The sequence below is a fragment of the Vibrio sp. 2-2(8) genome (genome assembly GCF_963888495.1).
In the GTDB taxonomy this organism is placed as follows: domain Bacteria; phylum Pseudomonadota; class Gammaproteobacteria; order Enterobacterales; family Vibrionaceae; genus Vibrio; species Vibrio anguillarum.
On the sequence record NZ_CAWPJM010000011.1, the window covers coordinates 461,372 to 519,042 of the forward strand.

Below are 57,671 nucleotides of genomic sequence, written 5' to 3' on the forward strand. Positions count from 1 at the left end.
GAAAGAGCATCTTCAACGGCGCGATCATAAGACCACATAAACTTAAATAGCAGATAACACAAAATAAACAGCACAACGAAGGCTATTGAAACTAATGCTGTTAACCGTCTCAAACTAAAATTATTAAACAACATCCATACCAGTAAATTAACCTAACATCATAGAGACAAATAAAGAGCACCGAATGTGCTCTTTAAGTTTAGATGGTAAAGACTTGATAATCTTTTAATACTGGTATTTTTTGGTGCAGTTGTTGCTCCTGCTCAACCATATCATCAAGAGACTCACAAAAATCACGACTCTCTTTTTGAATTGTGGCGGCGTTTTCTTGAATTCGCTCGGCTAACTTAACTTTTAAGTCCGCCATTGTATCGGTCAATTTTGTGATGTTTAAGCCACCCTCTTCTCTCATTTTCAGTGAAAGGGCATCGAAGGCACCGGATATAAACTCTTTGTTAAATAAAGCTTTCGCTTTTTCAAAATCATCGGCCCAAGTTTGCGTCATTGATTCAAAAGTCTGCGCAGGGAGAACCAGCTCACCATCTTTGTAATAACGAGATTCAATATTGGCAAAAAAAGCGGCTATGGATTGCTTGGCGCTATCGAAGGCGTTGGGAGATTCAATACTTTTCGCAACATCATCCAAAATATCATTCGCCAACGCTAAGCCATCACTCGCCATCTGTTTTACTTTAGGCAATGAAGCATTCATGCTTTCTCTATACTGCTCAAGGGCCGTTTTCTGCTCACTGTCGAGTTCCATCTTTTCACCACGGATATAGAGATTATTCTGTTTATCTATCAAAACAGTGTCGGTGCTCGTTTTAAGAATTTCAACCTTATCACCATCAAGGTGAACTTCATGGTTCACATCAACTCGGCACTGCGCTGCCCACAAAGGGGAGCTCAACAACATTAAAGTGACTAACACTACTTTTTTCATTGTTTTCTCTCATCGATCGTTTTATGACTAACCATATCAGGTGTGGATATTTGATGAGTTAGTATTTCTCGCTAGCAATATAAATGATTTCAACCTAAAAACCGTCAATTTAATGACATAAATATTAGTTTGTTCCACTAAATTTAAAAAAAACTGAGCTGCTTATTGAGCATTTCTGGCTTTAACATCACCTGTAAACCAAGTAAGCGAATTTCTCGCCCATTTTGCCGCAACAAAATATTCTCCAAAAGGGTTCGAAAATCATTGAGCTCTAACTGTGGATGAAGATGCTCAATCGTCGTAAGTTGAAAATCGGCAAACTTGACTTTGATCCCTTGTTTGACAATCGAACCATCAACACTCGCTCTGTCTAACCTCGCTTTTATCTCTGGATAGAGATGATGTTCAATCACCTGCCAGCACTCTTCATAACTTGAGATATTTTGACTAAATGTTCTTTCGACACCTAATGATTTACGCTCCCTCTCTGTCACGACTTCGCGATTATCAATTCCATGACTTTTCTTCCATAGTGAAGCGCCTAATCTGCCAAAGTTACGAAGTAGCTCTCGATAGTCCGTTAGCTTGATATCTTCACACTTATAAAAACCCGCTTGGTGCAACTTTTCCAGACTAACCTTACCGACACCGGGTATTTTCTCTAGCGGCAATGAATCGACCACCTGCTGTACTTTATCGGGTGGTATTACAAATTGGCCGTTAGGCTTATTCATATCAGAGGCCACTTTAGCCAAAAATTTTACAGGTGCTACACCTGCAGAGGCGGTCAGTTGAAGTTCGTTGTGAATATCATGGCGAATGGCTTGAGCTATCAATGTTGCGCTTCCTTGACATAGCGGTGAATCACTCACATCAAGAAATGCTTCATCTAATGATAACGGCTCAATAATGGAAGTATAACGTTCGAATATCTGTCGGATTTGAATGGAGATAGCTTTGTATACCGACATTCGCCCCGGAACGACCAGCAGATTGGGGCATAATTTTAAAGCTTGAGCGGTCGGCATTGCGGAACGAACGCCAAATTTCCTCGCTTCATAATTGCAAGTACTTAACACACCACGCTGCTTTTCATGACCACCAACGGCTAGAGGGCGATGCCTATATTCGGGGTTATCACGCATTTCTACCGCAGCGTAGAAACAATCCATATCAATATGGATAATTTTTTTGATTTTATTTTCCAATTCAAAACCATCAAAGAACTGTATACATGAACAGTATATTCTTGGTTTCTATGGATTGAAATGAATTGCTTTTAAAAATTAAAGAGCCTGCACAAAACAGGCTCTTTAATCGTAGCTCAGGCGATACGATCTTTTTCCCAATGCGCTAACTTTTCAGCTCTTGCTGCGGCCTTAGCTTCGCGTTTTTTACGTGCATCACAAGGCTCTGGGCAATTGCACACTTTTTCAATGCCAACAGCACCTAATCCACCACAGCTGCCTTTGACTACTTTCTTTTGAAAGACATAGCCAACCGCCATCGCGGCAATGACACACAGAAATACACTGAATGTAATGAAAAAAGTATTCATAACTTAACTCACTTTTTATTTAGAAATGGCTTAAATGCGCTGGAGGCAATCTCTTCAAAACCTTGTTCTGTTTTCACAATCATGAACACAGGAATATTGTATTGCTCTGCAACCTCAATACCTTTCGTCTCTCCTAGTACCATTAATCCAGTCGCTAGGCCATCTGCCGTCATTGAAGATGCATCCAAAACGGTAACTGATACCACTTTATTATGGATGGGTTTTCCAGTGATTGGATTGATAATGTGAGAATAACGCACACCATCTTGCTCAAAATAATTGCGGTAATCACCTGAAGTGGCAATTGCCAGATCTCCAGGTTCAATGATCTCTTGAGCGGTACGTTCATCAACTGTCGGTTTTTCTATGGCGATTCGCCAAGCTACGTCTTCTCGATTTACGCCTTTTAAGCGCATCTCACCACCGACTTCAACCATGTAATTGGCAATGCCTTGTGATTGAATGTAGTCAGCGACCACGTCGACTCCCCATCCTTTCGCAATAGTTGAAAGGTCCACATAGAGATTAGGAAGATCTTTACTTAACGTAGTGTCGGTTGCGCTAAGATGCTCAATGCCTATGTTGGTTTTACGCTCAGCCAATTCTGCATCGCTTGGCACCACATCAGGACGAGCTTCAGGGCCAAAACCCCATAGGTTAACCAAAGGACCAACAGTGACATCCAATGCACCTAAAGTAAGACCGTTAAGACGCAGCGCTTCTTTCACCACGGTTGCGGTTTGAGAAGAAACCGTAAAAGGTTCCGTTCCTTGATATTGATTAAAACGGCTGAGCTCAGAATCTTTACGATAGGTCGACATTTGATCGTTCACTTCTTCCAATAACCGATCAACTTCCTTTTGGAGAGCCTCCGAGCTAGGGATACCTTCAGCTTTCAGGTACTTAATATTGTAAGTCGTGCCCATAGTAGGGCCACTGAGATGAACTTGCTCAACCGATTTTTCACAACCCGCTAAGATGAATAGAGAAGCTAACGCAACAAGCCATTTTTTCACTTGTTTACTCCTAAAAATGAAAGTGAATATAGAAAAGAAGTGGTTATAGAAAAGAAATTCCTACACCTATTTTCTATGTTAACTGAGTTGGAATTCAAAGCCACAAGGCAAAACTAAAACTAAAACTAAAACTAAAAAAACAATGGCTGACTCATCAGAGCCAGCCATAGGTTTTACTTACTTCAGTGAATTAACCACCGAAGTCATCAAGAAGGATGTTCTCATCTTCTACACCAAGGTTCTTCAGCATGCCAATCACAGCCGCATTCATCATCGGTGGACCACACATGTAGTATTCACAATCTTCAGGCGCTTCATGGTCTTTCAGATAGTTTTCATACAATACATTGTGGATGAAACCTGTGTATCCATCCCAGTTATCTTCAGGCATTGGATCAGAAAGCGCACAGTGCCATACGAAATTCGAGTTTTCAGCTGCAAGGCCGTCAAAATCTTCAACGTAGAACATCTCACGCTTAGAGCGCGCACCATACCAGTAAGACATTTTACGGGTAGATTTTAAACGCTTAAGCTGATCGAAGATGTGTGAGCGCATTGGAGCCATGCCCGCACCACCACCGATAAAGACCATTTCTGCATCCGTATCTTTGGCAAAGAACTCACCAAATGGACCAGAAATAGTACATTTATCACCTTCTTTCAGTGACCAAATGTAAGAAGACATCTGACCCGGTGGCACATTGGGATTATTAGGCGGCGGCGTAGCAATACGCACGTTTAGCATAATAATACCGAACTCTTCAGGGTAATTCGCCATTGAGTAAGCACGAATAATGTCTTCATCAACTTTTGACTCGTAGCGGAACAGGTTAAATTTGTCCCAATCGCCACGATACTCTTCTGGCACGTCAAAATCTGAATATTTGATGTGGTGTGCTGGCGCTTCGATCTGAATGTAACCACCAGCACGGAAAGGCACTGACTCGCCATCAGGGATCTGAAGTTTAAGCTCTTTAATGAAGGTGGCTTTGTTGTCGTTAGAGATAACGGTACATTCCCACTTTTTAACACCAAAAATTTCTTCAGGAAGTTCAATATCCATGTCTGTTTTCACAGCCACTTGACACGCTAAACGTTCACCCTCACGAGCTTCACCTTTAGTAATGTGATCAAGTTCAGTAGGAAGAATATCACCACCGCCAGATTTCACTTTTACACGGCATTGACCACAAGAGCCACCACCACCACACGCCGATGATACAAAGACACCAGAACCTGCAAGTACGCTCAGTAGCTTGCCACCTGGATTAGTCACAATAGACTTATCTGCATCACCGTTAATTGAAATTGTAATGTCGCCTGTTGGAACTAGCTTAGATTTAGCAAATAGAATTACCAAAACGAGTGCTAGAACAATCAGGGTAAACATCACTACACCAAGAATAATGTCCATTGACTATTCCTTAATTGTTGCGGTTTACCCGACTTACAGTTGAACACCAGAGAAAGACATAAAGCCTAACGCCATTAGACCCGCCGTGATGAAGGTAATCCCTAAACCACGTAAACCCGGAGGTACATCTGAATATTTCATTTTCTCACGGATACCGGCAAGAGCGACAATCGCTAACATCCAACCCACACCCGAACCGAAACCGTAAACGACGGATTCAGCAAAGTTATAATCACGCTGAACCATAAAAGATACACCACCAAAAATGGCGCAGTTCACTGTGATTAAAGGTAAGAAAATGCCCAGCGCGTTATACAAAGGTGGGAAAAAACGATCCAATATCATCTCTAAGATCTGTACCAATGCGGCAATAACACCGATAAAGGTAATGAAATTTAGAAATGTAAGATCAATATTTTCACCCAATGCACCTGGTTTAAGTAACAAGTTATAAACCAAGTTATTCACTGGTACTGAAATGGTCAGAACAACAGTAACCGCAATCCCTAAACCAAACGATGTCTTTACTTTCTTAGATACAGCAAGAAATGTACACATACCCAAGAAGAAAGAGAGTGCCATGTTTTCGATAAAAATCGATCGAACAAGCAAACTGATATAATGTTCCATAACGCCCTTACTCCTTCGCTTCTAGTTGTTCAGGTTTGAACGTGCGAATCGCCCAAATCATGAAGCCAATTAGGAAGAATGCCGAAGGTGCTAGCAGCATCAAACCGTTAGGTTGATACCAGCCACCATCTTTCACAAGAGGTAGAACTTCCATTCCAAATAGCTTGCCTGAACCAAGAAGTTCGCGGAAGAAACCAACAGTAATCAATACAAAACCATAACCCAGACCATTACCGATACCATCGATAAAGGAAGGAATCGGTGCCGACTTCATTGCAAATGCTTCAGCACGGCCCATTACGATACAGTTAGTAATGATCAACCCTACGAACACCGATAGCTGTTTCGAGATATCGTATAAGTAAGCACGTAGGATCTGGTCAACAACAATAACCAATGAAGCAATGATCGCCATCTGAACGATGATACGCACACTGTTAGGTATGTGGTGACGAATTAACGAAACGAATAAGTTAGAGAAAGCCGTTACAAACATAACGGCTAGCGTCATAACAAACGCCGTTTCCAACTTAGTGGTTACCGCAAGGGCAGAACAGACACCAAGCACTTGAAGTGCGATTGGGTTGTTATCCAACACTGGCGCTAGAATGCTCTTTTTAATCTCTTTTGCGCTAGACATTAGTTCAAACCTCCGTCACGAACTTTTGCTAGGAATGGACCAAAGCCCATATCACCTAACCAGAAGTCGAAAGTGTGTTGAACACCGTTACTGGTTAGTGTTGCGCCAGAAAGTCCATCAACGCCATGCTCAGATCCGGCAGGAGCGCCACCTTTCACAACTTTAATTGCAGGTTGGTGGTTGTCATCAAACAATTTCTTGCCAACAAATTGAGCTCGCCATGATGGGTTTTCAACTTCACCACCCAATCCCGGAGTTTCACCTTGTTCGTAGTAAGTAATGCCGGAAACGGTATTACCATCGGTTTCTACAGCCACAAATGCGTACATCATTGACCACAAACCATTACCGTGAACGGGAACAATCACTTTAGAAATCTCGTCGCCACTTTTCACTAGGTAAACAACCCCAGTATTGGCACGACGAATAATCTTCGCTTTATCTTGTTCCGCTGTTAGCTTGATAGATTGAGCTGGGTCTTTAGAAGCTTTGCGTTGATCATAGGCCGTTGCATCGCCATCAACAAAGTTCCCGGTTTTAAAATCAATCAAACGAGGTTCAATGTATTTAGCAAAAAGCTCTGGCACGCTACCAGACTCGTTAATGCCTGCAACTTCAACAATCTTGCTTTGCTTATCAAGTACTGCGTTAACTTTTTGCTTGTCACGCAGGCCAACCGCTGCTGTCGATACGATGATTGAGCACACTAAGCTCAATGCGATAACAACAAACAGCGTTTTTTTAATGCTATCGTTATTACTTGCCATAGCGTGCTAGTCTCCGCTTGATGTTCTTCTCAATCACAATATGGTCAAACAAAGGTGCAAATAGGTTCGCAAATAAGATCGCCAGCATCATACCTTCTGGGTAAGCTGGGTTAACCACACGAATCATCACACACATTGCACCAATCAAAATACCGTATGCCCATTTACCTTTGTTAGTAAATGAAGCCGATACTGGGTCGGTTGCCATGAAGAACATACCAAACGCAAAGCCACCAAGTACTAGGTGCCAATGCCAAGGCATATTAAACATTGCATTTGTGTCTGAACCAATAACATTGAACAGCGTTGATATGGCAATCATACCTACCATAACACCCGCAATAATGCGCCATGAAGCAATGCCCATGTAGACAATAAATGCCGCGCCAATCGCCAGTGCTAACGTCGACACTTCACCGATAGAGCCAGGAATGTTACCAACAAACGCATCCATCCAAGTAATGGCTTCGCCAGTGACCTTATTGATCAGAGCACCGTTACCACCTTGAGCCCATTGGCTTAGCGCCGTTGCACCAGAAAAACCATCTGCAGCTGTCCAAACAACGTCACCAGAGATCTGTGCTGGGTAGGCGAAGAATAGAAAAGCACGACCGGCTAATGCTGGGTTTAGGAAGTTACGCCCGGTACCACCAAAGATTTCTTTGGCAACAACCACGCCAAAGGTAATCCCTAAAGCGGCTTGCCATAAAGGCAGTGTGGGTGGAACAATCAGAGCAAACAAAATTGAAGTTACAAAGAAACCTTCGTTAACTTCATGCTTACGCACCATACAAAACAGCACTTCCCAAAAACCACCGACCAAGAACACCGTGGCGTAGATAGGTAGGAAGTAAGTCGCACCGAGCAGCATCATACTTGCCCAACCGGCTTGCGTACTTAATGTACCGCCAAGCATTTCAGTTAGCCAATAGTGCCAGTTACCACTGATGACTGTCGCCAATTCAGCGCCAGAATACAGATGGTTAAGTGCAGTAATCGATTGGTGACCAACGTTATACATACCCCAGAACATCGCTGGGAATACCGCTAGCCAAACCATGATCATGATGCGTTTGAGGTCAACGCTATCACGAACGTGTGAGCTTCGTTTTGTAACTAAACCAGGCGTATAAAAAAGCGTTGCTGCTGCTTCATACAAGGCAAACCATTTTTCATGTTTGCCGCCAGGTTCAAAATGATGCTCGATGTCTTCAAGAAACTTTTTAAGGCCCATGAAAATTACCCTTCCTTCTCAATCTTGTCTAGGCACTCACGAAGTAGCTGACCATATTCGTATTTACCAGGACATACAAAGGTACACAATGCGAGATCTTCTTCGTCCAGTTCAAGGGCACCGAGACGTTGAGCGCTATCGATGTCACCTGCACATAGGTCACGAAGTAGGAGCGTTGGTTCCATATCTAGTGGCAACACTTTTTCATAGTTACCAATAGGTACCATCGCACGATCACTACCATTGGTTGTGGTTGTCATGTTGAACAACTGACCTGTGAATAGATGACCAAGGAAAGAGCGAGTGACTGAGAATTTGTTCTTGCCAGGCATTGCCCAACCAAGAAAATCTTTGTCACGACCTTCACGCAGAACCGATACTTGGAGGTGGTAACGACCAAGATAAGCTACAGGCCCCGCCGCTTTCACACCAGAAAGTACAGAACCAGAGATGACACGAACTTCGCCCGGCATCAATTCGTTATCCGTTAACTCTTCGAGGCTAGCACCAATCTGAGTACGGACAAGACGAGGTTTGTTGACTACGGGTCCTGCAAGCGACACCACTCGTTGTGTGTATAGCTCACCGGTTAAGAACAATTGACCAAACGCAATCACGTCTTGGTAATTGATGCTCCACGCCACATTGACTGCATTTACTGGATAGAGGAAATGCATGTGAGTCCCTACAAGACCTGCAGGGTGTGGGCCATCAAACACATGTTCTTCAACGTTTGGCTGTGAAGAGCGTGGTAAGCTAGTACCAGATTTACAGACGTAAACCTTGCCCTCAGTCAGAGTTGAAAGGATATCGAGACCAGCGACGAATGCTTCAGATTGCTCATTAATGATCGTCTCAGGTTTTGCCGCTAATGGATTGGTATCCATTGCTGTCACAAAAATAGCCTGAGTTGAAGACTCAATTGCTGGAACCTTGCTAAACGGACGAGTACGCAACGCAGTCCAAAGACCAGACTCAACTAACTGAGTTTTAACCGTTTGACGGTCAATACTTGCTAGTTGGCTAGCTTCAAAGCTATCGAACGTGATTTGCTCATCACCTGCCACTTCAATCACAACGGATTGTAGGACACGTTTGGCGCCACGATTGACTTCGATAACCTTACCGCTTGCTGGTGAAGTAAATTTAACACCCGGATTCTTTTTATCTTCAAAAAGAATTTGAGCTTTCTTTACTTCATCGCCTACGCGAACATGCATGGTAGGACGCATGCCAACGTACTCTTCGCCAAGCAAGGCGACTTTAGTGATGGTCTTACCATCATTAATCACCTGGGAAGGAGTTCCTGCAATAGGAAGGTCCAAACCCCTTTTTATTGTAATCATACGCACTTGCACTATTTTATCGGGAAAAAGATTCTTTTAATTGCGTAAGTTCAAGGCTTGTTTATCTTTCATGGTCGTTCTTGATAAGAGGCCAAATGAAAGTTAAACCAGCCTTAGACACGACATTTCTGTGTCCGATTTTGGCTTGTTTTAAACGCCAGAACCGCAACATCCTTTTAATAACCTCATCACAAGTATGGTATGAGATCCATTAGGTGCAATAGTCTAGCATTTTTTCGGAACCTGATGCCATGACCAATCCTCTGATAAGTCGTTTTATTTGGAAGGATTTGAATCATAAAGGCTAGCGAATAGTCATAACTTTGAAGCATCGCACAAATAACCTATTCCTTACCCCTTATGAGTATTTATTTTTATTCACTACCTAAAACAATTTCTCTCAACTTGTTCATCTCGTCAATTTGTTTAAATACTGTTAACATTCCGCTCAAAAACAGAACAAGAGAACAGCATATTCAGACGGCTCTGAACGAGTTATTTTCCACCGCCCATACACATAGGACTATCAGGTACGCCACTAATTTTAATTTGCGCCTGCCACTCTTGTGGTGTGTAGGTATGAATCGAGAGTGCATGAATGTAGTTCGCTAACTCTTCTGCCAACACTTGGTTAACCTGTCGGTGACGGCCAATCAAACGCATTCCTTCAAAACTGTCACTCACCACAATGACTTTAAAATGGCTTTCCGATCCTGAAGGCACATTGTGCATGTAGCTTTCATTTTCGACTTTCAAATAATCAGGATGAAATGCTTGATGCAATTTTTGTTCGATTATGGGTTGGATCATACCGTTGCCTTTCTTCCTCAAATGAGAGCATGAGAACATATACGAGTGTAAAGAGATTTAAGTTTAACTAGCCTTATAGAATAGCGAAAGGTTTTGGTTCCTTGTTTCTACGCCATTTGAGACAATGCATCCGTAATTCTCACTACGACCTATAAAAAATTATGAAAACAGAGTTGGCACTGCATGATCGAACGTTGAGCTTGCACCGTTTCCCACATCGTTCAAACGAAACATTACAAGCTTGGGATGCGGGCGATGAATATGTGATTAATCATATTGAAGCGTTGAATTTAGCAATAGGCAAACGCATCCTTATTTTAAACGATCACTTTGGCGCTCTATCGTGTTGGTTTGCAGATAAGCACCACGTCACCATGATGAGCGACTCTTTTATTTCGCAACAAGGTACGTTAAACAATCTTCAGCGCAATCAGTGCCGCAACGTGCAATTGCTCTCAACAATGGATGCCATCCCTGAATCGGTCGATCTGGTGCTTTTTCAATTGCCCAAGAGCAATCGCCACTTGGTTTGGCAATTAAGCCAACTCCGTCAATCCCTTGCCCAAGATTGCCCTGTGATAGCGGTCAACAAAGCGAAAGAGATCCACACATCAACCTTAAACTTATTTGAAAAGTATTTAGGTTCAACAAGCACTTCTCTTGCATGGAAAAAACACCGCCTCGTTTTTTCAGCACCGAACGTATCACCGATTGAAACGGTGGAACCCATAACTGAATGGGCCGTAGAAAGCGAATCCATCCGTCTAAAAAACCTGCCGAATGTCTACTCAAGTGAGGGATTGGATCTCGGCGCACGCTTTTTTCTACAGCATCTTCCACAAGATCCTAAGTTACAGCACATCATCGACCTTGGATGCGGCAACGGGGTGTTATCAATCAAGATGGGCCAACTCAATCCTCAAGTACGAATGACCTGCGTTGATGAAAGCTTGATGGCCGTCGAGTCTGCAAAGCTAAATTTGCTGGAGAATTTAGGAGAAGATCGCAATATTCAATGCATTGCGAATAACTGCTTAGATGGTTTTCAACAAGAAAGTAGCTGTTTAGTATTGTGCAACCCACCATTCCATCAACAACAAGCTATCACGGATCACATTGCTTGGCAGATGTTCTGTGATGCAAAGCATGTTCTTAAAAAAGGGGGACGATTATTAGTGATCGGCAATCGCCACCTCGGCTACGATGTAAAACTAGCAAGATTATTTGGCCAAGGGCAGGTAAAAACTGTCGCGACCAACCATAAATTTGTTATCTTACAAGCAACTAAATAGGCAAGGATAAGAAAGGAAATGACCATGAAAAAACTGGTTCTCGCAGCCTCAATCGCATTACTCACCGCTTGTGCCGCACCTCAGCAACAGCAAATCAACTTTATGCCTACTGCAACGACCAGCAAAAATACGGTCGTCAATAATAAAGCCTTTACTCTGGTTAGCAAAGATGTTCGATCGGCGCAATATGTGGCTTTAGTGGATAGTGGCCGCTCTAATATTGAGCCAATTCATGCCAAACAAAATGTTCGCATTGCGGTTGAGAATGCGTTGGCAGAACAATTTAGCTCTCAAGGCTATCGCTTAACAGTGAACAGCGAAAACAATGTCACCGTTGAAATTGCAGAAGCACTAGTGACGGTAAAACACAGCGTCATGTCGAATGAAATGGATGGCAGTGTCACGCTTGAAATCACCGCGGAAACACCAAAAGGCAAATTGGTGAAAACGTTCAACGGAACGGCAAAACGTTCAGGTACACTCAGCGCTTCAAATGATGAGATTGAAATGGTACTCAACGATGTCATGAACTTGGTACTTAAAGAAATTGCCAATGACAGCGAACTTAATGGTTATTTACAGGAGCGCTTTTAATGTTACGTTCTCTCGTTACGACATTAGCGCTCGTCAGTTGCACTGCGTTTTCGGCGCCCAACGTCCTAATTGAGACGAACTTAGGGTCATTTACTGTTGAACTTAATACAGAGAAAGCGCCAACGACTGTCGCAAACTTCGTAAAATATGTTGAAGATGGCAGTTATGTTGGCAGCCAGTTCCACCGCGTTATCCCAGGGTTTATGGCACAAGGCGGCGGATTTGATGCGGATTTAAAACAACTCACCACTTACGCTCCCATCAAAAATGAAGCGAGCAATGGGTTGACCAATGACACCGCGACGATCGCAATGGCCCGTACCAATGATCCTAACTCGGCTACTCGCCAATTCTTTATTAACTTGGTCGATAATGATTTTCTCAACTACAACGCTCGCCCACCGGGTTATGCAGTCTTTGGTAAAGTCACGCAAGGGTTTGATGTTGTGCAAAAAATGGCTCAACAGCCGACCAGCACGAAAGGGCGAATGCAAGACGTCCCCATCGAACCAATCGTTATTACGAATGTCACACTAGAACAATAACCATACCAACGCCGATTTATCGGCGTTTGATTTTATTGGGTCGCCTTTCGACCTCAGCTGCTTTACTGACAAGGATTCGCTGTATGCCATCAACCTCCTCCTCTCTCACTTGGATGGAAACTATCCGTAGCTATCTTGATAAACGCCTATTGTGGGTATTTATGATGGGGTGTTCGAGCGGTTTTCCGTGGGTTTTGATTGGTTCAAATATGTCAGGATGGCTAAAAGATGCAGGCTTAACCACCGCTGCAATTGGTTATTTTGGCAGTGTCTTCGCAGTTTACGCGATTAATTTTCTATGGGCCCCATTGGTGGATCGCGTCAAATTACCCATTCTGACGCCATTATTAGGTCAACGCCGCAGTTGGGTATTTTTGTGCCAATCGATCATTTTGATCTGTACGTTGCTGATTGCGGGTGTCAATCCAGCCCAAAATTTGATGTTTACCTCAATGCTTGCCTTGGGCATTGCGATCGCTTCTGCCACTCAAGATATCGCGATTGATGCTTTTCGTATCGATACTTTCCCCAAATCACAAGCCAATAAGCTGCCACAAGCCTCCGCCATGGCCATCATGGGGTGGTGGACTGGATATTCTCTGCCGGGCTATCTCGCTTTTGTAAACGCCGATAGTATCGGTTGGAATGCCGTTTATTATGGCATGGCACTCTGTGTCGGGCTGTTAATGCTTTTCACGCTCTTGGTGGGCGAACCAAAAACACATCGCGAAGCGCTACAGCATCAAGCGGAGCTGCGACACAATCAGGTAGTTGGTTCGAAAGTCGTCGCGTGGTTCACCGTTACCGTAATCGAACCATTTCTCGATTTCTTCAAACGCAATGGCGCGCAAGTAGCACTAACCCTGCTGTTGTTTGTCTTTTTATTCAAGATTGGCGAAGCTTTTCTTGGCCGAATGTCGATTCCATTTTACAAAGAAATTGGCTTTAGCAACGAACAAATTGGTCATTACTCGAAGTTAATTGGTTGGGGAGCAACCCTGTTCTTCACTTTGATTGGTAGTATGTTTAACGTGCGATTTGGTATTGTTCGTGGCTTGATGATTGGTGGCATCGCGATGTCTGCCAGTAATTTGATGTTTTCGTGGATCGCTCAAGTTGGCCCTAATGAGCATCTGTTCTTGGCGACCATTATTGTCGATAACTTTACCACTGCGTTTTCCACCGTGGCCTTTGTTTCGTTTCTTACTGTGTTAACAGGGCAGGCATTTTCAGCAACGCAATATGCGCTATTGGCCTCTCTAGGAAACTTTGGCCGCACCACGTTGGCCTCTTTTAGCGGAGAGCTGGTCGACTATCTCAATAATTGGTCACTGTTCTTTATTATTACTGCACTGATGGTAGTACCAAGCCTTATCATGCTCTACTCACTGCGCCATTATTTTGCTGATTTACTGCAAAAAGCTCGGCAGAGAGACATCGATGATATTGCCAAGCAAGGCATTGATAAGCGTTAGATGAAAAAAAGGTCGTACAATACGACCTTTTTTAATTTGATGTGCCCGCTATAGACTACGGATAGAGACCTTTACCAAATAAGTTAAACACTCTCGCAACACCTTGCGTAAACAGCATCGGCTCAGTTAGCACCGTTAAGCATAAACAATCTTCATCCACTTTGGTAAAAGGGCTGTGTTTAATACTCGCATCTCTTTGAATGAAATCACCCACTTTATAATGCCCATCTTCATCACTGAAGCCACCATGGAGCACCAAGGTCGACTCAACCCCTTTGTGTGTATGCTGAGGGATCTGCACGTTGTGATTGATGTACATCAGGTTCATGCGAGAGTCTTCAGCAATATCTAGATGGGCACTAAAAACTTTACCACCATAGCTGCGCCACTCGCCTTTAAAACGAATCAGTTGGCTCAGTGTACTAGGCAGCATCACAACGCGATCATTGACTTTAATTTCTATCGGCTCAGGCTTACGCAAGGTCGATGGGTGTAGAGTATCCAGCGCCGTGATCGTTTCAAACATCTGGTTTAAATGATCATCATTAGAAACGGCCATTCTTTGTTGCGGCAACGATTGGCTCAGCAATGCTTCGGCGGCCCGAGTTTCTAAGTATTGAACCTGTTGACGACACTGAGTACAGAGTTCAAGGTGAGTGGCAATCATAATGCCATGCGCCGCATCAATTGAACCATTGGCATACTGCTGCAGTACTTCGTTGCTTGGATGGTGGCTCATAATTGCTCCGCTTGAATAGAATGTCTAAGTTTTTCAACGGCTAGTCGTAAACGCGATTTGACAGTACCGAGAGGAATATTGAACATCTCCGCAACCTGCTGCTGGGGCAGTTCTTCAAGATACACCGCCTTCACGATGGCTTGCTGAGCTTCAGGCAACAACGCCACAAACTTTAATATTTGCTCTTTTAACATGTCATGTTCAGGACAATAATGTTCAACCAAATCAGGTGGGCAGTAGTCAGTTGGCCAAATATCATCGGCATAAACATGTAACTCTCGTCCGCGCTGCTTACGCAGGAGATCAAAACACAAATTGCGTGCAATCGTGTAAACCCACGTCGAAAGCGAACTTTTTCGGTTATCGAATAGGTGAGATTTCTGCCACACCGTGGTCATGGTTTCTTGCACCATTTCTAACGCCACTTGCTCACTGCCTACATGCTTAAACGCAAACTGTTGTAAGCGAGGAGAGAAATAACGAAACACTAAGGCAAACGCCTGCTTATCACGTTGCTTGACACGTTCCATGCATTCAGCCCAGTCTTGCTTGGTGTAGCTTGGGCTTAGCGACACACTATGCTGAGAATCACTGCTCATGCTGCGCTCTTCCTTTAGGAGTAACCGTTGTTATTGGCATACAGTAGCCATAAACCTTTATACGTGAGTAATGCATACATCGATCACTCGTCGTATTCTTTTTTATACAAAGCCACTACTACAGAGCGACCTCTCGTTTAAGTTTACTGCACGCTTTCAAGGTTAGTGTGAGACTTCGATTACCTGCAATAAAAAGTCAACCGCACTGTGCGCGTAATCCTGCCTCATTAAATCATCAAATTGTTGAATCGAGATAGGGAGCAGTTCTAGCCATCGCTGCGCCACCCAACTGGCATCATCAAAAAAACAGTGCGAATAGAGCTCGCCAAGCTGAGGGAATTGTTGATAAACCGCTTGTAGCTGGTGGCTTAAATACCATTCGTGAGGTTCTAAATCTCTTACTGGCCAACTGGGCAATGACGTGACCTGAGCAACTCGCAGGCCATCAAATTCGCTCACTACTGACTCTATTTTAAAGCGCTCCATTCCCATCACGGTTAATCCTAACATCCCATTGTCGAGCGCTTCAAAATCAACAATCTTAACCAACATCCCAAATTTAGATAACTGATTTGCTTTATTGCCTTTTTTGTTATCAATCAAACAAATCCCAAATGTAGAGTCAGACTGGCTGGATTGAGTGACCATCCTCTTATACCTTGATTCAAAGATCCGTAGCTTCATTTTCCCTTCTGGTAAAACGATTGAAGCTAAAGGAAACAGCATCAATTTCTTCATCATTCATCACTCTTCATCATGCCCGTCAATAAATACGTTGAAGATTACAAAACGATCACTAACTAAAAATGTTGGTTTATCGATTTGCATAAAACAATACCAAAGCAAACGTTTAAGTGATTAAAATCACATTAAAGATGCAAATGAACGAAATATTAATTTAGTTCCGCGCAAATATTCATTATCGTGATACTGATCACCAAATTTGTTCACTTTTGCATTCGCAATCACTTTTAATTGAGATTTTTATCGTTATTATTCCGGCCAATTGAACGCACATCAGAAATATACGTGTGCTGTATTATGACAAAACATAGAGAGTCCCCCATATGCGTAAATCACTTTTAGCTCTAGGTGTTGTAGCTGCAGTATCTGCAGTTCCAGCTCAAGCAGAATACTTATTTGGTTTTGGTGGTATGTACATTGATTACCAAGCTTGGAACCACGGTATCGGCAACGACGATGATAACTTCGGTGGAAAGATTGAAGATCGCAATCAAGCAGTAATTGGTATTGAAGGTGGAGCTGCATTCGACTGGGGTCAAATTTACGGTTTCTATGACTACGAAGGTGTTGATCGTGCTGGTGATGATCGTGGTGCTTCAACGAAAGGAACGATTCACTACAACCTAACTGATTCTGGTGTTTCTCTCTATGCTCAAGTGTACAACACTGATAAAGATAACGATGGTCAAGGTAGTGCTTTCCACGAGCAAAACCGCGTGCTTGGTTTAGGTTACACAGGTCTTAAAGGTGATGGTTGGGCATTTACACCATTTATCGGTGTGCACCAAATAAACTCTGGAGATATCCGTGGTAACAATGGCGGTATGTTCGGCTACGTTGGTTACTACAACACTGATATAGCAGGTCAAAACTTTACTTTCGCTACTTGGAATGAACTAGAATTTGCTCGTAATGATGCCTATTCAAATGTTCAAAGTACACCTTTCGCTTCAGGCAACAATTCAGAAAGCTGGGGACTTAACGGTAGCTTGAATGCTATGTGGAACGTTACAAACAACTGGTCAACTGGTGTGCTATATCGCTACACAGTGAATAAGCTTGCGCGTCGTGACTACCAAGATCTTGTGATCTATCGCGTACAATACAACTTCTAATAGTTCGAAAAATAACATTAAATGGCGCTCTCGAGCGCCATTTTTATTGCTTTCCATTTCTACCTCATTATCCTTGGCGCAAAGTCAACAATGGAGAGGTTTTATGAATATCGTCGTGCTTGGGCCAGGCGCAGTTGGGTTGCTTTGGGCGACAAAGCTGCATGCTGCTGGACACCGCGTTTCATTATGGGGCAGACAATCTCAATCTTCACTTTCCATTGCTTTAGATAAACAGGCGTCTATTACCCTGCCCTGCAATGATCACAGCGCGCTCTGCCATGCCGATCTCTTACTGATTACCGTTAAGTCTTGGCAAGTCGAGCAAGCGCTCACTCCGCTGCTGAATACACTCAATCGTGACACCATTTTGCTATTTATGCACAACGGCATGGGCGCGCTTGATTCGATGCAGGATCAACTGAATGACTTTCCTATTGTGCTTTCAACCACCACGCACGGTGCACTCAAGCCCTCAATGAACCAAGTGTTGCATACTGGCAAAGGCGTAACTCAATTAGGGGCTTACAACGCCCAAGGCAAGCAGTGTCAGTTTCTAGTGGATGTACTACAGCATACATTGCCAGACGTAATGTGGAATAACACGATTGAAGAAGCACTATGGCATAAGCTTGCAATTAACTGCGCGATTAACCCGCTCACCGCATTAGAGCAATGTCGCAATGGTGAGTTAGCCGATGAACGCTTCCAACGGCCGCTGGAAAATATTGTTGCAGAAGTCGCCGATGTCATGAGCGCTGAAGGCTTTGCGATCACTCAATCATCACTGCTTGCTAAGGTTAAGCAGGTGATTCAAGCCACAGCAGAGAATTATTCGTCAATGCATCAAGATATTTTCTATCAACGTAAGACTGAGATAGACTTTATTACGGGCTATTTACTGAAGAAAGCAGAGCAACATCAGCTCGTAACACCAGAAAATAGTAAGCTATATCACGCCATTCAACAGATAGAACACCGCTGGAAAAGCCAATGAGTAAACGAATTTTAGTCCCGATAGCAACGGGCTGCGAAGAGATGGAAGCGATCACCGTGATTGATATGATGGTCAGAGCTGGCTATCAAGTCGTGGTTGCCAGTGCTAATCTCGACGGGCAATTGATGATGAAAGCCTCACGCGGAGTCACACTAACCGCAGACTGTAAACTGCTGGATGTGATCGATGAAGAGTTTGACGTGATTGCGCTGCCCGGTGGCGTTGGAGGCGCTGAGATCTTTCGTGACAATCCAGTGCTAATCGAAATGCTCAAGCAACAGCATAACCATGGTCGATGGTTGGCGGCTATTTGTGCCACGCCAGCCTTAGTTTTGCAACATCATCAGCTTTTCCCGCAAGCGATCATGACAGGGCACCCGGCTTTTCGCGATCATATCCCCACTGATTTATGGCGAGATCAACGCGTAACCATCGATAGAAACCATCAATTAATCACCAGCCAAGGGCCGGGAACAGCACTTGAGTTCGCGATGGAGATCATCATATCACTCTCAGGTAAAGCACACGCATGGTCAGTTGCACAGCCAATGGTGACACTGGCAGCATTGAATTATCACAAGTTAGGTGAGCAATAATGTTTGACGTGCAGACCATTCGCGACCAATTCCCCGCGCTCAATCAAGCCGTGGATGGCGAGACTCTGATTTATCTAGACAGCGCCGCTACCACGCAAAAGCCGCAAGTGGTGATAGATGCCATTAGCCATTACTACAGTACGCAAAATGCCAATGTACATCGTGGTAGCCATCGCTTAACGGCCAAAGCGACCAGCGATTTTGAAGCGGCGCGTGACACTATGGCTCAATTTATTGGCGCATCATCTCATAAAGAGATTATTTGGACTCGCGGAGCGACCGAAGCGATCAACCTGATCGCGCAGACTTACGCACGTAATACATTGCAAGCCGGTGATGAGATTCTGGTCAGTGAAATGGAACACCACGCCAATATAGTGCCTTGGCAAATCGTCGCGGCTCAAACCGGAGCAAGCGTCGTCAAAGTCCCCATCACGCCAGAGTGCCACTTTGATCTTGAGGCTTTTCAAGCACGGCTATCGAATAAAACCAAAATTGTCGCCCTAGCCCATACCACCAACGTGACGGGCACGCGCCAACCGATTGAAACCGTGATTAAACTGGCGCACCAAGTCGGCGCTGTGGTCGTGATTGATGGCGCGCAAGGAATTGTGCATGAAACCGTCAACGTGCGCGAACTCGACGCCGACTTTTATCTCTTTTCTGGGCACAAGCTTTACGCTCCCGCTGGCATTGGCGTTCTGTACGGAAAATTAGCGCTGCTTGAAACAATGCCTCCATGGCATGGCGGCGGCAAGATGGTAGAAAAAGTGTCGTTTGAAGGCACAACATTTGCCGAACTGCCGGGGAAATTTGAAGCAGGCACACCGAATGTTGCAGGAGCGATAGCCCTTGCCAAAGCAATCGAATGGTTACAAAACTGCAATCGGACGACCGTAGAAACTCACCTGCATAGATTGCAAGCACGTACTTATCAAGCCCTGCAACAGCTCGATGATATTCGCGTAATCGGCTATCAACCGAATGCCAGTATTCTCAGTTTTGTGATGGAAGGCGTTCATCATCAAGACATAGCTACCTTACTCGATCAGCAAGGCATCGCGGTTCGCTCTGGCCATCACTGCGCTCACCCATTAATGGATGCGCTCGGGTTAACTGGCACCGTGAGAATCTCGTTTGGTATTTACAATACCGAACAAGAGGTTGAACAGTTGATCGCCGCCATCACTAAAGCAGTTGATATGCTGTAATAATTCCCCCTTTCATCAAAAGGGGGAGATGCTCAGCTTGGATCGATATTTTTTATCTTATCGACAATGGCTTTAAGGCCATTACCACGTGAAGGACTTAAATGGGCAATCAAGCCTATTTTTTCAAAATAAGCATCCACATCAAACGCTTGAATTTGTGCGTAGGTCTTGCCGTTGTACGCAGCAAGGACTAAAGCAATTAAACCACGCACAATCCGCGCATCCGAATCGGCACAGAAAGACCATATTCCTTGGTGCTCCTGCCCCACTAACCATACTTGACTCTCGCAGCCTGCAACACTGACTTGCTGCGATTTCAAAGCATCAGGCATCGCGGGCAATAACTTCCCCCACAGGATCACTTGTCGATAGCGATCTTCCCAGCCAGTAAAATTTTGCATGGTCGCCACAATGTCATCAGCGCTAATCTCACGACCAAAGGGGGAGGCAGGAAAAGGAGTCATTAACGTTACACCTTATGTTTCTGAATTAACTTTTCAACAATGCGCGCTACGGCAACAAAACCAAAGGTTGCGGTAACAACCGTCGCAGCGCCAAATCCGCTGGCGCAATCCATCCGCTTTGGCCCTTCTGCGGTTGATTTCACCGCGCACACACTGCCATCGGCTTGCGGATATTTGAGCTGCTCTGTTGAGAACACGCAATCAATACCAAACTTACGCGCAGGGTTTACAGGGAAATTATGGCGATGACGAAGCGTATCTTTGAGTTTTTTTGCCAATGGGTCTTGAATCGTTTTGGTTAAATCCGCGACCTTGATTTGAGTTGGGTCAACTTGACCACCCGCACCACCGACGGTAATCACTTTAATTTTATTGCTACGGCAATAAGCCAGTAGTGAAGCTTTCGCTTTCAAACTGTCTATCGCATCAAGCACGTAATCGAACGTTTGACTCAAATAGCGGTGTTGGTTATCTGGCGTGATAAAGTCATCAATTAAGTGCACCACACACTCAGGGTTGATGAGCTTGACCCGCTCGGCCATCACTTCAATCTTACTTTGCCCAACCGTACCGCTCATCGCATGGATTTGACGGTTGATGTTGGTGACGCACACATCGTCCATATCAATCAGCGTTAACTCGCCAATGCCGGTGCGCGCCAATGCTTCGACTGCCCACGAGCCAACGCCACCGATACCAATCACACACACATGCGCAGCACGCAGTATTTCAACCTCACGATTTCCATAAAGGCGACGAGTGCCTCCGAAGCGTTGGTTGTAGCCATCTGAAGCGGGGGTATCGAGTTCACGCATAATTAAAAGTCCGATTGAAAGCGATAGAAAAATAAAGAGTGCGATTTATACGCACTCTTTATTTAAAAGTCTAGGTCGAAACCTGTGTCACTATTGTAGCTTTTCAGGCGGCAATGCCCAAGGCGCTTGTGTGGCTGAGTTTTCTAACCCCAGTTTCCAAACGCGACCAAAATGTTTGTAATGCCCGGCTTCCGTTCCGGCGCGCTCGCCCATGCCATGGTACAGATCGAGGTGATTATCTTTTACCGCGCCGCCCGTATCTAGCACAATCAACATTCGCAACTGATGAGCGCCACTCCATGTACCATCGGCATTGAGCAGCGGCACTTCTGCTAAAATAGGTGTGCCCATTGGAAAGATGGAACGATCTCCGGCCACCGAGGCCATCGGCAGGAGTGGAATACCGGCAGAGCCAGTGACGGGGGCTGCCGCTTTGGGCGCAAAAAAGACATAGGAAGGATTTTGCTCTAGCAGCTCTCTCACCGTCGGTTCATCATTGGCTAGCACCCATTCCTTGATCGCTTTGAGTGACATTTTCTCTCGTGTCACTTCACCTCGTTCAATCAAGACTTTGCCAATACTGATGTAGGCTTTGTTATTCTTACCCGCGTAAGCGAAGTACTCAAGCGTATCGTCATCTTCAAAATGCACAAAACCACTGCCTTGCACCTCCATAATGAAAGGGTCAATCAGGTTCGCCGCATAACCTAACTCAAGCCCTTTTTCAGCTAACGCACCATCATAAATTTGCGCACGCGTTGGGCAATCGGCCGAACATTCAGGCAAACCAAATACGGGATATTTGAATATTTCATCCGGTTGATGGCGAAGCTCCATCACCGGAGAAAAATAGCCAGTGAAAAGAACATTACCTTTTTTATCGCCACCACCAAGCTGCGCCGCTTGTATTCCAAAATTCGCCAAATCTTGTGGATCACCACTTTGCAAAATCCATTCACTGATCTGTTGATACAAAGGTTGATAAATCGCTGCCATCGACGCCGAGCGAGTCACCACTTGTTCGCTCTGTTTGGAAAATTGCGTAAAGTCACGCGGCGTATTGGACTGCACCGTGTCTACTTTGTTGAGCGCTTTAGAGAAATCACCATCCAAATATTGCTGAGCACGGTCGGTCGGTTGCGCACAACCAAACAGCAGCAGTACTGCCGCAAGAGGAAAAATTTGCTTAATCACAGAAGTTATCCGTTATTTGAGTTGCTAAAAGCATGACAAACTCGCGCCTAAACCGCAATCAGCGAATTGTTAACGGAGGTTTTTTTGGTATTTTCCTGACAATCGGAAGGTTGGATTGTAGTGCGACGACGACATTTGTGTCATTTCGGTATTGTTATCATCACGCATTTTGTAACGATAGCTCGTATCACCAATCTGGTATTCTAAAAAATGACCATCAAACTCAAATGAAGTGGTGAGTACTCGGCCACTACTGATCACGCCTGCTTTCCCCAATTCAATTCGTTTGGCTGAATAAGGGGCAACATACTGCTCAACCCAAACCCCATACACCTCATCTTTTGGCGAAAAATAGTTTTCCAACCGAGTAAAGAGATCACCGTATAGCGACGCTACGGAAAGCAAGCCAATCATCACAACCAGCATCAAGCCTCGTTCAATGTACTTACGTCTTCGCAAGTTTGTGAACTGAGGCGTAGCCGTAAGGCCTACGTTTTTTGTCATTTTCATGCGACTCAACTCGTTGGTTTTGGCCATATTTCGCCTTTATTGGCAAGCAGTCTAACTTGTCCTAAATCAGAGATAAAATCGGCGATTGAATAATTGCACCAAACTCAAAAAACCACTTGCCGACACATGAATAAAAAGTCATTATTTGAACATATTTAAACATCAAGGTGCTCTCAGAGTGAAAATTCGCAGTACAGCTCTCGTTAAAGGATTTAGACAATCTGCTCCCTATGTTAACGCTCACCGTGGTAAAACCATGGTGATCATGCTCGGCGGTGAAGCGATTGCCGATAAAAATTTCGCTAATATCATCAGCGATCTCGCACTGCTGCATAGCCTTGGTGTCAAAATTGTTTTGGTGCACGGTGCTCGCCCACAAATCAATCAAATTCTGGCGACACATCATTGCTCCACTCCTTATCACAAAGGCATTCGGGTCACTGATGAGGAAGCGCTCAGCTTAGTCATGCAAGCCGCGGGGCAGCTCCAACTCGCTATCACAGCACGCCTTTCAATGAGCTTAAATAACACGCCAATGGCAGGAACTCAGCTCAATATCGTTAGTGGTAATTTTGTTATCTCTCAACCATTAGGTATAGATGATGGTGTCGATTATTGCCACAGTGGCCGCATTCGCCGTATTGATATTGAAGGCATCAACCGTATGCTTGACCAAGGTTCGATCGTGCTACTGGGGCCTATTGCGAGTTCCGTCACTGGCGAATGTTTTAATTTGCTCTCTGAAGAAGTAGCCACACAAGTCGCAATACGCCTAAAAGCAGATAAGCTGATCGGTTTTTGCTCAGAGCAAGGCATTATCGATGAGCAAGGCAATGCGATTGCTGAACTGTTCCCATCTGATGTTGAACGGATAATGCAGCGTATTGAAGCAGATACCGACCAAGTTCAGGATAATAGCTCAGGTACCTCACGCTTTCTGCGTGCCGCCGTTTCAGCGTGCCGTGCAGGTGTGCCACGTAGTCACTTAGTCAGTTACAAACAAGATGGTGCTTTGATCCAAGAGTTGTTCTCTTTTGACGGGATCGGTACTCAGATTGTCATGGCAAGTGCCGAACAAGTCCGTCAGGCACAGATCGATGATATCGGCGGAATTTTCGATTTAATCCGCCCGTTAGAAGAACAAGGAATATTAGTACGGCGTTCACGTGAGCAGTTAGAGCAAGAGATCCACAAATTCACGATTATTGATAAAGATGGCTTATTGATTGGTTGCGCCGCGCTTTACCCTTACCCAGAAGAGGGCATGGCAGAAATGGCGTGTGTCGCTATTCACCAGGAGTATCGGGACGGCAACCGCGGTTTATTGTTACTCAATCACATGAAGCAACAAGCAAAATCGATGCGTTTAGATCGCCTCTTTGTTTTGACAACGCACAGTTTACATTGGTTTAGAGAACAAGGTTTTTATGAAGTCGGTGTGGAATCGTTACCGATAACTAAACAGAGTTTGTACAACTATCAACGCCGTTCAAAAATTTTAGTCCTGACGCTCTAACGTCAGGATATTGTATTTATTCGTTAAGTTATGGTGAATAGTTTATCTTTGATCAAGTGCAAACGTTTTCATTGTTTTGTATACAAAATAAGCGCTTTATTTAACTTAATATTATGTGTAGAATCCGCCGACATCATTAATGATGTACATTTAATGAACAACACAGGAACTTGGCTTTATACCGATTGGTCAGATACCAGTAGGTCGGCTTGCACGGATTGCTTTTACTACGACACGTACTTAAGAGCAAAAATTCTATGAAAACTGTTATTTGTAACTCACTTCAAAGCTTTTGGGATATGGCTGATAACCAATTCCTTGAAGGCCAACATGTGCATTGCGTATTTCCCGTTAACGACAAGCTACGAGTCTTTATACTCAGCTCGCAAGATCGTTATAAAATCAGAAACATCTCTTTTACTCATGCTTTCGCATAGCAGCACACCAAATCAGTAATTGAGCTTCCCCCAAACAACGGAATGAATTGAACATACCATGTAAACTTCAAACTGTGTGGGGACAGCTCAAACTCGTTTATCCTAGTTGCTGATTTACGCTAGTCTCTTGTCTAATCTCGTAACTAAGCCGCTGGCTCGCTGCGTTTTTATCTTGAGCCCTCGTTTCATCGTTCCCATGTCAGCAAAAAGCATCAGCTGCTTCTTGGCGCGCGTAATGCCAGTATAGATAAGCTCTCTGGTCAATATCGGGCTAAAATCAGGCGGTAAAATCATCAGCGTTAGCTCAAACTCACTGCCTTGTGATTTATGAATGGTCATCGCATAGGCTGTTTCGTGCTCTGGTACGCGGCTTGGTAAAATGGCTTTCACGCTACCATCTGGCAGCTCAAAATACACTTTCAAACGCGGTTCTTGCTCGCTCGTATCAAGCATGCATATGCCGATATCACCATTATACAAACCCAGCCCATGATCATTACGCGCCACCATCACGGGTCGGCCGTGATACCAAATCTCATCTTGAGTCTTAATCAACTTACGTGCGACCAGCGCACGTTCAATACGTTGATTCAAACCACTTACCCCAAAATCCCCTTCACGAATAGCGCAAAGCAAACGGCATTGATTAAAGCAATCCAATACAGCTTTGGCTTTTTGGGCTTGAGTTTCCGAAGCGTCAGCACCAGAATTCTTGATGCGTGTGAGATAACGACCATACTCCTTGACTAAGGTTTTCAGCATTAGGTTATAGCTTTCACTGCTGAGTGAGTGGTGCGTAATATCAGCATAATTACGTTTTAACACCTCATCCACCATAGCCACTTGCCCAGCATTAATCGCTTTTGCTAATTGACCAATGCCTGATCGGACATCAAAGCGGTAGCTTTTTTGCAGCATGCATAAGCTGTCTGAAATCGGGGTTGCGTTAGGGTGTGAATGAGCAATCAGTGTTTGATGGCCTGTTAACTTAGCTAGGTACTCGCTGTGCGTTCGGCTGTAGCCTAAGGTCAAAAATGAACAAATGTCCCCCAGCACAGCGCCCGCTTCGACTGACGCGAGTTGGTCTTTATCACCCAGTAAAATCAAGCGTGCGTGTTTGGGTAATGCCTCGATTAACTTGACCATCATCGGTAAATCGACCATCGATGCTTCATCAACCACCAATATATCCAAATGCAGCGGGTTACGCTGATGGTGACGAAACTCAACACTGTTAGGTATGACGCCCAATAAACGGTGAAGAGTGCTCGACTCGGTGGGAATCGCCGCTTTCAACGCCGGCTCAACCGCCAGTTCAGCCACCGCTTTACCGATCGATTCCGTTAAACGTGCCGCAGCTTTACCCGTTGGTGCGACCAATTTAATGGTGGGCGTCTCACCTTGCTGTTGGGCTTGGGTAATCAAAGCGGCTAGTAATTTGGTAACCGTGGTGGTTTTACCGGTTCCCGGCCCGCCAGAAATCACGGCAAAGCGGCGTGTCAGTGCCACTGCCGCTGCGACTTTTTGCCAGTTGATGCAAACGCTTTGCGGGATCAGCGTCTCTAATGCTTCGAGTTCTTTCGCCGTACGTGCTTGGCTAATGACTTGATCAATCTCATTCCAATCAAGTTCATCGGCGTTGACCACATCCAGAAAATCACACACTTGTTGCTGGCGTGCTGATGCATTGGCTGTCTCTGGCAATTGGCGAAGCGCATGGAGCAGAAAGTGGTATTGACGCGCAAACAGTGTATCGAGCAGCAATTTTAGCTTTTGGACATCAGTAGGCTTTAGGCTCATGGGTGTCCCAAAGCTGATTAAACGCTGTGCTAAGGTAACTTCATAATGCCAATAACGGTGTAGGTATAAACGTTGCCCATCAAACATTAAAGGCACCGCTTCCCCTTGTTGTCCGACTAAGTCTGAACGGTTGAGTAGCCAAGGCCAATCAATCGCCAATAGGTGCTGATTGACCGCCAATGCTACCTCACCAAACAAGCCTAACTTAGCTGCGAGGTCGACACCCTGCGCCGTTGAAGCGTCCACTAAAGGTAAGCAGATATGCCCCTTGGCCAATTCAGCACTGACCACCGCGGCAATAAATCCGAGCGCTTGGCTATGTTCAGCGCCAAGTTGCTGCTGGCTTTTTTGTTCGATAAAACGCGCGAATTGGTAATCTAACTGACGCATAGCGCCGTTTTCCGCTAACTGCTTAAGCGTTATCATTAGCGTACTGCTCATAAATCTAACTCCATTTGCCCTGCATCGGTCGCGCGAGTATCTACGGTTTCTCCATCAATCAATCTGTCCATCTCATCAAGCAGTTCAAAACTCGGTTTGGTTGAGAAAATCCCATGCTCAGACTCGCCATCCATGCCGCGCAAAAAGAGATAATAGACTCCGCCAAAATGGCGATGGTAGTCATAGTTTGCTAGACGACTGCGTAAGAATCGATGCAGCGCCAATGCGTAGAGTTGATATTGTAAATCATAGCGATGCTCTGCCATCGCCGCTTTCAAACGATCGCCATGATAGGCGCTCACATCATCCCCCAAATGATTCGATTTCCAGTCCAGCACGTAATACTTTCCTTGATGCTCAAACAGCAAATCAATAAAGCCCTTCAGCATGCCCTGCACAGTGTAAAAACCAAGATCTCCAGCTTTAGCCGACAGTGGATCATGGCGTTGAATGACACGGTTCAATGCAGGAGCGCTCAGTACTTCTATCGGTAATAGAAATTCCATTTCAACCAAGCGCTGAGTGGCGGTTTTTTGGTTCAAACGCAACGTTTTGCCATCTAAAGGTGTCTGTAACACGGTATCGACCAGCGTTTGTAATACTGGTAACCATTCAATATCGATTTGTTCTCGCACCAGTAAATCCAGTATCACTTTTTGGTTAGCCTCGCTGCTAGCAGGCTCAGTAAACTCTACCTCTTCAAAGAGAGAGTGCAAAAAAGTACCGGGCGTTGCACCGCGTGGAAAAGTGAAAATGGAACGTTCAGGTTCAACCAGTAAAGCTTCCGCTTGCTCATCAACAGAGTCGATATCAAAGCCTGAGACTTCTAAACTCGCGTCGTGGCTAGCGTGTTTCACACCTTGTTTTACCAACCCAGAATAGCTGGTCATTCGCCAAAAACGGTCAATCTGCGCTTGCAGTGTTTTGGCACTCAATACCGGCGTCTCGACGCTCAACGCTTTAAACGGCTCTGGTTGCTCGGCTGGTGGCTCAGAAACACGAATGTATTGATTAGATTGAGCGTGCAGCGCAGCGTTAAGATCGGCAATGCCTGCGGCTTGACCATTTTGCAGCAGATAGCCAATGGCACTTAAATGCACACCGGTTGGCTCTTTGGTGGAGCGGCCATTACGCAGCGGCGCAATGCCGATAAAACAGCCATACACAGCACGAGTCAGCGCTACATAAATCAAGCGCAGATCTTCCGCAAGCCGCTCTTTATCTGCTTGCTTGAGAGAAGCTTCACTGGCGGTAATATCCAGCACAGTTTCCTCATTCACGGCATCATGATATTTGCCTTCACTTGCCTCGCGATAGCTGACCACAAACGGCAGAAACACTAAGTCATATTCCAAACCTTTCGATTTGTGAATAGTGACGATCTGCACTAGGTTGCGTTCGGATTCCAAACGTTGAATTTGATCATCACGGCCCCCTAGGCCATGCTCGGCGTCACTGATAGCTTGTGCCAGCCAGCGCAGCAAACCGTGATCGCTATCAATCTCTTGTCGCGCTTGCTGTAGTAGCTCACCGATGTGCATAAAATCGGTCAGTGAGCGCTCACCTTGCGGCTCTTCCAACCAACGTTCAGCGACGTGACGTTTGCTCATCACACTGCGCAACATAGGAAGCACGCCGCGCTCAAGCCACAATTGGCGATACTGTTTAAATTCGTTAACCGCGTTTTCCCATACCGATTCGTCGTTGTTTAAATCATCCAAGCTGGCAGCATCTAAAGCGAAAAGTGGTGAGGCCAAACAAGCCCGCAAGGCGCGATCATGTTCAGGAGTCAGTACCGCTTGCAATAGACGCTGTACATCTTGTGCTACCTCGCTGCTAAAAACACTATCGCGGTTCGAGAGATAAACACTGGCAATGCCTTGCGTAGCGAGCGCCTCTTTCACCATACGACCTTCATTACCCGTCCGTACTAAGACTGCGATATCACCAGCTTGCACGCTCTTTTGCCCTTTAGCAGTATCAAAGTACGCTTGTTGATGCTGCGCGGCGCTCAAAATTGTCTGAATTTGGCTGGCGCACGCTTTGACCATGCATTGCAGGTATTCGCCTTTTGGCAACGGGCTGTCTTGCGCTTCTTGCAGCCAATAGGTGAGCGCAGGTTGCACGGTTCCGTTAAGCCACCATTGACGCTGCTGCGCATTTGGACTGGCTTCAACGGGTAAAAAGGGAATGTCTTGGTCGTAGATAAAAGCACTGTCAGGCGTACTAAAAATCTGATTGACGGCATTGACCATATTCGCGCTAGAACGCCAGTTGGTCCCCAAGGTGTAGTGTGCGCTCACCTGTTTACGCGCTTTGATGTAGGTAAAAATGTCTGCACCACGAAACGCGTAAATCGCTTGTTTGGGGTCGCCAATCATAAACAAACCGCATTCAGCCTTAGGCAGATAAATACGGCTAAAAATACTGTATTGCAGTGGATCGGTATCTTGGAATTCATCGATCATCGCAACGGGGTAAAGGCTGCGAATCCGCTCAGTCAGTATGCCCAGCTCATCATTATCTATCGCGGCAGAAAGCTGAGTGAGCAAATCATCAAACGATAACCACTGCTTTTGTGCTTTCGCTTTGGCAAGCATGGCTCGGCAATGAGTAATAGCGTGCGCCAGCAGCGGCGCTTCTAAGCTGATGGGTTGTTGCAAAAAGAGCTCAATGGTCGTGAACAGCGCATGTTGCGGGGGTTGACCTTTTTTCGACTTAGCCTCCAACGCGCTTTGTGCAAACTCTTGTAATTCGCTCGGTAGGTTCAATTCATGCTGCGGGTTGCTTGCCCACAACGCTAACCCTTCTAGCCGTTTCAGCAACGCTTTCTTGGTTGCTGCATGCAAATCTGAAGCTTCAATGCATGGCGGTAAATCATCGCATGAATCAAGCCACTGCTTTTTTAGCGACTCTATGCGTGACAAGCACGATTGATAAAGCGCGCTTAAATCTCCACTCATCGCTTCAACAGAGAGCGTTAGCGCCGAGCCAGTTAAATAGCCACTGATTTTTTCAAGCAGCGCCGCTGGTGATGACCATAAACGGCGCACTTCCGCAGCAAGCTGAATCGACAACGGATAGAACTGACGACGCCAATAATCCGCGACCACTTGCGCTTTTAGATGGCTTTCATCGGTCACAAATTCGTTATTAAAACGGCTGCCCGATTCAAACGCATTTTGGGTGAGCATACGCTGGCAAAAGCCGTGAATGGTATAGACTGCCGCTTCATCCATCTGCCGTTCCGCTTGCAGTAATATTTGCGCCGCTTGCTTGTGATGACTGGTTTGCTCAAGTAGCGGTTTGATAACAGGGTCATCACTGAAACCGCGCGAAAAAGCAATACGCGCCTCATGAATGCGCCGCCGAATACGGTCACGAAGCTCAGCAGTGGCAGCTTCAGTAAAGGTAACCACTAGAATTTGATCGACCGTCAGTGGCACTTGATGACGTGACTTTGCATCACCATGCCCAAGTAACAGGCGCAAATACAAACCTGCAATGGTGAAGGTTTTACCTGTGCCCGCCGACGCTTCGATAAGCCTTGCACCGTGCAGCGGGAACGTAAGGGTATTTAATGGTGTTGTGACCGTAGCCGGGGTCATACTCATAAACAGTTAGCCTTTGAATACTCAAGCGAATGTGATCGCGCTTGAATAATGATATGAATAATCAAAATAAGTTTATAAATTAAGACGTTGTGAGATCTTTCTCACGGTTCGCCAAACGGGCAGCCTTTACTATCCGCGCCACGTGTTTCGTAAATCTCACGATGATGCGAACCAACCAAATCATGGTCCCTCTGACCTGTGGCCGTACAGAAAACGCCCTACACAATAATGATTGACTGGCGGCCACTCTACTTTCCAAGCAGTTATCCATCGCTAAACATCCTGCACCACTTGCACCCACAATCGTGGCCCTTGCATCACCAATGCGGCTAATAAACGCACCTGCTCAGCTAAGGCTTCATTCCACTGCGGCCAAATACGCGCGATGTAAACATTGCTTCCTTCACCGTGGCTCATGTAACTTTCATTAAAGCTATCGGCCATTTTCTTGAGCGATTTGTCGCGATCATCAACCCATTGACCACGGCTGAAGCCAGCTTCCACGCAGGCTAACGCGGTTTTTGGAAAGTAAGCGAGCGGTGCTGTCATACCTTGATAAAACAAACCCACCAGTTCTGCGAGCAACGCTTTGGCTTGTTCGGTATCGGGCATGGGCGGATAAATAAAATGCTGCACACCTTCTTTACGATCGTAGCCCATCAAATGAGTAGGTTGACTTTCGCCCATCGCCGCTAGTGAGAGATGATCAATCCACGCGGCTAAATAGTCCTGCGCGCGAATCGAACCACTGCGGTAGCGCACTAAACCGGATTGATAGCGCTTAGTCAGCCACCCCGTCAGTTGTACGTTTTTGCCTTCACCAAACAATTCAAATCGCAGATCGATCTCTTGGTCATCAAGTGGCGAATGGCATAAGAAAGCGATTCTTTGCGCCAATTCTTGTGCTTGCACGCGATTAGTTTCAAATTCCAAGGCTCCAAAAGCACCAATCGGTAACTTTCCTTGCGCGCGCTGCTGGTCAATGAATCTCTCAAGGGCATGCGGTGAATTGGGTTGATCAAGCAGCAACTCTAGCAGTTCATCGCGTAACTGGTAGCTCTCCAAGCCGTTTAAGGCAAAGGGTTCATCATCTTCCATTACCGGTAACGGAGGCTCGAACGTCACTTTAAGGCGACGGTTAAAGAAATATTGCACAGGCAAACGCCAAAACCGTTGCAGCTCAACCAGATCTAAACTGACAGGAAAGCTCGCCCCTTGTAAATAATCGCTTAGGGCGAGATTAAACTCACCACTGGCTCGCCCTTGCCGACTGGCGGCAGGTAGCCACTCTTTGGCATAGCTACCAGTTTTACTCAAAAAAGCATTAGGGCTAAAAGGCACCATGGCGTGAGTGGTCGTTAAAGCACAGGCTAAATTTTTGGCCGATTGATCGCTGCCAAGCGCTTCATCCCCGACCAAACAGTAATTTTGTTGGCAATACTCTAAAAGCTCAGAGACCAACACTGAAGGAACGCGTTCGGTATTATCTTGAATTGAGCGTCCGACGTAGCTGATGTACAAGGTTTGCTGCGCCGAGAGCATCGCTTCTAAGAACAAATAGCGGTCATCGTCACGCCGCGAGCGATCGCCAGCGCGGGTGCGACCGTTCATCAAATCAAACCCTTCGGCTGGCATAGTGCGCGGGTAAACGCCATCGTTCATTCCTAGTAAACAAACGGTTTTAAAAGGGATGGAACGCATTGGCATTAAAGTACAGAAATTGACTTGTCCCGCCAGAAAACGCTGGCTGATGCGCGTACCTGACAATTTGTTTTGCAAATATTGAGTAATAATACTTGGCGCAAGTGCTTGCTCATAACCGGCCTCGGCCAGTTGATCTTTTAACTGCGACAAGGTGTCGCGAATCGACTTGAGTGCGAGCTCTCCTTCCAGCTCAACCTTGAAAAAAGCGCCAAGCATCTCACCGAGCAAACGACGCCACTCGTCCACGCTTTGGGTCTGCGCTAACTGCTCGCGGTAATGGCTCACTTGCTGAATAAAGTGCGCTAATTTACCCGCCAATTCAGCGTTCATGCCTTGCACTTCATTATAAGGAGCGAGCGTCACTTCGCCTTGCGTAAATAAACCTGCTGAGGCTGGCATGGCATAACCAAGTAACATGCGCTCAATCCCGAATTGCCAAGTATTTTGCTCGGTCTGCGGCAACTCAAATTGTTGCGCGGTGCTCGCATTGAGCCCCCAGCGAATGCCTGACTCTTCTACCCACAATTTAGCTTGCGCAAAGTCTTGCTCATTAAGCTCAAATTTTGCCATCATCGCAGGAGTTTCAAGCAGCTCTAATAACTCTGACGCTAGGCAGCGAGAATCGGGTAAATGCACTAATTGCATAAATGCCGCTAAGATCGGGCTCTCTTGATCTGCCGTACGGTCTGAAATGGAGTAAGGAATAAAGCGCTCACCCGGCGCGTTACCAAATACTGCCGCAATGGTTGGGCTGTAAGCATTGATGTCCGCCACCATCACAATAATATCGCGCGGTTTCAGTTCAGGGTCAGCATCAAACATTGCCAACAATTGATCGTGCAACACTTCCACTTCTCGCATCGGGCTATGGCAAGCATGAAGAGTGAGCGATGGATCATCCAAAGCAATCACTTGTTTGTGGTCGCTACTGTCCAGTTGACTATCATCTCGATGCTCTTGCAAATGTAAGATGTCGGCCTGCAACTGATGCAATAAGTTATCGCGTGGCAGATCAATAAAAAATTCGTGCTCTTCATTTTCCGTTTGGGAGAGTAAAAAAAGATTATCGCGCCCAAGTTTCCCCATCGAGGCTAATAACTCATTGCCAACCGCAGCTTCGGTATGCAATTCATCCACGAGGTTAGCTTCAATGTCACCTTTAAGCGGCGAGCGTTGCCCTTCAAACTGAATCTCATCACCTTGTAAGGCGAACGTTTTACGTTGCTGACTGTGCAGTCTGGCGAGCGTTTTTCTATCTCGAAGATCGCCCCAATAATGCTGACAAGGGTTGGTAAACATCAAGTGAACATCAAGCTGATCGCCCAACGCTTTGAGTGCATCCATATAACGAGGCGGCAGTGACGAAATACCGAAAATAAACAAACGTTTAGGCAGTTTGGTTAAATCAACCGAGCCACGCGCAAGCTGATCAATAAAGCTTTGATAGAGATTGGCACGATGGTAGTGCGACTGGCCTTGATCTAGCGTGTATTGATATAAGGCTTGCCATAATATCGGCTGCCATGGGTGCTCATCACCAATCTCGCTCACGTCATCGCCCGACTCCCACTTGGCAATCCAGTCGGGGCGGTAGACTAAATAACCATCAAAAATATCGGCAATTTTCTCGGCCAACTGATAGAGCTTGGAATGGTCATCATCCTGTTCAAGATAACGCTGCAGAGGAGCAAAGGGGTCGAGCGTGAGCAAGGTTGGCAACAGATGCATCAGTTTCCACGTCATCGCTTCTTTGTTAAAAGCACTGCGCTTAGGCACATCAGGTAGCACTTTAGTGAACATGTCCCAGATAAAGGTCGCCGGTAGAGGAAACTCAAGGTTCGCCGCCACACCGAGCTCTTTCGCTAAGGCCATTTTGAGCCATTGCGACATCCCCGGGCTTTGCACCAAGATCTGCTCTTTCTCAAAGGGGTTGGCTAACGGTGCACTTTTGATCAAATGCACGAGTAGGATCTTTAAGGTATCGACTTTATTGGAATGGTAGACAGTAAACAAAATGCACTCACGCTTTTCTTGTCACAATAAGGACTGAGATTAGCATAAGTGCATTCTATACTTGAGAATTTTATGTTTTGAATTGCCTAAACTGCAGGCTATTTCATTTCACAGTTCAATGCGTGTTCATCTTGCTCTTCTAGCTCATTCATGCTGCTGAGTAGCACGCGATGAGGTTGATAGAAATTTAAGTAACGAATAGCAACATAACCCACCACAATAGTTGCCACAATCAACTCTAACCCAGCTAACCAATGCACTTGCTGTACATACTCAGCACTCACCCCAACGGTTTCCATCCAATGTGTGAGTTTAAATAGCGCCGTTGCACCAATCACCATTGGGAAGGTAAACGCTGCGTAGCCTGGGCTAAAAGGCAAGCGTAATAATTTAAAGAAAGCTAAGTAGATAATCGTTGTCATTAACACGGCAATACCAAATAAAATGCCGATAATCACTGGCGATGGGTTAGCCGTGACAGTTAAGTAACCAGCCAATGAGAGGCTCGCTGGCGCCGCCAAAATAGCCATAGTTGGTTTTGCTGCATCTGGAACTTCATGTGTGAACATGAAACGGTAAATCATCATCGGCAGCATCACTGCATAAGCGACTAAACCGAACATCATGGTTGCATTTGCGATTGGTGCAAGTGCTGGGTTTCCAGAAAACGCCACGTCGGCCACAATAATACCCACAGGTGGAACGAACCAACTTGGCACCATGTGGTGAAGTTCAAAAGACTGCGCACGATGGTACAAAAAACTAACCAAGAAGATGATGTGTAAACCCACAGCAAATAGCCATAACGCATCACCGGCCATTGGGTAAAAATGGCCTAATGAATTGGAAACCACCATTGTGCCCATCGCAAAAGTAGGCACAACACTGCCCACAACCGGATGAGCGAGATCTTGGCGTAATAAGTGGCCATGAAAGAGAAATTTAAACGCAAGAACCACCAGTAACACGCTGGCAATAACGGCCCCACTTAATTGTCCATAACCTTGTAATGGTGCAAAGTTTTCCCAACTCCAACCCAAGCTTGCGATGCCTAGAGCTAAACCCGCCATAGGGGTTGGCGCACCCATAACTTTCGCTTTTGCTGCTCGAATCATATTGACCTCTCATCAGAACTAACAAAGTAGTTGTTCAATGTCGCTATCATACGCTTGCCTTTTGTTCTGATATATCTAAATATATAGAACACACGTTCAGATTAATTAAACAAAATTATGGCTGCCAATATTTCTCTTAAGCAATTGAAAGTATTCACTTCGATTACGCAACACAAAACCTTGACCCAAGCTGCAGAGGCGCTGTTTTTGTCAAAAGCGGCCGTGAGCATGTCACTGTCTGAACTGGAAAAACAGCTTGGGCATGCGCTGTTCGATAGGGTCAATAACCGTTTAATCCTCAATCAAGAGGGACAAAAACTGTTGCCGCTCGCCGATGAACTGCTAAGCCGTGCGAGCAACATCAACCAACTGTTTGACAGTGAGCAAACCCTCGCAGGCCAATTGCGCATTGGTACCAGTGATACGATTGGCAACCATGTTGCGCCTTATCTACTCAGTCAATTTCGCCAGCAAACCCAACACATCTCGCAAAGTTTGTTTATTTCCAACTCGGCGCTGATTTGCCAAAAGTTGGTCGATTACGAACTGGATCTTGCGTTGATTGAAGGAAAAACACTGCACCCAGAGCTGATTTCAACGCCTTTTGCACACGATGAAATGTGTATTATTTGCGCACCCGAACATCCACTCACAATGATAAATCAGCTCACCCTCAATGATTTCGAACAGAGCCAATGGGTATTGCGCGAAGCGGGTTCTGGCTCGCGAGAGTTTTTCTTACGGGCTATCGCACCACGACTTGAGCAGTGGCATGAAGCCTTTGAATTGAATACCACTGAAGCCTTAATCAACAGTGTTTCGGCAGGGTTAGGTTTGGGCTGTTTATCCACCCTTGCTGCGCATTCAGCACTGCAAGATGGCCGGGTTAAAAGACTCGATGTTCCGCTGGACATGAAACGCCGTTTTTGGCTATTGGTGCATAAAGAAAAATACCAAAGCCCACTGCTCAAACACTTTATTGAATTTTGTTATCAATGGAACAAAGAGTAGCCATCCACCTCTCACTTTTTCCTGCTCACCTAGACTTCATGGTTTAAAAACTGTATAAACAGCCAGTAGAATTAATGACTAAGTTAGAGGATTAACCATGGCTGTAATCGTCAAGTACGTGGTGGAACGCAACGGAGAAGAAAAGATGACTTTTACCTCTAAAGCAGACGCTGACGCTTATGACAAAATGCTCGATATGGCAGATGAGCTTTTCGAACTGTTAGGGAAAAGTGAGTTGCTAGAAGATGAAGCCAAGCAAGAAGCTTTGGCGATGTTCTTAGCGCAAAACAAAGAAGAAGTGCTTTACGCACTTGGCGCAAAGCGCAAGCCTGCACCGGCTAAGCCTAAAAAAGCCAAAGCGGTAAAAGACGAAGCACCAGAAGAAGATGCAGCTTAAGGCGATTAAACGCTTAAGATGATAGAACGTGAAAAGACCGCTGCTTCGTCAGCGGTTTTGTATTTCTGTCTAAAGAAATACATCGCTAAAAAGACAAAAGGTATCGTTTTACGGACTTTCTCCCCTTTTGCCCTTTCCTACCCCTGCCTCACTCTTTATGATGCTTGATAAATCGAGTGCGCCGCAATGATGCTCAACCTACGCTGGCGAGCGCATCAATAGTGACAACATGGAGATATCAAGATGGCTTACTTTGCACTTGCCTTTGGCACGGCAACCAAAAACCGTGATGGAAAAATTATTGAAGCGTTTTTTCCAGCGCCAATTCTCAACCCAAGTGACGCGCTAGTGAGCGAGCTTGCTCAAGTCTCTGGTTATGGCGAAGGCAACCAGTATATCGACATCTCAACCGAGCAAAGCGCCCAACTCGCCGCGATATTTGCTCAACATGATCAGGCTAACAATGCCAGTTTTGCCGATAAAGCCGCTAACGCCTCACAACCACTGGTGCTGGTTATTTTAGCTTCCGACCAACAGCCTCAATCAGTCGCTGAAGGCTTTTTGAAGCTACAACTGATTTCACACCGTTTAGTGAAACCACACGGTACTGTGCTTGATGGTATTTTTGGCCTGCTGCACAACATCGCATGGACCAATGAAGGTCCTATCGACCTACCTGAACTAGCAGATCGTCAAATTGAAGCTCGCCTTGCAGGCCGAGCTTTAACGGTAGATTGTGTCGATAAATTCCCGAAAATGGTTGATTACATTGTCCCAGCGGGCATCCGTATTGCGGATACCTCGCGCGTTCGCCTTGGCGCGCACGTGGGCGAAGGTACCACTGTGATGCATGAAGGTTTTATCAACTTCAACGCTGGTACAACAGGCGTGAGCATGGTTGAAGGGCGTATTTCTGCTGGTGTGGTTGTTGGTAATGGATCGGACATCGGCGGTGGCGCTTCTATCATGGGTACGCTTTCTGGCGGCGGTAAGGTCGTGGTCTCTATCGGTGAAAACTCACTGCTTGGCGCAAATGCAGGCTTAGGTTTCCCACTCGGCGATCGCTGCACGATAGAATCAGGTTTGTATGTAACTGCTGGCACTAAAGTGCGTATGCTCGATAACCAAGGCCAAGAAGTGGAAATCGTCAAAGCACGTGATTTAGCTGGTGTATCGGATCTACTTTTCCGCCGCAACTCGATCACAGGTCAAATTGAGTGTTTAGCTAATAAATCAGCCGTTGAGCTGAACAGCATGCTGCACAGCCATAACTGATCCAGTTTTTCTGATAAAAAGGCTTGGCGATGTGCCAAGCCTTTTTCTTTTGCGCGCTTTCTACTACTAGGCTACTTTCTACTTTTTTATTTTGCTACTTCCACGTTACGAGCTAAACCGTTATCCCGGGTGGCCATCGACTCTCGGCGTAAGTAACATCGTGCCGAATTTCCACACAAACAGAGTAAAAGCCAATATCCAGAGTGCGGCGCTGATATTCACCATCAAAAAGAGTTGTGCTGGGAAAAACGCCACACCGAGGCTGCGTACCAATGCCGACATCATCAAAGCCGCAAACGCAATACTCATTTTAGGCCCTTGATAAATCGCCCTGCCGGTATGCCCCATAGTCACGCGTGCAATCATCGACAAAATCAAGCCTGAGATGGCTCCAATAGCAAAGAGATGGATCAGGTTATGAGTGACATATGCATCATCAATCAACCCGCGCAGTAATAAGCTCAAAGGAATGCAGGCATACGCAGCGTGCAGCGACCAAACCAGAGGCTCACTCAATGTTAGCCATGGTTTCCAACGCATCCAACGTACCCACTGCGCTAACCCAGCCAGTAACATGATAGGCTGACCAATCTGCACCATCGTCAGCGGGAAGAAACTCAAAATAAACAAGGCCGCAATGGGTGCATTGGCTAACCAATCGAGCCATACCCATGGCTGTGCTTTTTCAAAGTTAAAACGCCTTGCGCTGAAGAAAGGGATCACGCGTGCTCCCATGACTGATAGCAACAATGTGAACCACCACAACATCGCCTGCCATACCGCCGCTGAGCTAAAGGGCGGCATTCCTTTGATGGTGGCATAACTCGCAAAGTTCGCGCCGATCGCTAAAATAAACAGCGGCACAAAAAAGAGATTTTTCCAGCCTTTCGCTTGCACTACTCGGCGGCCAATTTCATAGGCCGAAGCCGCCAAAAAAAGCGCTTCGACAGAAGAGATGACCCACAAAGGTGTCGGCGTCCACAATAAGATTCGAGGCGCTAGCCACAAGGCGACTAACACGGCTAAGCGATAATGTTTCGTGCCATTAATGCCAGTCCAGTTCTGTACGGCAGTCAATAGAAAACCGACCACAATTGCCATAGCAAAACCAAACAGCATTTCATGTACATGCCACCACAGCGCAGGAACTTGCAATGCCGATGGTTGATCTGTTTGAAACATCCAGACCCATAACGTCACCGCTAAAACGGCATATACGCTACCAAGTAGGAAAAAGGGACGAAAACCAAGGCGCAACCAAGCGGGTATGCGTTGTTCTACTTGTATATCGGTAATATTGAGCACTGTGACCTCTTACGGCGGTGGTGGATATCATGACAGACGACCAACACCACAAGCACAATTTAAGCCAATAAAAATACCGAATAAAAACAATAAAATAAGAAATATCACTCAAAAAAAAGAGTCATAACAACTCAAGAAAAAACAGTCATTATGACTCAATGAATTCACTTAAACTCTATCCTAACCAGTGGTTACACGCATGGCACTGCTGTTCGAGCTAATCACCACACAAGCCGTCTGTTTTTGTTTACCAAAACCGATGATTTGTGACAGCGCTTTTTTACCGACCGGAATGAAGGCCGAAGCCATCGCATCCGCTTCTGTTTCTGCATGTGGATCGTGAATGAAGAAGAATTTATCGCTCATACCACTGAGTACGATCCAATGCGGCTCTTTCTTACCATCGAAACGATAAGTGCTGATGAGTAGCAGCACACATGCTCCTTCCGTCACCCACGCTTCTAGTTGCTCTTGACTCGGTGGTGCATCAATCATCGCCACATCTTGATGACTAAGCTGCTCACAAAAATCAAGATGAACCAATTCGATAACTTGTTTTTTATTGGCATCTCGCACGCTATCAATAAAAGGCGTGCTTTTGGATTGGCTCCACAGCTCCACATGATAACCGCGTCGACTAGCAGCCAATGCTAACCCTTGGCCGCTGCACCCACCGTGCCCTGCCGCCATAAAAATCGTTGTTGCTTCTCGCCACAGTTGCAGCTCAGCGGTGCGACTCGGCTCAAACGATTTAGACAAGCAAGAAAAGCTCATCAGCAAGCATGCCGCACCGCAAGTAAATGGCGTAGTCTGAACATAAAGTGGCATCGGTAATTGCACCTTAGGCCCTTGTGGCGACAAGCGTTTTTGCATCCGGCGTCCATTACACAAATCATCGTAATAATGGATAAGAAATTTCAGGGTTTTATAGCCCATTTTTTCATATAAATTTATCGCTGCCGTATTGTCTTCACGCACTTCTAATCGTAATGTAGTGGCACCTTGATCAAGAGCAGCACGCTCGCATTGCTCGACCAAATTTTGAGCAATCCTCCGGCCTCTGAAATCAGGTTTTACGGCAATCGAATACAACCTTGATAGCTGTGTACCTTGATGAAATAGTAGCAATGCATATCCAGCCAGCTCTGTGCCGGCATCGGCCACAAACAACACCGCTTGGTTGGAATGTAAAAAACGCTTCATTTGACGTGGAGAGATTTTATCTCCGTCAAACAGCTGTTGTTCTAACGCATTAAGAGCAGTGAGATCAGCACTTTTCGCAAGACGAAAGTCCATACGACGTCCTTAAGTGGTTGGCAAGATTGCGGCTCAATATTATTCCTATTAATTAAGGAAAAGAATAGCAATGGCAAACCTTTTGATCGTGACCGACCAGTCCAGTGACTGGCAACAATATTTCCCCTCAGAGCAAGTGGTAAGTGTAGACCAATACCTCAACAGTAATGGCACCCATACTCATCGCAGCCTGCAAGTGGTCAACCTGTGTCGCGATTATGGCTACATGAGCAGCGGCTATTACTGCTCGCTGATGGCAGAGGCACGCGGCCACCGCGTTATCCCTCGAGTGATGGCAATCAACGACATCAATCAACCCTTTTTACTCTCTTCTGGCTTATTGAAACTCAATAAACTGTGCGCCCAAACCGATTTTATACAGTGCAAAATTTATTTTGGCCGCACCGCAGAAAAAGGCTTGGATAAACTGGCTCGCCGTCTGTTTGAACAGTTTATGGTGCCCGTTATTGAGTTGGAAATGAACCGCGTTCAAGGGCAGTGGCAAATCAGCAAAATTGGTCCTTTCCCATTCCAAGATTTGAACGACCAAGAGCAAGATTTCTTCGTCGAATCATTAGAGCTGTTTTCAACCAAAGTTTGGCGTAAACCAAAGCAAGAGAAAAAATACCGTTACGATATTGCCATGCTAGTGGACGAAGAAGAGAAAATGCCACCTTCTGATCCCTCAGCATTAAAACGTTTTCGCCGCGCCGCAAACCGTTTAGGGGTTAACCTAGAAACCATTTCACCGGATGACTTATCGCGTTTGGGTGAATTTGATGGCTTGTTTATTCGCGCCACCACGAACATCAGTAATTACACTTACCGCTTTGCAAAAACGGCTGAGAAAATGGGCTTGGTGGTGATGGATGATTCTGAATCGATCATGAAATGCACCAATAAAGTGTTCTTAACTGAGTTGTTGCAACGCAACAAAGTGCCTGCGCCAAAAGGCGTGATTTTGCAAAGTTTTGATGAGCAATGGAAAAGCAATGTCATGCAGGAGTTGAGCTTTCCCATGGTATTAAAAATTCCAGATGGCGCATTTTCACGTGGCGTGGTCAAAGTACGCGACGAGCAAGAGCTGGAACGCGAAGCCGGCGCACTGTTTGAAAAAAGTGCTCTGATTTTGGCACAAGCCTTCATGCCAACTGACTTTGACTGGCGTATCGGTGTAATGAACCGCCAAGCCATCTTCGCCTGCAAATACATGATGAGCCGCGGCCACTGGCAAATTTATCAACATCACAATAGTGGCCGAGTCTCTTCTGGCGGCTTTGAAACCTTGGATTTAAAACAAGTACCTAAAAACGTGGTTGATGTTGCCTTAAAAGCGTCAAACCTTATCGGCAGTGGCCTGTACGGCGTTGACTTGAAAGAGATTGATGGCCAAGTTTATGTAATTGAAGTGAATGATAACCCTAGTATTGATCACCAAGTTGAGGATGCGTTTTTAGGCGATCTTCTTTACGATAGGATTATGACTGAGTTTCTGCGCCGTATTCAAATGCGCGGCTTCTGATCTCAATTGGTATAATCTACTGCTCCTCAATGCAGAGTCATTGAGGAGCAAGTTATAAGGATATTCATGGAATTTTTGATCGACCAGTGGCATTTTTCTGCATCCGCTCCGCAGCAAAAACTCAATAGTGCTTCACTGATTGAAGCCGGGAATTGGTATCACTGCCAACGCGATATTCCCGGTTTAAAAGAGTGGTTGCTGCAGTATCAGATCCCCACTTCAATTGTCGACAGCCTCTTAGCAGAGGACACTCGCCCACTGTTTGAGCAATACGATGATGATAACTTTTTACTGATTTTGCGTGGCGTCAACATGAACGACAACGCCAACCCGGAAGATATGTTGAGCGTGCGCATTCTCTATTTCAATGGCGCGCTGTTTTCAACCCGAAAAATCCCGTCAAAAGCCGTCAATGTAATCCGTGACCTACTGCAAGCCGGGCAAGGCCCGCAAACTCTTTCAGATGTACTCGTGCAGATCATTGATGGTTTAAACAAAAACATCGATAACTACTTAAACAGCATTGAAGCGAAAATCACCCAATACGATAACGAAATTGAACTCAGTGACGAGCTGATGCAGACGCATAAAGCGCTGCTCAAAATCAAACGTTTTATCAAACCTCAGCAATACGCCATCGATGATTTCAGTGATTCCAAAGTCTCGCTGGCAAATGATAAAAACTTGCGTCTGCGCCACAGCGTTAACACCATCACGCGCATTAATGAAACCCTCGATTTTTACCTTGGTGAGCTCGAACTGATCAAAGGGGAATTACGTCAATATCATGCAGAGAAGATGAACCAAAACACCTATTTATTCTCGGTGATTGCGGCGATCTTTCTACCAACAAGCTTTTTAACTGGCTTACTTGGGGTTAATGTCGGCGGTATTCCCGGCACTGAATCCCCCGTTGCTTTTACTCTCTTTTGCGTCGCACTGGTTGGTATTTTTGGTTTAGAGTTTTGGATTTTGCATCGGTTACGTTTTTTCAATAAGGAGTCGTAATTCACTGATGATGTATATTTTTGGTTATGGCAGCTTGATCAACTCCGCTTCTCGCCAGTTAACAGGGCAAACAGGAAGAGCGATTCCCGTGGTCGCGCATGGTTTAGTTCGTTACTGGGGAAAAATTGATGAGAGCTACATATTGTCACCTTTGGTGGTGAATGAAGGACAAGGGCAAGTCAACGGCGTACTGCTGGAGATCGATGAAACCGCTTTGGCAGAATTTGACCGTCGAGAACGTGGTTATGAGCGAGTGCCCCTCAACGCTAATCAAATCGAGAGTGATCACGCTTTTAACCTCCAATGGCCGATTTGGGTTTATGTCAAAGAGGCACCAGAGCCTCCCTGCGAGCGAAGCCCTATCGTACAAACCTATGTCGATACCGTGCTGGCTGGTTGTTTAGAGTTTTCAGAAACCTTTGCGCGCCATTTTGTTGAGCATACGGTAGGCTGGCAACATCCGCTGATTAACGATCGCCTCGCGCCGAAATACGGTAATTTAGCAGGGGTAGAACCCTGTCATCATGCGATCATTGATAAGCTGATGGCTACGGTACGTTAGCGCATTAGCTTTTATTCCAACTTTAAACGTTTACATTAATTAGAAGCCTTGATTTACCTGTATAGAAAGTCGTAATTATCACATTGATTGCATTGTTCGTTTGCCTTATTTACACCACCATTGTTAAATACAGCGAGCAATAGCAAGAGGTGTAATATGGCTACCATAAAAGATGTAGCTCGCGAAGCCGGTGTGTCAGTGGCAACGGTTTCACGAGTCATCAATAAATCCCCTAAAGCGAGTAAAACATCGATTGAAGCGGTCACCGCCGCAATGAGTTTACTTGGCTATCGGCCTAACGCCGCCGCACGAGCTTTAGTCAGCCAAAGTACCGACACCATAGGCGTGCTAGTCAGTGACGTTTCCGATCCTTTTTTTGGCATGCTCGTGAAAGCGGTCGATAATGTGGCTCATGACAATGGCAAGCATCTGTTGATTGGCAATGGTTATCACCGTGCTGAAGAAGAGCGCCAAGCGATTGAACTGTTGATCAACAGCCGTTGTGACGCTTTGGTGATTCACTCGAAAGGTTTATCGGATCAAGAATTGATCGACTACGCTGCCGAAGTGAAATCGATGGTATTGATCAACCGTCATATCCCGCAACTGGCTAACCGCTGCATCTCATTGGATAACTACAAAGGTGCTTATTTGGCGACTGAGTTTTTGATCCGCCACGGTCATAAAAAAATCGCTTGTATTGGCTCTTCTCATTCGATTGAAGACGCTACAGATCGCGTAGCTGGTTATCAAGCCGCGTTGAAAGATCACGGTATTGAGATCGCTCCTAATTACATCGAGTTGGCCGAACCACACAGCGAAGGTGGCGAGCAAGCGATGACTCACTTGCTGATCCGTTCGATCGACATGACTGCCGTGGTTGCCTACAACGACAATATGGCAGCGGGCGCGTTAAATGTGCTTGAGGAGAATGGTGTAAAAAGCCCTGAGCAAATTTCAGTGATCGGCTTTGATGATGCGTTGATCGCACGCTACATTCGCCCAAGGCTGACCACCATCCGCTACCCAATCGAGATGATGGCTGAAAAAGCCGCTAAACTGGCACTCCAATTAGCCCGTGGCGAAACGATAGAAAAAGAACCGATGATTTTCTCACCGACTTTGGTGCGTCGAGATTCGGTAGAAAAAATCTGACGCACTCAGGTTACACTTTCACTCGCCACTTTGGGCATCAATACTCAACATCTAAGCGACGCACCCACCTTAAACGTCAAATTGGTAAATGGTAGTATGAGTATATTCTTGCCCTGGCAGAGTAATACAGCTGGGTTGCTGCCATTCGGGATGATTGGGAGCATCCGGCAAGTATTGAGTTTCTAATGCGACCCCCGCATAGCCTTGATAAACCCCACCTCGCCGATTGGGCGTCCCCGATAGCCAGTTTCCACTATAAAGTTGTATGGCTGGCTTAGTCGTAAATACGCTCATGGTTACCTTTGCATCTGGTGATTTCAGTTGCGCGGCGCACACGGTTAAATCAGCTTTATCAGGCAATAAATAACTGTGGTCATACCCTTTGCTTGCTTGTTGCTGCTCATCTTTGAGTAAGTCACGACCTATTGATTTTGCAACGCGAAAATCAAAGCCCGTGTCGATGACAGATTTTGGCCCTGACAATGGGATTCCATGTGGATCTGTGGGTAAAAATTGATCGGCTTTTATAAAGAGTGAATGATCTAAAATCGTATGATCACTCTCTGCGCCTAGCAAATTAAAATAGGCGTGGTTGGTTAAATTAAGCGGCGTTGGTTTATCTGTGGTCGCTAAATAGCGGAGGATCAATTGATTCTGATCGTTCAGTTCATAGCTCACGGCAATGTCAACATTACCGGGAAAACCTTGGTCACCATCCGATGAATGGATTGAAAACGTCACTTGTTGAGCACTTTTGTGAGCAATAGTCCAACGACGCTGATCTAACCCTTCAAGACCGCCATGCAAACTATTTCCAGCTTGGTTGGTCGTCACTTGATAGCGTTGATCATTTAATTCAAATTGGCCTTTAGCGAGCCGGTTGGCATAACGGCCCACAGTGACGCCCATATAGCTTTGTTGTTTCTGGAAGTCGCTCATGGTGGAAACACCCAGCAGAACTTCTCTGCGTTCCCCATCCTTAAGCGCCAACTCACAACTGAGCCATGTTGCACCAATATCCATTAATACTACGCGGCTACCAATGCGGTTAGTCAAACTGACAAGTTGTGCCGGGCGGCCATCATAGGCTACTTGCTGAGTCATAGTGTGAACAAGTGAAGATGTGCAGCAAGCCTCCACTAGACTAGCACCCTCTTTTGCTTGGCAGACGTAAATCGACGCTTTCAGGCCAGTCGCCACTTCATATTTCTCATCGACAGCCGCTTTCACTGCATCAACCAATGTCGGTGGGACAAGTGCCACAATACAGCCACCAAAGCCGCCACCAGTCATACGCACACCGCCTTGGTCACCAATCACCTCTTTGATGATATCAACCAAGGTATCAATCTCTTTGACCGTAATTTCAAAATCATCACGCATCGATGCGTGTGATTGAGCCATCAGCTCGCCCATGCGCTTCATGTCGTGGGCGCGCAACGCTTGGGCCGCTTCAACAGTACGGTCATTTTCAGTAATGATGTGACGAGCACGTTTAGCCACCAACTCATCAAGCTCAGAAACTTTTTGGTTAAACTGTTCAATGCTTACATCACGCAGCGCTTTGACGCCAAAAATACGCGCAGCCTCTTCACACTGCTGACGGCGGGTGTTGTATTCGCTATCTACCAAGCCGCGTTTTTTATTGGAGTTGACGATCACGACGGCCATCTCTTCTGGCATTGAAACCGCTTGTGTTTCTAGGCTACGGCAATCTAAAAGTAGCGCGTGGTTTTCACGACCTTGCGCCGAAATCATTTGATCCATAATACCGCAATTACAGCCGACAAATTCGTTCTCAGCCTGTTGGCCATTTAGTGCGATTTCCGCTTGAGAAATATCCAGTTGATAAAGTTCTTTAAAAGTTTGACCGATCACGACCTCAAGCGCAGCCGAAGAGCTGAGCCCCGCTCCCTGTGGAACATTACCGCTGACAGTAATATCCGCCCCGGTAAACGAGTACCCACGCGCAAGCAAACATTTCACCACGCCGCGAATGTAGTTCGCCCACATTTTGTCTTGCTGGAAAGTAATCTCTTGGGTGAGGTCAAACTCATCAAGTGCATTGCCATAATCAACAGACACGATGCGCACTAAATTATCTTCACGCTTGGCCGCCGCTACCACGGTTTGATAGTTAATTGCGCAGGGGAGCACAAAACCGTCGTTATAGTCGGTGTGCTCACCAATCAAATTTACACGGCCTGGCGCTTGGATGATATGACTAGGCGCGTAGCCCAACACTTGCTCAAAAGACGCTCTCACATTTTGGATTAAATCAAACATTTGCATTCCTAAACTCATAAACTGGTTTTCATTTCTCATTAACCACTTAGCGCTATGAAAAAAACTTTGTTAAGCCCAAGTCGTTGGAGGTGCAGCGAGGTGATAAGTAAATTCAGCCAATGAACATAGATTACCTATGTTCTTAGGGTGCGTTTACGCAGCAACAAAGCTACAACTTCAAAGATGACGTTACTGCTCTTTGTAGTGAACATCACTTAGCTCGCGCAGACGCTGCGCCGCTTGTTCTGCGGTTAAATCTCGTTGGCTTTCAGCCAACATTTCATAACCCACCATAAACTTACGAATCGAGGCACTGCGCAGCAGTGGTGGGTAGAACAGTGCATGCAGTTGCCAATGGTCAATGTTCGTACCCTCTTCAAAGAAAGGCGCGTAATGCCAGCCCATAGAATAAGGGAAAGAACATTGGAACAGGTTGTCGTAACGGCTGGTCAGTTTTTTAATCGCAACGGCGAGATCGTCACGTTGCGCCTCACTCAACTCACTCATGCGACGGATATGCGTTTTTGGCAGCAACATGGTTTCAAATGGCCATGCAGCCCAGTAAGGCACAACAGCCACCCAATGCTCTGTTTTCAGCACAATGCGTGAGCCATCTTTCAGCTCAGCTTGCACATAATCCACCAGCAGGTTACTACCCTGTTGTTGGTAATACGCTTTTAGGTTGTGCTCCTTGCGTTCAATTTCATTGGGTAAGAAGCTATTAGCCCAGATTTGGCCGTGTGGGTGAGGTTGGGAACAACCCATGGTTTCACCTTTGTTCTCAAATGCTTGCACCCAAACGTACTCTTTACCTAACTCTTCGATTTGATCGTTCCACGTATCAATCACGCTGCGAATGTTGCCCACGGGTAACTCTGGCAAAGTTTTGCTGTGACCTGGAGAGAAACAAATCACTCGGCTCAAACCACGTACACCTTGAGTTTTGAATAGAGGGCTATCGGACTTCGGTGCATCTGGCGAATCTACCATCAGTGCTGCGAAGTCGTTGTTGAATACGTACGTACCTCGGTAGTCTGGGTTGACATCACCAGAAATACGCTCGTTTGTCGGACAAAGAAAACACTTCTCATCATAACTTGGCAGTTCATCTACCGCTGGCTTTTCATCAGCCCCGCTCCAAGGGCGTTTGGCGCGATGTGGTGAGACTAAAATCCACTGCCCCGTGAGTGGGTTGTAGCGACGATGTGGATGATCCACTGGGTTAAATTCAACATTCGACATATTGCTTACTCAATTATGCTATTTGATAGTCCGGCGCGTCACGCCGGATAAAACTAGTACCCTTGCGGGTTATTGGATTGCCAATGCCATGTATCAGCAGCCATTTCATTGATACTGCGCGTCGCTTTCCAAGCCAGATCTCGCTCCGCTTTTGTGGTACTAGCCCAACACTCGGCAATATCACCCGGGCGGCGTGGGCAAATATCATAAGCAATAGGAACACCACTTGCTTGAGCAAAGGCTGAAACTATCTCTAACACACTCGATCCTCTACCCGATCCAAGGTTGTAAATATGCCTTCCCGCTTTCATCGCAACCGTATTTAAAGCGGCCAAATGGCCATCGGCTAGATCCATCACATGAATGTAATCACGCACACCCGTACCATCCGGTGTGGGATAGTCGCTACCAAATATGGATAACTTCTCGCGGCGACCTACCGCAACTTGGGCAATAAACGGCATCAGATTATTCGGCACACCTTGCGGGTCTTCGCCCATAGTGCCAGAAGGGTGAGCCCCCACAGGGTTGAAGTAACGCAGTAAAGTCACGCTCCAATCTGGCTCAGCAACCACTAAATCCGATAGGCACTGCTCAATCATATATTTGCTACGACCGTAAGGATTGGTGGTTGATCCGGTTGGAGAATCTTCAGTTATCGGCACGATTTCAGGATCGCCATACACTGTCGCCGATGAACTGAATACAATACTTTTCACTCCAGCTTTACGCATACTGCGCGCTAGCACCAACGAACCATTGACGTTATTGTCATAATATTCGAGCGGTTTTATCACGGATTCACCGACGGCTTTTAAACCTGCGAAATGAATCACAGCATCAATATTATGTTCAGCAAATACCTTATCGAGAAAGGCCTCATCACGGATATCACCATGATAAAACACGGGCGTTTTATCTGTCAGTGCATGGATACGGCTTAATACTTCAATCTTCGCGTTAGATAAGTTGTCAACGATAATGGGGTCGATACCCGCTTGTATCATTTGTACACAGGTATGACTTCCGATATAGCCCATGCCGCCCGTCACTAATACTTTCACCATACTCTCCTATTGGGATACCGATAGAGGTTGATTCTCGCTTTTGAAAAAGTCTAACAGCCTTACTCGCTTTCAATCTGTGATCAAAACACCACAATGTAAACGTTTCCACGAAAACTCTAAAACAATTCCCTTCACTTAACTGATTTTATTTAAATTACGTATACAATACGCACAGGTAGGCTCTAGTGAGATATTTTGCAGCCCACCACCTTGCACCATCATCTTCTCTAGTTCGACTTACCTTGCTGAGTTTTAGCCCATGACCCAAAGCCGTGTAGAACTGAATAACCGAATGAATATCGTCACTTTGACTTGGCCGATCTTTATTGAGATTTTATTACGGACGGCGATTAACACCAGTGATGTGTTTATGCTGAGTAGTTATTCAGACAAGGCTGTATCAGCGGTTGGGGTTATCACTCAAATCAATTTTTTCTTGCTGATTGTCTCAATGATGGTCAGCAGTGGTACAGGGATCCTAATTGGGCAATACAATGGCTCTGGCCGCCAAAGTGAATCGGCACATGTTGGGGTGGCCAGTTTACTGCTTGGATTAATCATTGGCTCATCGCTCAGTTTAGCCGCTTATTTGAGCGCTAATTCAGTCATGAATGCCTACGGCCTAGAAGCGCAGGTTGCACAATATGGCTATGAATATCTGGTTATCAGTGGCAGCTTTACAGTAAACGTTACCATTGGCATTGTACTGGCGACGATTTTGCGCAGTAACGGCTACTCCAAAGCGCCGATGTTCATTAATTTATTTGCCGGATTATTGAATATAATCGGTAACTATATTGCTATTTTTCAACCCTTTGGACTGCCCGTCTACGGTGTACAAGGGGTTGCGATATCAACAGTGTTCAGCCAAATTGTCAGCACTATTTTGCTGTACTACACCGTTAAGTACTACCACATATCACTACCGGTGAAAGAGTGGAAAATCATCCCGAAGCCGCTATACCAGAAGATCATCAAGATCGGTATGATGAATGCGGGAGAGATTCTTTCCTATAACATGATGCAACTGACGGTGATTTTTTTCGTTGTAAAAATGGGCACGGCTTCATTGGCCGCGTTTACTTATGCGCAAAATATTGCCCGTCTCGCCTTTGCATTCTCAGTGGCTCTTGGGCAAGCCGGGCAAATTCAAACTAGCTACTACATTGGTAAAGGTTGGGTGGATGAGATTCTGACTAAAGTACAACAATATTTTGTGGTTGGCTTTCTCGTCTCCAGCACATTGACGATCTCAATTTATCTACTGCGCGCTGACATCATCGCCCTCTTCACTTCTGATCCTGAGATAACGGCCTTGGTCGCAGGGTTAATTGCTGGCTCCATTGCAATGGAAGCCGGGCGCACGTTTAACCTAATTTTTATTGCCGCACTCAAAGGCGCAGGAGACATTCGCTTTCCAGTGCAGATGGGCATATTAAGCATGTGGACTTTTGGCGCAGGTTTAACTTACTTATTTGGCCTACATTGGGGATGGGGAGTTATGGGTGCATGGGTGGCCATTTCGGTGGATGAATGGTTTAGAGGCATCATCATGTTTAGGCGTTGGAGATCTAAGGCTTGGACTAAGTTTAAACTCAGTTAACCCATGCCTGTCTGTTTATCGTTTTTCTGCGGTTTACAAATGGTTAAGGATTAAATTTGAATCTGCTCAAACATCCTTTTAAAGTAGCGAAACAACGTCTCTTTAAGAGTGCTTATGCACATGTTTACTATTTTCAAAACTTTTTTTCTGCTTGGGTGGATAAGCTTTGGTGGGCCAGCCGCTCACATTGGTTATTTCCGCAATACATTCGTTGAAAAATTAAAATGGATTGAAGATAAAGAATACGCACAGATCGTTGCCTTAAGTCAGTTTTTGCCAGGGCCAGGTTCAAGCCAAGTTGGGTTTGCACTAGGATACCATCGTGGTGGCTTATTGGGTGGATGCGCCGCTTTTGCTGGTTTTACACTCCCTTCGGTTTTGATCATGGTTGCCCTTGCCATCGCCAGCAGCCAATTACTACAAACCCCCTTATTTCAAAACGTGATTCACGGCTTAAAACTGCTAGCCGTTGTGGTTGTCGCGGATGCCACATGGGGAATGTATAAAAACTTCTGTAAGAATCGCTTAACCGTTGGGTTGTGTGTGGCCACCGCTGTGATGCTGATTGTTGCACCTAGTATTGGAACGCAAATCGGAGTTCTCATTGCGGCAGCGCTGATCGGAGTGAAATGGCTCCCTAGTCAAGATTTAGCCACTGAACGTTCATTTGTTCCCGCTTTCATCCCTTTCGCTCTCTTTATTGGCTTACTGGTCGGTTTACCTTTTGCCGCCCACTTGATGCCTGAAATCGCTCTATTTAACCACTTTTATCAAGCAGGTAGCTTAGTGTTTGGCGGTGGGCATGTCGTGCTTCCATTGCTGCAAAATTTAGTTGGCGACGCACTTGACCCGGATCTGTTTTTAACAGGATATGCCGCAGCACAAGCGGTTCCTGGTCCAATGTTTACCTTCGCAACTTACATTGGTTACGCTCTACTACCACAAGCGCCAATCTTAGGCGCAACGCTGGCGACCATTGCCGTCTTTTTGCCGGGTTTTTTGTTACTGCTCGGCGTGCTTAAAAATTGGCAAGCCTTAGCAAACTATCGATCAGTATCAGGAGCAATTAACGGTGTTAACGCCGCCGTCGTTGGTTTACTACTCTCAGCCTTATATCACCCTGTATTTACAAGCTCGGTCAGCAATCATCTAGATATGGCGATCGTTCTGATCGGTTTTTACCTACTAAAACAGCTCAAACTGCCTATTGTCTGGCTGGTTATATTCTTTATGCTCAGTGGTATTGCACTTGGATTAAACTGAAATTGGCCATACGCCTTGTGACTAAAAATGGCGTCAAATAGCCGTATTTATCTAGTGACCCAGCGTCATCCAACGGCTTTCCAGTACCACCTCATATTGCTTGGTTATATAACCCATTTTTTAGTTAAATTTCACGCACGCATCGCTTATCTGTTCTAAACTTATCAATTAGAAGAGCTTCTCCATTTCAACCTTGGAGACCCTGTAGCGCAGAGGAACACGCGATGGATACGCATAGCAAAGGTTGCGAGCACGCCTATTTTCCACATGTTGGTCCACTCAATAAGCAACTGGCTAACATACACCAACGAATGCAAGTCAAAGTCCCAGAGATTGACCGTATCTCTTTTGCGCTATACGACCATCATCATGATAATTTGAAAACCTACGCCGACAGCACCTTTCACGGGGGCGAGCTTATACATTACGAGTTTCCACTTGCTGAGCTTCCAGTCCTTAAGCAATGCGCACAAAACGGCCAGAGTCGTAGCGTTGAAAATATCCCAATCCAATTGAAGCCAGACTATCCTCATACTCGCTGGCTAATTGAGCAAGGTTATTGTTCATCACTGGCGATTCCGACTTACCACCAGCAAGCATTTATTGGCTTTATTTTCCTCAATTCGTGTCAAAGCCATTTGTTTACCGAACAGGTAAAGCAGAATGTAGAACCTTTTATTGAGATGATTCGCTTTGCAGTTTGCTCTGAATACGATTTAGTCCACACTATTTTAGAGACTGTAAATTTGACTCAAGCGCGCTCCCCAGAGCATCAACTGGAATCGAAAGAGCATAAAGAACGTATTAGCTGTTATGCCAAAGTCATCGCTACTGAGGTTGCTGACATTTATCAACTGGATGATGAAACCATTGATAACATCATCCAGTTTTCGCGCTATCACGACATAGGCAAACTTGCCCTACCGACAAGCTTATTACTTAACCCAAATTCATTAGATAAACCAGAGCGTGCTCAACTGTATAGCCACATAGAAAAAGGTATTGAAATCATTAATCAAATTATTGATGACATAGGTACACCTGATCACCCTTGCATATCCATATTAAAAGAGATCGTCGCTTATCATCATGAGTTTTTGGATGGCAGTGGCTATCCTTACGGCCTAATGCAAGACAATATCCCGATATCGGCACGCATTATTGCTGTTGCCAACGTATTTGATGCCTTAACAAGCCATCGTCCATACAAACAAGCTTGGTCTGTTCCTTTTGCCCTTCTCGAACTGGAAAAAATGGTCGTGAGCGGCAAGCTTGATAAACACTGTGTCAATGCCCTTCGCTATCATCAAGATTACTTAAAACATGTGATTGATATTCACCCAGAAATCGACCCGAAGGATAGATTCAACTGAACAGAAATAAACGTCACTCTGAGGTAATAGTGTCAAAATAAGAAAGTGAATCCAGCGCGCAACTTTAACGTTTAGTAACTACAATCTTCTTTTACCTAACCATTCCACCATGCTAAAGTTAACAAAACATTAACATAAGAATAATAATATTTTTGCCAATAACATGGAGTTAGAGAATGATTCAGCCTAACGAGTTAAGCAAAGCAACTTGTGCTCTCCCACCACCGAATGAAATGATCTTGAAATGGGCAGCGGAACGCCCCAACCAAGTTTATTTAAGACAAATTATTAACCGAAAATTTGTTGAATACACCTATGCTGAAGTGGCCGACAAAGCACTCAGGCTCGCCTCGGCGCTACAAGCGCTAGGGGCAAAACCCCAAGATAAAATTGCACTCATTTCCAAAAACTGCGCTGAATGGTTTGTGTGTGATCTCGCAATGATGCTCGGCGACTTTGTCAGTGTTCCCATTTTTCCAACAGCTGGCGCCGATACCATCGAATACTGCCTCACCCATAGCGAAACAAAAATAGTCATTGTGGGTAAACTCGATAACGGCCAAGCCACCCAACAAGTATTGAGCCATTTGCCAGATATCATCAGTATTGCGCTACCCTATGATTCTGCTCCCACTTGCGATCACCTGTTTACAAAATTGATTGAGCACTATCCGCCAAGCACAGAACGCCCTGTACATCATGACAATAAGTTGATGTCTTTAGTGTATACATCGGGTACGTCGGGCTTGCCGAAAGGGGCTATGCTGACCTACGGTGCATTTAGCTGGTCAGCTCAGCAGCTTATAAACCACATTGGCATTCAAGAAAACGACCGTTTATTTTCCTACCTCCCTTTGGCTCATATTACTGAACGTGTTTATATTTTTGGCTCTTCCATCATGGGTGGGGTACAAACGGCTTTCCCTGAATCATTAGACACCTTTATTGAAGATGTCAAAATGCAGCGCCCGACACTCTTTATCTCAGTACCAAGGTTATGGACTCTATTTCAGCAACGCATTCAAGACAAATTACCGCAGAAAAAGCTCAATTTTCTGCTAAAGATCCCTTTTGTAAGCACGCTGATTAAGAAGAAACTTGCTGATGGCTTAGGGCTTGATCAAGCACGTGTGCTTGGTTGTGGCTCGGCTCCCGTATCACCGGCGTTATTAGAGTGGTATCACCAAATTGGGCTGAACATTACCGAAGCTTGGGGCATGACAGAATCTTTTGCTTATAGCACCCTGAACTACCCGTTTAGAGCCGACAAATTGGGGTCGGTTGGACGAGCAGGCCCAGGAATCGAACTTAAAATCGCTAATAATGATCATGAGATTATGGTGCGTGGCCAAGGACTATTTTCTGGCTATTATAAAAATGACATTGCAACTCAAGAGTCATTTGATAAAGAAGGATGGCTACATACTGGCGATATCGGTTTTATTGATGCTGAAGGTTATCTCACCATTCAAGGGCGCAAAAAGGATACCTTTAAAACAGCCAAAGGCAAGTTTGTAGCTCCCGTACCTATCGAAAATAAACTGTTCGAATACACTCGAGTCGAGATGATGTGTCTGATTGGCTTAGGGCTTCCCGCCCCTATTTTGCTGGTTGTTCCACATAATTTCCCTCATTTTGATCGCGTTCGTTATGAGCGTACTACTCAAAAAGTCATTAAGCGGATGAATGAGGAATTGGAATCGCATGAGCAAATCAAAGGCGTGCTAATGATAAAGGAGCCATGGTCAATCGAAAATGGCGTGCTCACTCCTACCTTAAAAATCAAGCGGCATGTATTAGAACAGAAATATCATGAAATGGGGCACAATTGGCCAAAAGGACAACTGGTTGTTTGGGAAGAGTAATCCATTCTAATTGAGCAGGTTGGACTTAGCCTCTAACCTGCCAATACACCAAGTTTTCACACTAACAACCTCCTATATTGCCTAATATTTTGTCCTAATTTAACTCCTGTGCCTGCTATACTTAGCTTAAATAACGCTATTGAATAATTGGATCATGACACAAGATAATAACCCGCTGCATGGGGTCACTTTAGAAAAACTACTCACGGATCTCGTTGAATACTATGGCTGGGAAGAGCTCAGCTACATGGTCAATATTAACTGCTTTAAAAAGGATCCTAGTATTAAATCAAGCTTGAAATTTTTACGTAAAACTGAATGGGCACGTATTAAGGTTGAAGAAATCTATATCAACCTTAAGGGCTAACTAAACGATATGAATTGAGTGGTATAAACTACCTTCACCCGGCAGTTTCCACTTTTATCGGTTCTGCTTTTATCGGTTTTTATGCCCTTTTCTATTTCGTTGTTACATAAAAAAGCCCCACCAGCTTTCACTGGTGGGGCTTTTTACGTTCAGCTTAGCTTTTAAGAATTACTTCTTATCTGCTTCTTTACGTGCTTTAACGTCAGCAATAACTTGCTCTGCAACGTTTGCAGGACATGCAGCGTAGTGTGAGAACTCCATAGAGAACTGACCACGACCAGATGTCATTGTACGTAGGTGACCGATATAACCAAACATTTCAGATAGAGGAACGTTCGCTTTAATACGTACACCTGTTACGCCAGCTTCTTGATCTTTAATCATGCCACGACGACGGTTAAGGTCACCGATAACATCACCAACGTGATCTTCTGGAGTAAACACGTCAACGTGCATAATTGGCTCTAGAAGTTGAGCGCCAGCTTTAGGCATAGATTGACGGAATGCACCTTTCGCTGCGATTTCAAATGCGATTGCAGACGAGTCAACTGCGTGGAAGCCACCGTCGAACAGTTCAACTTCAACGTCTAGTACAGGGAACCCAGCAAGAACACCTTGGTCCATCATAGACTTAAAGCCTTTCTCTACCGCAGGCCAGAATTCTTTAGGTACGTTACCACCAACAACTACTGATTTGAACGTGAAACCTGAATTTGGCTCACCTGGTTTGATACGGTAGTCGATCTTACCGAACTGACCAGAACCACCAGACTGTTTCTTATGCGTATAGCTGTCTTCAATTGCTTTAGTGATAGTTTCACGGTAAGCAACTTGAGGAGCACCAACGATAAGATCAATGCCGTGTGTACGCTTAAGGATATCAACTTTGATATCTAGGTGAAGTTCACCCATACCTTTTAGGATGGTTTCGCCAGTTTCTTCATCAGACTCAACTTGGAATGATGGATCTTCTGAAACCATTTTACCTAGCGCAATACCTAACTTCTCAGAACCGCCTTTGTCTTTAGGAGCAACAGCGATAGAGATTACAGGCGTTGGGAAAATCATTGGCTCAAGAGTACATTCGTGTTTAGGATCACATAGAGTGTGACCAGTTTTCACGTTTTTCATACCAACGATAGCGATGATATCACCCGCTTGAGCGGAATCAAGTTCGTTACGATCGTTC

51 protein-coding genes and 1 pseudogene (2 of these 52 running past the window's edge) are annotated in these 57,671 nt (G+C 45.4%); 22 read left to right on the top strand and 30 right to left on the bottom strand.

The features are described from left to right. From AACV12_RS04990 to AACV12_RS05045, 12 genes are all read right to left on the bottom strand, one after another. Positions 1–134: the 5' end (the start) of a diguanylate cyclase gene (locus tag AACV12_RS04990; RefSeq protein ID WP_170899991.1), read on the bottom strand. 1,423 nt of this gene lie to the left of the window's left edge; 134 of the gene's 1,557 nt are visible here — the first part of the coding sequence; its start codon is at positions 132–134; its stop codon lies off the left edge, out of view. 65 nt (positions 135–199) lie between these two features. After that, positions 200–943, bottom strand: coding sequence for a YggN family protein (locus tag AACV12_RS04995; protein WP_094132485.1), 744 nt, complete (start codon positions 941–943; stop codon positions 200–202). 143 nt (positions 944–1,086) lie between these two features. Further along, on the bottom strand, positions 1,087–2,151 hold the full coding sequence (gene dinB / locus AACV12_RS05000; protein ID WP_017046582.1) for a DNA polymerase IV: 1,065 nt from the start codon (positions 2,149–2,151) through the stop codon (positions 1,087–1,089). A 116-nt stretch (positions 2,152–2,267) separates the two neighbouring features. Next, positions 2,268–2,501, bottom strand: coding sequence for a (Na+)-NQR maturation NqrM (nqrM, locus tag AACV12_RS05005; RefSeq protein ID WP_013856179.1), 234 nt, complete (start codon positions 2,499–2,501; stop codon positions 2,268–2,270). An 8-nt stretch (positions 2,502–2,509) separates the two neighbouring features. After that, positions 2,510–3,517, bottom strand: coding sequence for an FAD:protein FMN transferase (locus AACV12_RS05010; RefSeq protein ID WP_170899992.1), 1,008 nt, complete (start codon positions 3,515–3,517; stop codon positions 2,510–2,512). Positions 3,518–3,707: 190 nt separating this feature from the next. Next, positions 3,708–4,931 (bottom strand): NADH:ubiquinone reductase (Na(+)-transporting) subunit F, encoded by a 1,224-nt coding sequence (gene nqrF / locus AACV12_RS05015; protein ID WP_013856176.1) that lies wholly within the window; start codon positions 4,929–4,931, stop codon positions 3,708–3,710. A gap of 33 nt (positions 4,932–4,964) precedes the next feature. Then, positions 4,965–5,561: an NADH:ubiquinone reductase (Na(+)-transporting) subunit E gene (gene nqrE / locus AACV12_RS05020; RefSeq protein ID WP_013856175.1), complete on the bottom strand. Its 597-nt coding sequence runs from the start codon at positions 5,559–5,561 to the stop codon at positions 4,965–4,967. A gap of 7 nt (positions 5,562–5,568) precedes the next feature. After that, positions 5,569–6,201, bottom strand: a complete 633-nt coding sequence (locus tag AACV12_RS05025) for an NADH:ubiquinone reductase (Na(+)-transporting) subunit D (protein ID WP_013856174.1) — start codon at positions 6,199–6,201, stop codon at positions 5,569–5,571. After that, entirely contained in the window at positions 6,201–6,968 is a 768-nt protein-coding gene (locus AACV12_RS05030; protein ID WP_013856173.1) for a Na(+)-translocating NADH-quinone reductase subunit C, read from the bottom strand. Before AACV12_RS05030 ends, AACV12_RS05025 begins: the two co-directional genes overlap by 1 nt. Further along, a complete protein-coding gene (locus AACV12_RS05035) occupies positions 6,958–8,202 on the bottom strand; it encodes an NADH:ubiquinone reductase (Na(+)-transporting) subunit B (protein WP_013856172.1) in 1,245 nt (414 codons plus the stop codon). Before AACV12_RS05035 ends, AACV12_RS05030 begins: the two co-directional genes overlap by 11 nt. 5 nt (positions 8,203–8,207) lie before the next feature. Continuing rightward, the gene (locus AACV12_RS05040) at positions 8,208–9,548 is read right to left on the bottom strand and encodes a Na(+)-translocating NADH-quinone reductase subunit A (protein ID WP_026027642.1); all 1,341 of its coding nucleotides are present in this window, start codon (positions 9,546–9,548) and stop codon (positions 8,208–8,210) included. 495 nt (positions 9,549–10,043) lie between these two features. After that, positions 10,044–10,358 carry a BolA family protein gene (locus AACV12_RS05045; RefSeq protein ID WP_170899993.1) on the bottom strand — a complete coding sequence of 105 codons (315 nt, stop codon included), beginning with the start codon at positions 10,356–10,358 and terminating at the stop codon, positions 10,044–10,046. A 161-nt stretch (positions 10,359–10,519) separates the two neighbouring features. Here AACV12_RS05045 and AACV12_RS05050 point away from each other — a divergent pair, with 161 nt between their 5' ends. The 4 genes from AACV12_RS05050 (at position 10,520) to AACV12_RS05065 (ending at position 14,264) form a co-directional block, all read left to right on the top strand. After that, positions 10,520–11,650: a methyltransferase gene (locus AACV12_RS05050; RefSeq protein ID WP_170899994.1), complete on the top strand. Its 1,131-nt coding sequence runs from the start codon at positions 10,520–10,522 to the stop codon at positions 11,648–11,650. 24 nt (positions 11,651–11,674) lie between these two features. Continuing rightward, positions 11,675–12,244: a YajG family lipoprotein gene (locus AACV12_RS05055; RefSeq protein ID WP_026027920.1), complete on the top strand. Its 570-nt coding sequence runs from the start codon at positions 11,675–11,677 to the stop codon at positions 12,242–12,244. Beyond that, positions 12,244–12,789, top strand: coding sequence for a peptidylprolyl isomerase (locus AACV12_RS05060; RefSeq protein ID WP_013856167.1), 546 nt, complete (start codon positions 12,244–12,246; stop codon positions 12,787–12,789). The genes AACV12_RS05055 and AACV12_RS05060 overlap by 1 nt, the downstream gene beginning before the upstream one ends. Positions 12,790–12,872: 83 nt before the next feature. Beyond that, entirely contained in the window at positions 12,873–14,264 is a 1,392-nt protein-coding gene (locus AACV12_RS05065; RefSeq protein WP_026029152.1) for an AmpG family muropeptide MFS transporter, read from the top strand. Positions 14,265–14,319: 55 nt separating this feature from the next. Here AACV12_RS05065 and AACV12_RS05070 read toward each other — a convergent pair whose 3' ends face one another. The 3 genes from AACV12_RS05070 to AACV12_RS05080 form a co-directional block, all read right to left on the bottom strand. Next, positions 14,320–15,003: a ChrR family anti-sigma-E factor gene (locus AACV12_RS05070; RefSeq protein ID WP_170899995.1), complete on the bottom strand. Its 684-nt coding sequence runs from the start codon at positions 15,001–15,003 to the stop codon at positions 14,320–14,322. Further along, complete coding sequence (locus AACV12_RS05075; RefSeq protein WP_013856164.1) at positions 15,000–15,602, bottom strand: RNA polymerase sigma factor; 603 nt, start codon at positions 15,600–15,602, stop codon at positions 15,000–15,002. Before AACV12_RS05075 ends, AACV12_RS05070 begins: the two co-directional genes overlap by 4 nt. A 162-nt stretch (positions 15,603–15,764) precedes the next feature. Beyond that, positions 15,765–16,340: an LON peptidase substrate-binding domain-containing protein gene (locus AACV12_RS05080; RefSeq protein ID WP_170900049.1), complete on the bottom strand. Its 576-nt coding sequence runs from the start codon at positions 16,338–16,340 to the stop codon at positions 15,765–15,767. A 329-nt stretch (positions 16,341–16,669) separates the two neighbouring features. Between AACV12_RS05080 and AACV12_RS05085 the strand changes: the two genes are divergently transcribed. From AACV12_RS05085 to csdA, 4 genes are all read left to right on the top strand, one after another. Then, positions 16,670–17,461 (top strand): outer membrane protein OmpK, encoded by a 792-nt coding sequence (locus AACV12_RS05085; RefSeq protein WP_094163164.1) that lies wholly within the window; start codon positions 16,670–16,672, stop codon positions 17,459–17,461. A 103-nt stretch (positions 17,462–17,564) separates the two neighbouring features. After that, complete coding sequence (gene panE / locus AACV12_RS05090) at positions 17,565–18,455, top strand: 2-dehydropantoate 2-reductase (protein ID WP_170899996.1); 891 nt, start codon at positions 17,565–17,567, stop codon at positions 18,453–18,455. Further along, positions 18,452–19,051: a DJ-1 family glyoxalase III gene (locus AACV12_RS05095; protein WP_170899997.1), complete on the top strand. Its 600-nt coding sequence runs from the start codon at positions 18,452–18,454 to the stop codon at positions 19,049–19,051. The genes panE and AACV12_RS05095 overlap by 4 nt, the downstream gene beginning before the upstream one ends. After that, entirely contained in the window at positions 19,051–20,262 is a 1,212-nt protein-coding gene (csdA, locus tag AACV12_RS05100) for a cysteine desulfurase CsdA (protein WP_170899998.1), read from the top strand. Before AACV12_RS05095 ends, csdA begins: the two co-directional genes overlap by 1 nt. 32 nt (positions 20,263–20,294) lie before the next feature. On the opposite strand, the gene csdE is transcribed toward csdA, so the two are convergent. The 4 genes from csdE to AACV12_RS05120 all read right to left on the bottom strand — a co-directional run bounded on the left by csdE (position 20,295) and on the right by AACV12_RS05120 (position 23,272). Continuing rightward, positions 20,295–20,726, bottom strand: a complete 432-nt coding sequence (gene csdE, locus AACV12_RS05105; protein WP_170899999.1) for a cysteine desulfurase sulfur acceptor subunit CsdE — start codon at positions 20,724–20,726, stop codon at positions 20,295–20,297. Positions 20,727–20,731: 5 nt separating this feature from the next. Next, entirely contained in the window at positions 20,732–21,541 is an 810-nt protein-coding gene (tcdA, locus tag AACV12_RS05110) for a tRNA cyclic N6-threonylcarbamoyladenosine(37) synthase TcdA (protein WP_170900000.1), read from the bottom strand. 90 nt (positions 21,542–21,631) lie between these two features. Continuing rightward, positions 21,632–22,735 (bottom strand): murein transglycosylase A, encoded by a 1,104-nt coding sequence (gene mltA, locus AACV12_RS05115; RefSeq protein ID WP_013856156.1) that lies wholly within the window; start codon positions 22,733–22,735, stop codon positions 21,632–21,634. A gap of 69 nt (positions 22,736–22,804) precedes the next feature. Then, positions 22,805–23,272: a DUF2850 domain-containing protein gene (locus tag AACV12_RS05120; RefSeq protein WP_013856155.1), complete on the bottom strand. Its 468-nt coding sequence runs from the start codon at positions 23,270–23,272 to the stop codon at positions 22,805–22,807. A 151-nt stretch (positions 23,273–23,423) separates the two neighbouring features. Here AACV12_RS05120 and argA point away from each other — a divergent pair, with 151 nt between their 5' ends. Together argA and AACV12_RS05130 are read left to right on the top strand one after the other, a co-directional pair. Beyond that, positions 23,424–24,761 carry an amino-acid N-acetyltransferase gene (gene argA, locus AACV12_RS05125; RefSeq protein WP_026027647.1) on the top strand — a complete coding sequence of 446 codons (1,338 nt, stop codon included), beginning with the start codon at positions 23,424–23,426 and terminating at the stop codon, positions 24,759–24,761. A gap of 257 nt (positions 24,762–25,018) precedes the next feature. Beyond that, complete coding sequence (locus tag AACV12_RS05130; RefSeq protein WP_013856153.1) at positions 25,019–25,198, top strand: hypothetical protein; 180 nt, start codon at positions 25,019–25,021, stop codon at positions 25,196–25,198. A 114-nt stretch (positions 25,199–25,312) separates the two neighbouring features. Here AACV12_RS05130 and recD read toward each other — a convergent pair whose 3' ends face one another. From recD to AACV12_RS05150, 4 genes are all read right to left on the bottom strand, one after another. Then, a complete protein-coding gene (gene recD / locus AACV12_RS05135; protein ID WP_170900001.1) occupies positions 25,313–27,439 on the bottom strand; it encodes an exodeoxyribonuclease V subunit alpha in 2,127 nt (708 codons plus the stop codon). Continuing rightward, entirely contained in the window at positions 27,436–31,053 is a 3,618-nt protein-coding gene (gene recB / locus AACV12_RS05140; RefSeq protein ID WP_445286162.1) for an exodeoxyribonuclease V subunit beta, read from the bottom strand. Before recB ends, recD begins: the two co-directional genes overlap by 4 nt. 273 nt (positions 31,054–31,326) lie before the next feature. After that, a complete protein-coding gene (recC, locus tag AACV12_RS05145) occupies positions 31,327–34,770 on the bottom strand; it encodes an exodeoxyribonuclease V subunit gamma (RefSeq protein WP_170900002.1) in 3,444 nt (1,147 codons plus the stop codon). A 98-nt stretch (positions 34,771–34,868) separates the two neighbouring features. Next, a complete protein-coding gene (locus AACV12_RS05150) occupies positions 34,869–35,885 on the bottom strand; it encodes a TDT family transporter (RefSeq protein WP_013856149.1) in 1,017 nt (338 codons plus the stop codon). A gap of 117 nt (positions 35,886–36,002) precedes the next feature. On the opposite strand from AACV12_RS05150, the gene AACV12_RS05155 reads away from it, so the two are divergent. From AACV12_RS05155 to dapD, 3 genes are all read left to right on the top strand, one after another. Continuing rightward, positions 36,003–36,896, top strand: coding sequence for a LysR family transcriptional regulator (locus AACV12_RS05155; RefSeq protein ID WP_170900003.1), 894 nt, complete (start codon positions 36,003–36,005; stop codon positions 36,894–36,896). Between the two features lie 97 nt (positions 36,897–36,993). Next, positions 36,994–37,293, top strand: a complete 300-nt coding sequence (locus AACV12_RS05160) for a YebG family protein (RefSeq protein ID WP_010318120.1) — start codon at positions 36,994–36,996, stop codon at positions 37,291–37,293. 243 nt (positions 37,294–37,536) lie between these two features. Further along, positions 37,537–38,568, top strand: coding sequence for a 2,3,4,5-tetrahydropyridine-2,6-dicarboxylate N-succinyltransferase (gene dapD, locus AACV12_RS05165; RefSeq protein WP_094132522.1), 1,032 nt, complete (start codon positions 37,537–37,539; stop codon positions 38,566–38,568). Positions 38,569–38,688: 120 nt separating this feature from the next. Here dapD and AACV12_RS05170 read toward each other — a convergent pair whose 3' ends face one another. Next, a complete protein-coding gene (locus tag AACV12_RS05170; protein ID WP_170900004.1) occupies positions 38,689–39,873 on the bottom strand; it encodes an NnrS family protein in 1,185 nt (394 codons plus the stop codon). A 180-nt stretch (positions 39,874–40,053) separates the two neighbouring features. Beyond that, positions 40,054–41,169 carry a GNAT family N-acetyltransferase/peptidase C39 family protein gene (locus tag AACV12_RS05175; protein ID WP_088721260.1) on the bottom strand — a complete coding sequence of 372 codons (1,116 nt, stop codon included), beginning with the start codon at positions 41,167–41,169 and terminating at the stop codon, positions 40,054–40,056. Positions 41,170–41,239: 70 nt separating this feature from the next. Between AACV12_RS05175 and AACV12_RS05180 the strand changes: the two genes are divergently transcribed. From AACV12_RS05180 to AACV12_RS05195, 4 genes are all read left to right on the top strand, one after another. After that, the gene (locus AACV12_RS05180; protein WP_017046561.1) at positions 41,240–42,691 is read left to right on the top strand and encodes a RimK family protein; all 1,452 of its coding nucleotides are present in this window, start codon (positions 41,240–41,242) and stop codon (positions 42,689–42,691) included. Positions 42,692–42,757: 66 nt separating this feature from the next. Continuing rightward, complete coding sequence (locus tag AACV12_RS05185; protein WP_170900005.1) at positions 42,758–43,699, top strand: zinc transporter ZntB; 942 nt, start codon at positions 42,758–42,760, stop codon at positions 43,697–43,699. Between the two features lie 10 nt (positions 43,700–43,709). Continuing rightward, positions 43,710–44,261, top strand: a complete 552-nt coding sequence (locus AACV12_RS05190; RefSeq protein WP_170900051.1) for a gamma-glutamylcyclotransferase family protein — start codon at positions 43,710–43,712, stop codon at positions 44,259–44,261. A 156-nt stretch (positions 44,262–44,417) separates the two neighbouring features. Further along, the gene (locus AACV12_RS05195) at positions 44,418–45,416 is read left to right on the top strand and encodes a substrate-binding domain-containing protein (protein ID WP_026027964.1); all 999 of its coding nucleotides are present in this window, start codon (positions 44,418–44,420) and stop codon (positions 45,414–45,416) included. 69 nt (positions 45,417–45,485) lie between these two features. Here AACV12_RS05195 and galM read toward each other — a convergent pair whose 3' ends face one another. The 4 genes and pseudogenes from galM to galE all read right to left on the bottom strand — a co-directional run bounded on the left by galM (position 45,486) and on the right by galE (position 50,011). Then, positions 45,486–46,520: a galactose-1-epimerase gene (gene galM, locus AACV12_RS05200; RefSeq protein ID WP_249371315.1), complete on the bottom strand. Its 1,035-nt coding sequence runs from the start codon at positions 46,518–46,520 to the stop codon at positions 45,486–45,488. Positions 46,521–46,550: 30 nt separating this feature from the next. Further along, positions 46,551–47,702, bottom strand: a pseudogene (galK, locus tag AACV12_RS05205) (galactokinase); the annotation flags it as partial. Positions 47,703–47,891: 189 nt separating this feature from the next. After that, a complete protein-coding gene (locus tag AACV12_RS05210) occupies positions 47,892–48,944 on the bottom strand; it encodes a UDP-glucose--hexose-1-phosphate uridylyltransferase (RefSeq protein ID WP_170900007.1) in 1,053 nt (350 codons plus the stop codon). 53 nt (positions 48,945–48,997) lie between these two features. Further along, entirely contained in the window at positions 48,998–50,011 is a 1,014-nt protein-coding gene (gene galE, locus AACV12_RS05215) for a UDP-glucose 4-epimerase GalE (RefSeq protein WP_170900008.1), read from the bottom strand. Positions 50,012–50,303: 292 nt separating this feature from the next. On the opposite strand from galE, the gene AACV12_RS05220 reads away from it, so the two are divergent. From AACV12_RS05220 to AACV12_RS05240, 5 genes are all read left to right on the top strand, one after another. Continuing rightward, positions 50,304–51,614 carry an MATE family efflux transporter gene (locus AACV12_RS05220; protein ID WP_017050437.1) on the top strand — a complete coding sequence of 437 codons (1,311 nt, stop codon included), beginning with the start codon at positions 50,304–50,306 and terminating at the stop codon, positions 51,612–51,614. A 114-nt stretch (positions 51,615–51,728) separates the two neighbouring features. After that, positions 51,729–52,877, top strand: coding sequence for a chromate efflux transporter (gene chrA, locus AACV12_RS05225; protein ID WP_088721264.1), 1,149 nt, complete (start codon positions 51,729–51,731; stop codon positions 52,875–52,877). 224 nt (positions 52,878–53,101) lie between these two features. Beyond that, positions 53,102–54,250 (top strand): HD domain-containing phosphohydrolase, encoded by a 1,149-nt coding sequence (locus AACV12_RS05230; RefSeq protein ID WP_170900009.1) that lies wholly within the window; start codon positions 53,102–53,104, stop codon positions 54,248–54,250. Positions 54,251–54,426: 176 nt separating this feature from the next. Further along, positions 54,427–56,115, top strand: a complete 1,689-nt coding sequence (locus AACV12_RS05235) for an AMP-binding protein (protein ID WP_013856134.1) — start codon at positions 54,427–54,429, stop codon at positions 56,113–56,115. 154 nt (positions 56,116–56,269) lie between these two features. Further along, the gene (locus AACV12_RS05240; RefSeq protein WP_013856133.1) at positions 56,270–56,482 is read left to right on the top strand and encodes a VF530 family protein; all 213 of its coding nucleotides are present in this window, start codon (positions 56,270–56,272) and stop codon (positions 56,480–56,482) included. 168 nt (positions 56,483–56,650) lie between these two features. Here AACV12_RS05240 and fusA read toward each other — a convergent pair whose 3' ends face one another. Beyond that, positions 56,651–57,671 carry the final stretch of an elongation factor G gene (gene fusA / locus AACV12_RS05245; RefSeq protein WP_017043055.1) on the bottom strand. Its footprint extends 1,073 nt past the window's final position, so the window shows 1,021 of its 2,094 coding nt (coding positions 1,074–2,094); the start codon falls outside the window, past its right edge; its stop codon occupies positions 56,651–56,653.

Bases quoted from the DNA above. Each gene is read 5' to 3' on its own strand.
- AACV12_RS04995 (WP_094132485.1), bottom strand. From the start codon at position 943: ATGAAAAAAGTAGTGTTAGTCACTTTAATGTTGTTGAGCTCCCCTTTG.
- nqrM (WP_013856179.1), bottom strand. From the start codon at position 2,501: ATGAATACTTTTTTCATTACATTCAGTGTATTTCTGTGTGTCATTGCC.
- nqrF (WP_013856176.1), bottom strand. From the start codon at position 4,931: ATGGACATTATTCTTGGTGTAGTGATGTTTACCCTGATTGTTCTAGCA.
- nqrE (WP_013856175.1), bottom strand. From the start codon at position 5,561: ATGGAACATTATATCAGTTTGCTTGTTCGATCGATTTTTATCGAAAAC.
- AACV12_RS05025 (WP_013856174.1), bottom strand. From the start codon at position 6,201: ATGTCTAGCGCAAAAGAGATTAAAAAGAGCATTCTAGCGCCAGTGTTG.
- AACV12_RS05030 (WP_013856173.1), bottom strand. From the start codon at position 6,968: ATGGCAAGTAATAACGATAGCATTAAAAAAACGCTGTTTGTTGTTATC.
- AACV12_RS05035 (WP_013856172.1), bottom strand. From the start codon at position 8,202: ATGGGCCTTAAAAAGTTTCTTGAAGACATCGAGCATCATTTTGAACCT.
- AACV12_RS05040 (WP_026027642.1), bottom strand. From the start codon at position 9,548: ATGATTACAATAAAAAGGGGTTTGGACCTTCCTATTGCAGGAACTCCT.
- AACV12_RS05045 (WP_170899993.1), bottom strand. From the start codon at position 10,358: ATGATCCAACCCATAATCGAACAAAAATTGCATCAAGCATTTCATCCT.
- AACV12_RS05050 (WP_170899994.1), top strand. From the start codon at position 10,520: ATGAAAACAGAGTTGGCACTGCATGATCGAACGTTGAGCTTGCACCGT.
- AACV12_RS05055 (WP_026027920.1), top strand. From the start codon at position 11,675: ATGAAAAAACTGGTTCTCGCAGCCTCAATCGCATTACTCACCGCTTGT.
- AACV12_RS05060 (WP_013856167.1), top strand. From the start codon at position 12,244: ATGTTACGTTCTCTCGTTACGACATTAGCGCTCGTCAGTTGCACTGCG.
- AACV12_RS05065 (WP_026029152.1), top strand. From the start codon at position 12,873: ATGCCATCAACCTCCTCCTCTCTCACTTGGATGGAAACTATCCGTAGC.
- AACV12_RS05070 (WP_170899995.1), bottom strand. From the start codon at position 15,003: ATGAGCCACCATCCAAGCAACGAAGTACTGCAGCAGTATGCCAATGGT.
- AACV12_RS05075 (WP_013856164.1), bottom strand. From the start codon at position 15,602: ATGAGCAGTGATTCTCAGCATAGTGTGTCGCTAAGCCCAAGCTACACC.
- AACV12_RS05080 (WP_170900049.1), bottom strand. From the start codon at position 16,340: ATGAAGAAATTGATGCTGTTTCCTTTAGCTTCAATCGTTTTACCAGAA.
- AACV12_RS05085 (WP_094163164.1), top strand. From the start codon at position 16,670: ATGCGTAAATCACTTTTAGCTCTAGGTGTTGTAGCTGCAGTATCTGCA.
- panE (WP_170899996.1), top strand. From the start codon at position 17,565: ATGAATATCGTCGTGCTTGGGCCAGGCGCAGTTGGGTTGCTTTGGGCG.
- AACV12_RS05095 (WP_170899997.1), top strand. From the start codon at position 18,452: ATGAGTAAACGAATTTTAGTCCCGATAGCAACGGGCTGCGAAGAGATG.
- csdA (WP_170899998.1), top strand. From the start codon at position 19,051: ATGTTTGACGTGCAGACCATTCGCGACCAATTCCCCGCGCTCAATCAA.
- csdE (WP_170899999.1), bottom strand. From the start codon at position 20,726: ATGACTCCTTTTCCTGCCTCCCCCTTTGGTCGTGAGATTAGCGCTGAT.
- tcdA (WP_170900000.1), bottom strand. From the start codon at position 21,541: ATGCGTGAACTCGATACCCCCGCTTCAGATGGCTACAACCAACGCTTC.
- AACV12_RS05120 (WP_013856155.1), bottom strand. From the start codon at position 23,272: ATGGCCAAAACCAACGAGTTGAGTCGCATGAAAATGACAAAAAACGTA.
- AACV12_RS05130 (WP_013856153.1), top strand. From the start codon at position 25,019: ATGAAAACTGTTATTTGTAACTCACTTCAAAGCTTTTGGGATATGGCT.
- recD (WP_170900001.1), bottom strand. From the start codon at position 27,439: ATGAGCAGTACGCTAATGATAACGCTTAAGCAGTTAGCGGAAAACGGC.
- recB (WP_445286162.1), bottom strand. From the start codon at position 31,053: ATGAGTATGACCCCGGCTACGGTCACAACACCATTAAATACCCTTACG.
- AACV12_RS05150 (WP_013856149.1), bottom strand. From the start codon at position 35,885: ATGATTCGAGCAGCAAAAGCGAAAGTTATGGGTGCGCCAACCCCTATG.
- AACV12_RS05155 (WP_170900003.1), top strand. From the start codon at position 36,003: ATGGCTGCCAATATTTCTCTTAAGCAATTGAAAGTATTCACTTCGATT.
- AACV12_RS05160 (WP_010318120.1), top strand. From the start codon at position 36,994: ATGGCTGTAATCGTCAAGTACGTGGTGGAACGCAACGGAGAAGAAAAG.
- dapD (WP_094132522.1), top strand. From the start codon at position 37,537: ATGGCTTACTTTGCACTTGCCTTTGGCACGGCAACCAAAAACCGTGAT.
- AACV12_RS05175 (WP_088721260.1), bottom strand. From the start codon at position 41,169: ATGGACTTTCGTCTTGCGAAAAGTGCTGATCTCACTGCTCTTAATGCG.
- AACV12_RS05180 (WP_017046561.1), top strand. From the start codon at position 41,240: ATGGCAAACCTTTTGATCGTGACCGACCAGTCCAGTGACTGGCAACAA.
- AACV12_RS05185 (WP_170900005.1), top strand. From the start codon at position 42,758: ATGGAATTTTTGATCGACCAGTGGCATTTTTCTGCATCCGCTCCGCAG.
- AACV12_RS05190 (WP_170900051.1), top strand. From the start codon at position 43,710: ATGTATATTTTTGGTTATGGCAGCTTGATCAACTCCGCTTCTCGCCAG.
- AACV12_RS05195 (WP_026027964.1), top strand. From the start codon at position 44,418: ATGGCTACCATAAAAGATGTAGCTCGCGAAGCCGGTGTGTCAGTGGCA.
- galM (WP_249371315.1), bottom strand. From the start codon at position 46,520: ATGACTCAGCAAGTAGCCTATGATGGCCGCCCGGCACAACTTGTCAGT.
- AACV12_RS05210 (WP_170900007.1), bottom strand. From the start codon at position 48,944: ATGTCGAATGTTGAATTTAACCCAGTGGATCATCCACATCGTCGCTAC.
- galE (WP_170900008.1), bottom strand. From the start codon at position 50,011: ATGGTGAAAGTATTAGTGACGGGCGGCATGGGCTATATCGGAAGTCAT.
- AACV12_RS05220 (WP_017050437.1), top strand. From the start codon at position 50,304: ATGAATATCGTCACTTTGACTTGGCCGATCTTTATTGAGATTTTATTA.
- chrA (WP_088721264.1), top strand. From the start codon at position 51,729: ATGCACATGTTTACTATTTTCAAAACTTTTTTTCTGCTTGGGTGGATA.
- AACV12_RS05230 (WP_170900009.1), top strand. From the start codon at position 53,102: ATGGATACGCATAGCAAAGGTTGCGAGCACGCCTATTTTCCACATGTT.
- AACV12_RS05235 (WP_013856134.1), top strand. From the start codon at position 54,427: ATGATTCAGCCTAACGAGTTAAGCAAAGCAACTTGTGCTCTCCCACCA.
- AACV12_RS05240 (WP_013856133.1), top strand. From the start codon at position 56,270: ATGACACAAGATAATAACCCGCTGCATGGGGTCACTTTAGAAAAACTA.